We start from the raw sequence: 57671 nt of genomic DNA on the forward strand, positions 1-57671 counted from the left end.
GTCTGGATCAATCTCTTCAACTAATTGCCTGAGCAGCGGCAGACGTAATCTCAGGGAATTAATGTTCCATGTAACAAATTTCATAAAGGATCACCTGGAAAGAGATTTAAAAGGGCTGAATTTTATCTTCTAACAGAATTTAGAAATCGGGACAGAATTTCACTGATTTTACAGTGTTATGTGGCCTTCCGGAATGTTAGATTATAGCGTATTGAGCCTGTTAGAGGGTGCTTTCCGGTCTTTATGGTATCTATGCCATGAAAGGTAAGACGCGAAGGTCCACCCCAGACAAGCACGTCACCATGAAAAAGCGTAAAGCGTAAAGCGTTTTATCCTGTCTTTCCGCTGTAGTCCTCCCCATAGAAAACTAGCTTCCAGACCGACAGAAACAGAGATTATGGGTTTGGAAAAATCCTGTTCATCTTTATCCTGATGCAAGGTCAGGCGTGAGCCTGGGAGATAGCGGTTTATCAGACAGGAATCTGGCATGAAATCATGATAGCCTGCCCTTATTGCGGCCTCTTTTGCTAATGTCAGGAAAAGAGGAGGGATTGGGGGCCAGTTTCTGCCGTTTTTAGGATCAATCGAAGAATATCGATATCCCTTTTCATCGCTTATCCAGCCGGAAGAGCCGCAATGAATCATAGCGACAGACATGGTTTTTTCGTTTGGCGTCACCATATGACGGAAAGGGAAGAGTGTTTCAAGATGATGGATATGAATGACAATTTCTTTGGCCCATTTCAGGGCAAAGCCGCCGAGTAATATGGCTCCACGGTCGATTGTGAGGTGATTTCGCGTCTCAGGAAACAGATCATCAGTCATGAAATGATCCATAAATGCTCTTTCTATATGATAAAGACTCACTAGAATTATATATAAATTGTGATCGTAATTGACAAAAGAAAGATGACGCCAGTGTTTCCCTCCTCTCTGACCTTCGATACACATATTGATATTCCATGGCAGGAAAAAACGCCTGAAGGATTGCCTGTCTGGGAAAAGCCTGATGAGGAAGAGCTCAAAAGCTTATGGATGCTGGAAACGAAAAGACGTTTTACAATTCCTAAGGCCCGAAAAGGGGGGCTGACATCGGTTTGCCTGACAGCTTATTGCCCGCAAGGCCCTTTGACGCAAGAAGGACATGAAGCAGCCTGGAAACGTGTGAATGCCATGCTGGAAGTCATTCATTCAATCCCAGAGACTGTAAGTAATAAGGAGAATGTCAGGATATGCATCAAGGCGGGAGATATTATTGAAACCGTCGAGGAAAAAGGGATTTCCATCACGCCTGTGATAGAAAATGGCTATGTCATCGGTAATGACCCATCACGTATTGCTTTTTTGAGCGAGACTTATGGGGTGCGTTATATCACCCTGACACATAATGGGAATAATCTTCTGGCAGATTCGGCTGTAAAAAGAGGGGATCAGTCCATACAACATGGAGGGCTCTCGTCATTAGGCAGGGAAGTCATCAAAGAGATGAACAGGATGGGAATTCTGGTTGATATCTCACACGGCTCTTATGAGACCATGATGCAGGCTGTATCTTCTTCAAGCATACCGGTTTTTGCTAGTCATTCCTGTATTAAGGCTCTTTGTGATCATCCGCGTAACCTTGATGATCGTCAGCTTGCAACTTTGGCCGATGCTGGAGGAGTTATCCAGATTACGGCAATGAGTCCCTTTTTAAAGAGAGGCGGAGGCGGCACGCTAGATGATCTTATTGCCCATATCCAGTATGGCGTGAAACTAATGGGAATTGAACATGTTGGAATATCGTCCGATTTTGATGGTGGGGGCGGTATTAATGGATGGTCGGATGTATCTGAAACATGGAAGGTTACTCAGGCTCTCGAGAAAGCAGGGTTTGATGAAAGTGAGCGTCAGGCTCTTTGGGGAGGGAACATGATGCGTCTTCTACAGAAGGCAGAAAAGGCGAATGCTGGATGAATAAGCCTGTTCCGACAGATTTAAGATTCGAATCGAAGTGCGTATAAGTAAGTCAAGAGGATAAAACACCATAAACGATGAATATATGTCGATTTTGTCCACTATTTTTGATGAATTTGGTCTTGACAGTAATTTTGCCGTTTAGAAGGGTGTTTTTGCCGTTAATTGCGAAAGTTTTTTATTAAGGTTCCTTGTTTTTCAATAGGTTATGAATAGTGTCTAAAAAATGAGCAATCTAAGGAGAAGAGCGGTAAACCCTTGTCTGTCAGCATTTTCCCAAGAACTATCCACAGCCTTCTCCACAAGAATAGTGGATGAGTGAAAGATGGAAATGTCGTTACCCTCTAACCCTCTAATAAATCAGAGTTCTGAACATAAAATGGGCGTTGAGGCCATTCGTCATGCCTTGAAAACGATTCCCAGTAATCCGGGTGTGTACAGAATGTTGGGAGAAAATGGTCAGGTGCTTTATGTCGGCAAGGCCCTTGATCTTAAAAAACGTGTCACATCCTATACGCACCTCAACCGTCTGCCAGAACGCCTGAAATTAATGGTTTCTCTGACGGTCTCAATGGAAATTGTTGTAACGAAGACCGAGGCAGAAGCACTCCTTCTTGAGGCAAATTATATCAAGAAGATGAAGCCGAGATTTAATATTCTTCTTCGTGATGACAAAAGCTTTCCCTGGCTCATGCTTACTATGGATCATGAGTTTCCTAGACTGTTAAGACAGAGGGGAAAGCCTGTTCCTGGCGCAGTCTATTGGGGGCCCTTTGCCTCAGCCTGGGCTGTTGACCAGACATTACAATTATTGCAGCGTGCTTTTCTCCTCAGAACCTGTTCTGACAATGTCTTTTCTTCACGGACGCGTCCCTGCCTGCTTTACCAGATTAAACGCTGTTCTGCTCCTTGTGTTGACCGTATCAAAGAAGAGGATTACGCGCATTTTGTTTCACAGGCCCGGGAATTTCTGGCTGGTGGTGGGCAAGCTCTTCAGCAGAAATTAACCCAGGAAATGGAGCGGGCAGCTGAAGATATGGCTTTTGAGCGGGCAGCTCTGATCAGGGACCGCATCAGGGGATTTGCCTCCATAAGAGCATCAAGTGCTGTAAACCCAACAAGTATCAAGCAGGCTGATGTTATGGCTTTATGGCAAGAAGCCGGGCAAAGCTGCGTTCAGGTTTTCTTTATTCGGGGCGGTCGCAATAATGGAAATCGTGCATTTTATCCATTGCATGATAAGGATGCACGTGCTGAGGAAATTCTTTCAGCATTTATGATGCAGTTTTATGAAAATAAAGTGCCTCCTTCTTTGATTCTGACAAATATAGAATTGCCAGATAAAGTACTTATTGAAGATGCCTTAAGATTGCGGCGGGAGGGGAAGGTTACGCTTACTGTGCCGCAAAAAGGTGAGAAAAAGGAGGTTCTGGACCATGCGGTTTTAAATGCCCGTGAAGCATTGGAACGCAAATTGGCAGAAAGTATGGGGCAGGCTAAATTATTATCTCAGGTTGCAGAATTATTTGGCCTGGATGCTCCTCCTAAGCGGATCGAAGTTTACGATAACTCCCATATTATGGGGCAGGCACCTTATGGCGTCATGATCGTAGGGGGGGCAGAAGGCTTTGAGCGGCGCTCTTATCGTAAATATTCAATTAAGGGACCTGTTACCCCTGGTGATGATTTTGGTATGATGCGTGAAGTTATGACGCGCCGTTTTGCACGGATGGTAAAAGGAGAAGGAAAGGAAGGTGACAGCGCCCTCCAAAAACCTGATCTTTTGCTCATCGATGGTGGAAAAGGACAGGTCAGCGCCGTTAAGGAAATTCTGGAATCCTTGGGGATAACAGATATACCACTTGTAGGGATCGCAAAAGGTGTTGACCGTAATGCTGGGCGTGAGTGGTTTTTTGTAGAAGGGAAGGAACCATTTCAGCTCCCTGAACGTGACCCCGTCCTTTATTATCTCCAGCGTTTACGTGACGAAGCTCATAGATTCGCCATTACGACGCACAGGTCTGGTCGTTCAAAATTATTGACCCATTCTCGTCTGGATGATGTTCCAAATATCGGATCAGTCCGTAAAAAGGCTCTCCTGGCACGTTTTGGCTCTGTAAAAGGTGTCATGCAGGCAACAATTGAGGAATTAAGGACGGTGCCGGGCATTAATAAGGATACAGCTAACGGCATTTATGGATATTTTCACCCTGAATATGGTCGTTAGTGGGGATGCGAAAATAATTATTTATGCTAAGCTTATAAAAGCATAGATTTTCTAACAGACATTCGTCAGTTTTATAACCATTCGGCATGTTTTGAGGTTCTGTCAGGATGTTTTTTACAATTCCTAATATCCTAACGCTCTTTCGGATCGTTTGTATTCCGCTGCTTGTTATTTTATTGGGTTTCCAGACAGGTATAACCGACGTTATCGCTCTTGGGATATATATTCTGGCGTGTGTTACAGATTATCTTGATGGCGAGGTTGCCAGACGGACCAACCAGCTTTCTGAGTTGGGGCGCATGATGGACCCTATTGCTGATAAATTACTTGTAGGAGCGCTTTTACTGGCGCTTGCAGGGCTTGGGCATCTGAAATATTACTCTCTTTATGCGGCCATCATTATCCTGTTGAGAGAAATTGCTGTTAGTGGCCTGCGTGAATTTATGGCAACCTATCAAGATAAAATCCCTTCAACGAGACTTGCTAAATGGAAAACAGGGTTGCAGATGGTAGCTCTGGGTTTTCTGGTAGTTGGAAATAAAGGGGTAGTGCAACTTCATCTGGAAGGATTTCCAGCTCTTATAATAGGCGCAATACTCCTCTGGCTTTCAGTCATACCTACTGTTTTAACTGGTTGGGAATATTTAAAAGCAGGTCTGAGACGGATGCGGATGAATTAAAAATCTCGCAGAATTATTTTAGACACAATCTAAGTGTATGTGGCTATACATATGCTAATAATTCGTTATGCTGCATCGTAGAATGAGATTATTTAAAAGGCGGCTATGGCGAAAGGAACCAGAATGAAGAAAGTCGCCATATGTATGATATGGCTTACATTAAGTGCTTGTTCTGGTATCGTTAAGCATACAGAAGATACTTTTTGGCCTTTTGATAATCCTAATGCACCTAAGGGTGAAAGCGAGACTATGCGCCGGGTTCGGGGTGATAGTGTCGTCGCGCGTCCTATTGTCACTGAAGAAGGGGATATTTGGCCTGGTCAGCCCGACCCAGTTCCGACACTGCGTGATGTCAGTAATCCTGATAGTCATTTTAATGAGACATTTCATCGTTCTCTCAAAACGCTTAATAGTGACCTTGAAAAGCAACCATTTGAAGATGGTGAATCCCTTTCTATGGGAGAAGAGGTTTCAAGACGAAATGGTGTGCGCAGGAGCAGTTCTGCAATTGGTTCGTCGTTACCCTCGAATGTAGAAGATAGCGCACCAGCATATCTGCAAGGCCCTAATCATGATACGGTAGCCATTCCAAATGGGGATGGTACAACAACTATGGTTGCACCTGATGGCTCCGTTACAATCGTTAGAGGAACGCCTGATACTCCGCAAAAGGCTTTTGCGGTAGATAAGAATATTGAAGGGAAACCTCTTTCACCAGTTACGGAAAAAACCATTCAAGAGCCAGTCAGAGCATCTGAAGGTGTAAAAACTTCCTTGAAAAAGAAGGGTAGAGCTGAGGTTCATCTTCATAAAACGTCCCATAAAGGCGCCATAAACCAGAGCTCCAGACAAAAAACGCATAAACCTCATTCTGCTGCTACCGCTAACAAAATATCTTCTTTCAGAAAAAGGGGGATTCATAGTTCAAAACATATAACTGCTGTTAGTGAGAGAAAAAAGCACGATAGAAAATCAGTGCTTCATGCTCATTCAGGAAAACAGAGGACTGCCCACAGACAAAATACAAAACATAGGTAAAAACTTCTGTTATGGGCCAAGTATAATAAAAATTTTTGCCCTCAATCATGCAGTAAGACTTGACCTGAATGACTTAAAATAGCATTCTGCGCCCCAAAGAGGGCTGTGCTGTTTCATACATCAGGCGGCATACCATCATGTTACAGCAATCCGAGGGTGATTATGGCCAAGACAAATGTTATTCAGATTCGTCTCGTTTCTTCAGCTGATACCGGCTATTTCTATGTTACGAAAAAGAATGCTCGTTCCGCTACAGGCAAGCTGGAACTTCGCAAATATGATCCAGTAGCACGCAAACACGTTTTGTTCCGTGAAGCAAAAATTAAATAAAATAGCGTTGCTATAATAGAGATAGAAGCGGTCCCAAGGGGCCGCTTTTTTTATGGGAGAGAGCTCCTAATAAAGATGATTTTTCTCTCCATAGGGGATAACGATATCTCCCTTTTCGCTCATATTGAGCATAGCACGGCTGCGTTCATCCAGGAGGTCTTTATCCAAGGCATTTTCGCCAAGTCCTATGACACGTTTTTTCCAGATATCCTGTTCCTTATGCGCATCCTGCAAGGCAAGCTCAGCCTGCTGTTCAAGCTTTAGCTGCTTTTGATAAGCGCGGATACCATGTTCGCCGTGAACGGAATTCCAGATAAAATAGCCCGTCATAGCGAGGAAGATAGCAGGCGGCAGAATGACTCCTAAAGCTCTTTTAATAAATAAAGCTATCTTCATAATAATAAGGCTCCATTTTCGGAACCCATATTTTAGGACTAAGAATTAAATAAAAAAAGTCCCTTCTTTCTGAGAGGGACTTTTTTTGGTGATTATTTTTTACAGAGGACGTTATGATCTTAAAATGGAACGTCCTGCAAATTCTGCGCTTTCGCCAAGCTGTTGTTCAATGCGGATAAGCTGATTATATTTTGCCATACGGTCAGAGCGTGAGAGAGAGCCTGTTTTGATCTGGCCACAATTTACAGCCACTGCCAGATCGGCGATTGTGCTGTCTTCAGTTTCTCCTGAACGATGGCTCATGACACAGCGATATCCTGCTTTATGGGCCATTTCTACAGCGCGAAGTGTCTCTGTAAGCGTGCCAATCTGATTTACTTTAACCAGTAAGGCATTCGCAACATGGTCTTTAATACCGCGTGCCAGACGGGCAGGGTTTGTAACGAACAAATCATCCCCGACAAGCTGGATACGATTGCCCAAGCGCTTTGTCAGTTCTGCCCATCCTTCCCAGTCATCTTCAGCTAGCCCATCTTCGATGGAGACAATGGGGAAGGCTTTTGTCAGTTCTTCGAGGTAGGAAACCATGCCAGCTGAGTCAAAGCTTTTGCCTTCACCTGATAGTACATACTGGCCGTTTTTATAAAATTCGGTTGAAGCACAGTCCAATGCGAAGACAATATCTTCGCCTAATTTGTAACCAGCATCTTTTACGGCTTTTGAGATATAGCTTAGTCCTTCCTCTGCAGATCTGAGATTGGGTGCAAAGCCACCTTCATCACCAACATTCGTATTTAAGCCTGCCTTGTGAAGGTCTTTTTTTAAACATGCAAAAATCTCAGATCCCATGCGGATGGCTTCTGTGATCGAAGAAGCGCCAATAGGCTGAATCATGAATTCCTGGAAATCAATTGCATTATCAGCATGTTCCCCCCCATTGATGATATTCATCATAGGGACGGGCAGAGTATGAGCAAATGTACCACCAACATAGCGATAAAGCGGTAATTCCAACTCTTCAGCTGTAGCGCGGGCAACGGCAAGCGAAACACCAAGAAGGGCATTGGCACCAAGACGGCTTTTATTCGGGGTGCCATCGAGATCGATCATGGCCCGGTCGATGGCAATTTGTTCTTCCGATTCAATACCAAGGAGGGCTTCTGCAATTTCGGTATTAACGGCTTTGACGGCATTAAGAACGCCTTTGCCATGATAGCGTGATTTATCACCATCACGAAGTTCGACAGCCTCATGAGCTCCTGTAGAGGCTCCAGAGGGAACAGCTGCACGACCTATAACGCCGGATTCCAGTTCTACATCGACTTCGACAGTCGGATTGCCACGGCTATCAAGAATCTCGCGTCCGGTAATATCGACAATGGCACTCAAAGGATGTCTCCTTATGTGTTGGGATGGAAAGGACGGCTATTTTAAAATGAATAGCTTCCCCTCTCATTATATGTTTATTTTAACCGTTCCAGCATAGCTTAAGGTTAATGAATGTGAAGCCTTTTCCGTTCCTTGTATCGATAATTTTTCTTTTATTCGCGCTTCTTATATTCCTGATAGGGGGATGGCTCTTTCTGGTCGGACTGATAGCCTCACTTCCCAACCTGGCAGTGATTCTTCTGACGTTGGGAGGCTGTCTGATTGCTTTTCAGGGAGCATTTTATTGGGGGCAACTTGGGCAGTTACCGACCATTATTTTGCCTCAGGGAGAAGATCGTACTGACCATCAAAGGTTTTTGGTGGGTTTGGGGGCCTTGTTATGGTCATGGCTTTCACTTTGCCTGGGTCTTCTGGCCGCAATCCCCGCGGGATATGGCTGTGAGTTATGCGGTTTTATAGCCATATTTGCCATTGAGCGCTATTGGCGCATACGAGGTGTTATTCCCGTCAATTTTTATCTGGTCAAAACCGGGTTCACATTTCTGGTCTGTGCAGGGCTTGTTTTTGCAATGGTCGCCCCACATGGCCATTATTAGATTCTAGGAAAAAGAGGGGGCCTTAATAAGAGAATCAAGGGCTTTCAGTTTTACTAAAAGTCCTTTAACCTCTTTTAGAGGCAACATTGTTGGTCCATCACTTGGAGCGTGATCGGGGTCTTGATGCGTCTCTATAAAAAGTGCAGCAATGCCAATGGCAATAGCAGCACGTGCCAAAGGCTCAACGAATTCTCTCTGTCCCCCTGTCGCTGAGCCCAATCCCCCTGGTTGCTGGACAGAATGTGTCGCATCAAAAACAACAGGACACCCTGTCCTTGCCATAATGGGAATGCCACGCATATCGTTGATAAGTGTGTGGTATCCGAAGCTTGTACCACGATCGCAGAGCATAATACGGTCATTATTGACCGATTTCAGTTTGGCGACGATATTTTTCATATCCTCAGGCGCCAGAAACTGCCCTTTTTTAACATTGATTGCCCGGCCTGTTCTGCCGGCGGCAAGTAAAAGATCTGTTTGCCGACATAAAAAGGCAGGGATCTGTAAAATATCAACAATCTCAGCCACTGCCTCACATTGCTCAGGAAGATGAACATCTGTGAGGACAGGGAGCGCAAAACGCTCTTTTACCTCGCCAAGAATTTCCAATCCCTCTTTGAGACCAACACCGCGTGCGGCATTGACTGAACTGCGATTTGCCTTGTCAAAACTGCTTTTATAGACAAGCCCAATTGAAAGTTCAGAACATATTGCTTTCAGGGCATCAGCCATTTCAAGCGCATGTTGTCGTGATTCAATCTGGCAGGGACCAGCAATAAGTGTAAAAGGCTGTTCCTGCCCGATTGTAAGGGATTGAAGCTGAAAACTCATGATTTTGCAGCGTGTTTCATGGCAGAATTTTTATCATGTTGCTGAATGGCTGCTCCGACTAATCCAGCAAACAGAGGGTGGGGATCAAAAGGCTTGGACAGCAATTCAGGATGATATTGTACACCGATAAACCAGGGGTGATCAGGATATTCGACAACTTCCGGCAAAATGCCGTCTGGTGACATACCTGAGAAAATCAAGCCTGCTGCCTCAAGCCTGTCTTTATAATGCAGATTGACTTCCCAGCGATGGCGATGACGCTCTTTGATCTCCGTGCGTCTATAAATCTGAGCAACACGTGAACCTTCAAGCAGTTTTGCTTTATAAGCTCCCAGTCTCATCGTGCCACCAAGATCGTCACCTTCTTGACGTCTTAATAGTTCCGTACCACGGGCCCATTCAGTCATAAGGCCGACAAGTGGTTCATCAGTCGGACCAAATTCCGTTGAAGAAGCTTTAGGAAGACCAGCCAGAGAACGTGCACATTCGATCACAGCCATTTGCATGCCGAAGCAAATACCAAGGAAAGGAATATGATGCTCGCGGGCATAGCGGATTGCATTGACCTTGCCCTCTGAACCGCGTTCGCCAAAACCACCAGGCACTAAAATAGCATCAGCATTTTTTAGAGCGGTTGCTATTTGATCCTGCTTTTCGAGCGTCTCAGCGTCGATCCACTGCATGTTGACGCGTGCATTATGGGCAATACCACCATGTAACAACGCTTCAGCCAGTGACTTATAACTGTCAAGCAAAGCTGTATATTTGCCAACAATGGCTATTTTAACCTCTTTCTTGGGATGACGGATTGTGTGGACAATCTTTTCCCATTTGGAAAGGTCAGGTGCTGTCTCGTAAGGAAGCCCGAAATAGCGGAGAACTTCACGGTCCATACCCTGTTGGTGGTAAGCGATAGGGCAGGCATAAATTGTGTCAACGTCCAGAGCTGCAATAACAGCCTCTGGCCGTACGTTACAGAAATTTGCTATTTTCTGGCGTTCAGTTTGCGGAATAGGACGGTCTGAGCGGCATAGAAGCATTTGAGGCTGTATGCCGACATTCTGCAATTCTTTGACTGAGTGTTGGGTTGGCTTCGTCTTAAGCTCGCCGGCAGAAGGAATATAAGGCAGGAGTGTTAAATGAACGCACATTGTGTGTTCAGGGCCCAGGTCATTACGTAATTGCCTGATAGCCTCAAGGAATGGCAGACTTTCAATGTCACCGACTGTCCCGCCAATTTCCACGAGGACAAAATCATATTCCTCCGTGCCATAGACGATCACTTCTTTGATCGCATCGGTAATGTGAGGAATAACCTGTACGGTAGCCCCAAGATAATCGCCGCGTCTTTCGCGGGCAATTACATCTGAATATATGCGTCCTGTGGTCGCATTGTCAGATTTACGGGCATGGACGCCAGTGAAGCGTTCATAATGTCCAAGGTCGAGATCCGTTTCTGCACCATCATCAGTGATGAAGACTTCCCCATGCTGATAGGGGCTCATCGTGCCGGGATCGACATTGAGATAAGGATCTAGTTTACGAAGGCGGACCTTATGGCCGCGGGCCTGAAGGAGGGCAGCCAGAGCAGCCGATGCAATCCCCTTGCCGAGTGAGGAAACAACCCCACCAGTAATAAATACGAAGCGTGTCATGGGGGTCCTCCTTACACTGAAAGGGAACAGGAGCGGAAGGGTCTTCCGCTCCGAAATTATTTATTATTTTGTCTTTTCAGGAGCTGTTGGGGTTTTGTCCGTTGTGTGTGGTGCTGTCTGCTGGGCTGGCTGCGCCAGAATATCATGTTTATCTGCCCCATTTGAGGCACCTTTATTCATGACATCAAGAACCAGGCACAGCACCATAAAAAGTCCTGCAAGAACAGCAGTTGCACGTGTTAAAAGATTAGCCGTGCCACGACCGGTCATGAAAGAACCCATTCCCTGGCTTCCACCGATTCCAAGTCCGCCGCCTTCACTGCGCTGAATGAGAATGACTCCGATGAGAGCGAGAGCAACCAGAGTGTTTAGAACCAGCAATAACGTCGTCATAAGTTAGAAGTTCCTGAAAACAAAAAAGAATTATCCCTGATGAGCGGATTGAATGATTTTGATGAAATCCTGTGCTTTAAGGCTCGCTCCTCCGACCAGTACACCATTCACCCCCTTGATGGCAAAAATTTCTGCTGATTGTTCGGGTTTGACAGATCCGCCGTAAAGAACAGGCAGACGGGATGCAGTTTGGGCTTGATGTTTCTTTAATAAATTACGGATTGATGAGATATTGTCCTGAAGCTCTTCCATGGTCGGTGTAATGCCCGTGCCAATAGCCCATATTGGCTCATAAGCAAGGATTCCATCAAAATTATCGGGAAGAGAGCGGGAAATCTGTTCCTCCAGAATCTTAACGGTCAGCCCTTTCTGGCGCTCTTCAAGGGTTTCACCGATACAGATGACAGGTATCAGTTTCGAATCGCAGGCAGAAACAGCTTTTTCACGAACAAACTCATTGGTTTCATGATGTTTCTGGCGGCGTTCTGAATGACCGAGGATAACGTAGCGTACGCCAATTTCAGCTAATGAGGTAGCAGAGATATCACCTGTATAGGCTCCACCTGTTGCAGGATAACAGTCTTGTGCACCCAGAGCGAGCTGAAAGGGGGAAAGGCCTTTGTTTTTCAGAATTTGGTCTACACTGACAAGCTGGGTATAAGTTGGGCAGATAATAGTCTCGACATCAGGGCTGTCGTGCGCGGAACAATATTCTGCCAGTTCGGACGCCAATTCCAGAGCATGGGTATGTTGGGAAAGCATTTTCCAGTTCCCAATGACGTATTTAGGCAAGGTTTCCACAGTAAATTCCTTAAAAAATCTTTTGTAAAAGACCCTAAAATGGGAGGCACGCTAGTAAAATTAGTGCATGAACGGTATGTTGTAACAAATTAGCAAAGATTCATTCTTTTCACCATCCTGACTTTGATAAAGAGACGTAGTGCCTCCATGATCACTATATTAAGACATTTTTTTGTTGATACCTGGTTGGGCCGTATGACGGCTCTTATCGTCTTCCTTGCCTTTATCGGTTTTGGTGGGACTTTCGTTGGCATAGGTGGTTTTGGTGATAATGAAGACAAGATCACCCAGGTTGGCGATCTAAAGGTTACACCTGAGGAACTAGCCCGTAGCATCAATCAGCAGGTTGCTTTTTTGCAGCAGACAGGCATTCCTCTTGAGCAGATGAAGTCAAAGGAAGCTCAGGATGAAATCAGTCGTACGGCCTTGCGCAATCTTATTGTTGCTAAAGAGTCGGAGCTGGCGGCTAGAAGAAATGGCATAAAAATTCCGGATTCGACAGTTATAGAAGCTGTTCATGACATGCCCGAATTTAAAGGAAAAAATGGTCAGTTTGATTCTGCAAAAATGGATGATCTACTGAGCCGTAACGGGTTGGATCATGCTTACCTGATCAATCAGACGCGCCGTATGTTGAACTCACAGGCGACGATGCTTGGTTTAGGAACTACAGCACATGTGCCAGGAAGTGAGATTGATCAGGTAGCCACTTATTATTCAAAGATAAGAGTTGCCGATATTGTCGAAGTTCCATTTGATGAGCAACCGGCAGTAAATAAGGTTGACGATGTCGCCTTGAAGCGTTTTTTTGACAATCATCGTGAGCTCTTTACGGAGCCTGAATATCGCCACGCACGGATTGTTGCTTTGACACCAGAAAGTGTTTCTCAAACACTCGAAGTTCCTGACGATGTCCTGCGGAAACTTTATGAATCCAGAAGTCGTGAGTTTAATGCGCCTGAAACACGGACGGTAGAAGTCCTGGCCTTTAAAACGCAGAATGAAGCCCAGAAAGCTGCTTTAATATGGCGCTCTTCAAAAGATTGGGATGGTATCCAGAAACATTATCCAGAGGCCATTGCAGCAAGTCTTGAAGAAGCACGTCAAAGCGACTTTCCTGATCCTGTACTGGCAAAGGCTGCGTTTGCAGCAAAAGAGGATGACATTAATCCCGCGGTTAAAACAGATGCTGGCTGGAGCTTAATTCATGTTGTGAAAATAATTCCCCCTCGTCATGTCACGTTTGAAGAAGCACGTGAAGGGATAAGGGGCGAGGTTCGCAAAAATGAAGCAAATGTTACACTGAAAGCACGCTTTAAAAGTTTTGAAGAAGCGGTTGCAGAGTCCACAACCCTGGATAAAATCCCCGATAATATCGGAGCGATTCCTGCTGAAGGGAGCTTGGACAGCCTGGGTATGACGCAGGGTGGAAGTCATGCACCTCTGCCCGGAAATGAAAATCTGCAAAAAGAAATCGTAAAACAGGTATTTTCCCAGAAAGAGGGGGAATTCCCTCATGCGATTGCCTTGCCAGATGGAAGTGCCTTTGCTGTTATGGTGGACAAGATTATTCCGGGGCGTAAAAAGACCTTGGAAGAATCTCATACACAGCTTCTGATTGCTTGGCAGGAAGAGCAGAAAAAGCGTGAAGCAAATATTCAGGCGACAGATCTGTATCAGAAAGCTAAGGCGGCAAAAAATCTGGAGAGTATTATAGGGAAAGACGGGAATAAAATCCGCTTTACCCATGATGTTCATTTTTCTGTCAATCAGCCTCCTCCAGGAATTCCTGCCCTGATTGTTCAGGCAGTCAGCCGTATGGATCCTGATCAGATCGTAATGATGGAGAGTGGTCAGTCATTCTGGCTTGTTCACTTCAAAAGAGAAGAACTGCCTTCGCAGAATATTTATGCAACACTCCAGAAACAGGTTGCAGAACAATTAGGGCAGGGTCTGCAAGAGGATATTTCCGAGACAATCGGCATGGCTTATACAAAGAAAGTTGTTCCTCAGAAATTTGACCCCAGCAGATTCAGTCAGGTCAGTGAGGCTGCCTTGCAACGTGTCATAGCTGTTATGGGACGGGGTCAATAATGTCTGAGATTGTATATTTTTCTGCTGCTGCTGATTTGCAGACGCCTCTTTCAGCTTTTATGAAACTTCATCAGTTTGATGAAAGTCCTTATCGTCTTTTCTTTGAAAGTATTGAAGGAGGGGCAGCAAGGGGACGTTACTCAATTATTGCACTCATGCCTGATACAGTCTGGATCTGTAAAGATGGCATTGCTAGGCGTGATGGGGTGGAACAGGAGGCTGGACCTATTGCGTCTCTGGAGGCGTTGATAGATGAAAGCCAGCTATCTCTTCCTGAGGGGATGCCACCTATGATCGGGGGTGTGTTTGGCGTGTTGGGTTACGATATGGTTCGCCATATGGAGCGCTTGCCTAATCCGCCTCTGAATGATCTGAATCTGCCTGAAGCTGTCATGGTCAGACCGCGCCTTTTTGTGGTTTTTGATACAGTCAAGGATGAGATGGTTATTGCTGTGCCTGTAAGGGGTACGCAAACGCGTAAAAATGCTGAGGTGCTCATTGAGCGGGCCCGACAGCTTTTATCAGGGCCGCTTCCGGCTGAATTGCAGGAAAAACCGGAGAGGTTTGAGAGAGCGGAACCACAATCCAATATGACGCATGAAGCGTTTTTGCAGAAAATAAAACAGGCTAAAGAATATATTGCTGCAGGTGATGCTTTCCAGATAGTGCCGAGTCAGCGTTTTGAAACAGATTTTCCGCTCTCACCCTTGGCACTTTACAGAAGTCTGCGTCGTGTAAATCCGGCTCCTTTTCTGTTTTTGATGGAACTTGGGGTCTATTCACTGGTTGGCTCGTCACCAGAAATTCTTGTACGTCTGCAAGGAGGGGATGTGACGGTCCGCCCTCTCGCCGGGACAAGGCCGCGCGGCACAACCCACCAGGAAGATATTGCACTTGAAAAGGAGTTGTTGGCCGATCAGAAAGAGCTTGCAGAGCATCTTATGCTGATTGACCTTGGACGTAATGATGTTGGACGTGTGTCTCAGCTAGGAACTGTTACTGTGCCAGAGCAGTTTACAGTCGAACGTTATAGTCACGTTATGCATATTTCTTCGACAGTAACTGGTCGTATCCGGCCTGACGCAACAACTCTTGATGTATTGTCTGCGGCTTTCCCGGCAGGAACATTGACAGGTGCCCCTAAAATCCGTGCGATGGAAATTATTGATGAACTGGAACCAACGCGCCGTGGCCCTTATGCAGGTTGTGTCGGATATTTCTGTGCAGATGGTAGTATGAATACATGTATTGGCCTGCGGATGGCGCTTCTTAAAGATAAGAAAATGTATGTGCAGGCAGGGTGTGGGGTCGTTGCTGATTCCGACCCTGAGGCTGAATATCAGGAAACAAGAGCAAAGGCTCGTGCGCTTTTCAGAGCGGCCGACCTTGCAATGCATCAGGCAGTTTATGGTCAGGATATGGTTATAAAATCGTTCCACTCTACGGGAGAGATCAATGATTCTGCTCATTGATAATTACGATAGTTTCACATTTAACCTAGTACATCATTTCGGGGCTCTGGGTGTTGAATGTGATGTGCGTCGTAATGATGCTCTGACCGTTGAAGAAGCTCTGGCTTTAAAACCCGAAGCCATTGTTATTTCCCCGGGGCCCTGTGCGCCTGATCAGGCCGGTATTTGTTGTGAGCTTATCAGGAAGGCAGCTGGGATTGTGCCAATTTTGGGAGTATGTCTGGGACATCAGGCCATAGGGCAAGTCTTTGGAGCTAAAGTTGTGCGTGCTCCAGTGCCAATGCATGGTAAAATCAGCACGATAACCCATAATAATACAGGCGTTTTTCGTAACTTACCTCAATCTCTGAAAATGGTCAGGTATCATAGTCTGACGCTTGATCCTGAAACGATACCTGATTGTCTTGAAGTGAATGCGCATTCGGATGATGGCGTTATCATGGGGGTGAGGCATAAGGATTATCCAATTCATGGAGTCCAGTTCCATCCTGAGAGTATCGCGTCATCAGAAGGGCGTGATCTTCTGGCTAATTTCCTCTCCATTGCCGGAATAAGAGGGGGAACACAGAAGGGGACTTTTTCTCACGGGCTGAAACAGGTTATTTCCGGCAAGGCTCTTTCCTCGAAAGAGGCGGAGGCCGCTTTTGAAGAAATTATGAAAGGGCAGGTTCCTGAAAGCCAGCTCGCTTCTTTCCTGACGGCTCTTTATATAAAAGGTGAGACTAAAGAGGAGCTTCTAGGTGCAGTAAAAGCTGTCAGACGTCAGATGCGGAAGTTGGAGCATGTGCCGGAAAATACAGTTGATGTCTGTGGCACGGGGGGGGATGGATTAGGAACTCTGAACGTCTCAACGGCTGTTTCTTTTGTGTTGGCTGGTTTGGGCGTTCCGGTTGCAAAGCATGGTAATCGGGCACTTTCATCCCTTTCTGGAGCGACTGATGTTTTAGAAGCTCTGGGTATCCCGTCAGATGGTAATGTGGATCGGCAAGAAAAGCGCCTTCAGGAAGATGGGATAGCCTTTTTGGCAGCCCCTCATCATCATCCTTCTATGAAATTTGCTCTGCCTGTGCGTAAAGCCCTCGGATTTCGTACATTATTTAATTTGCTCGGTCCCTTGTGTAATCCAGCGCAGGTTAAGAGGCAGCTTGTAGGTGTGTTTGATGGTCGCTGGTGCGAACCTATCGCCCAGGTTCTTGGTGCCTTGGGGGGGACGCATATATGGGCTGTTCATGGTCGGACAGATGAAGGCGGTATCGACGAGATCACTTTAGCAGGTCAGACAGATGTTGTGATTTGGGAAAACGGGAAAACAAGGTTCTTGACGCTGGAGCCGGAAATGGCCGGATTATCCCCCATGCCCATACATCTTTTACGGGGAGGAGGCGCTGAAAGTAATGCGCAGCGTATGAGAGCACTTTTTGAAGGCGAAACAGGGTGCTACAGAGATACGGTTCTGTTTAATGCCGCTATTGCGCTTCATATTGCTGGTAAAGGATCTGTTCTTGATAAAGAGGGTATTTCATCTGAAGGCCTGAAAGCCAATATCAGACAGGCCGCCCAATCACTTGATCGTGGTTGGGCATTGAAGTCACTTGAACGTGCCCGAAAATCTTTTTTGCCAGTTACTTAATGGGCTGGTAATGATGTCCAGAATTTTGAAATCGGAAAAAGTATGATTTTTTTAGAACGCCACCTGTCAGTATTTTCTGCACCACTGGATGGCAATGGAACCTCTTCTGGGTCTGAAAGCCACTTGGAAGAGAGTTCCTCTGAAACGAGTCAGAAAGATATCGGATCTTCTGCGTCTGATTCTGTAGGTGAGGCAGACGACGTTTTTAAAGGGATGGATATTCTGGAACGTATCTGTGCGCGAATTCGCCTGGATGTTGAACAACGTTCAAGTATGTATCCGTTGAAAGATATTGCGGCTAAAGCACGGGAAATGACGACGCCGATCAGGCGGTTTGGTCAGGCCCTGCAGTTGGTAACGGCAGATAGAAAAGTCGGACTGATTGCCGAAGTCAAAAAAGCATCCCCTTCGGCAGGAATTCTCCGTCCAGATTATGACCCGGCGGCTATTGCCCGTTCATATCAGGAAGCCGGGGCTACCTGTATTTCTGTCCTTACAGAGGGGTCATGCTTTCACGGTTCTATTGAGGATATAGCAAAGGTCAAGGAATCCTGTGACCTGCCGGTCTTGAGAAAGGATTTTATCCTTGATCCTTGGCAGGTGCATGAAAGCCGCCTTGCTGGTGCTGATTGTATTTTATTGATTATGGCTATTTTACCTGAAAATCAGGCGGCAGATCTTATTTCTATAGCACGTGGCCTGGGAATGGATGTCCTGATTGAAGTCCATAATAAAGAAGAACTAAATCGTGCTTTAGCCTATGACTGTCCTTTGATCGGGATCAATAACCGTAATCTGAAGTCGCTTGAAACCGATCTTCAGACAACGATTGATCTGGCCCCTCTCGTTCCACCGGACAGGTTGGTTGTATCAGAAAGTGGAATTAAAACCCATGCTGATCTTGAAAGACTTGGTGAGGTTGGGGCGACGGCTGTACTGGTTGGGGAATCTTTATTGAGAGAAGAAGATCCAGGTCTGGCAGCAAAGAAACTTTTAGGCCTTTGAATGTTGGTTTGTGAGCCGGCAGATAAAATTTAGACGTGATATTTGCTTTTCAGATCGTAACAGCTCCTGACTTTCAGGGTTACTATCGGTAAAGGTAAGAGAATGTTTGGCAAACCCTTAGGAGGGGCTGTGACTCTGGAGAATAAGAAACCAATGGCACAAGAAGGTTCAGTGTTGACGTCTGAACAGAAAGAACAGGCCCTGAAAGATATGCTTCTTATCAGGCGTTTTGAGGAAAAAGCCGGTCAGCTCTATGGTATGGGGCTGATTGGTGGATTTTGCCATCTTTATATCGGACAGGAAGCCGTTGTAGTTGGTATTGGCCTCGCCATGAAAAAGGGCGATCGGTCAATTACTTCTTATCGAGATCATGGCCAGATGCTTGTTGCGGGCATGACATCGCGTGGCGTTATGGCTGAGCTGACAGGTCGCAGCGGTGGTTACTCGCATGGGAAGGGTGGTTCCATGCACATGTTCTCCCGTGAGAAAGAATTTTACGGCGGTCATGGAATTGTTGGTGCTCAGGTATCTATCGGTACAGGCCTTGCTTTTGCGAGTAAATATCGGGAAGAGGGATCTGTCTCTATCATCTATTTTGGGGATGGTGCGGTCAATCAGGGGCAGGTTTATGAGAGTTTTAACCTTGCAGCCTTGTTGAAGTTACCTTGTCTCTATGTCATTGAAAATAACCGCTATGGTATGGGGACATCTGTCCAGAGAGCGTCAGCATCCAAGGATCTGTCGCAGAATGCTGCACCATGGGGAATTCCCAGTCTGAAAGTTGACGGTATGAACGTCGAAGCTGTTTTTAAGGCAGCGCAGACGGCTATGGATTACTGTCGTTCCGGCAAAGGTCCCTTCCTGCTGGAAATGGAGACTTATCGTTATAGAGGTCACTCCATGTCTGATCCTGCAAAATATCGTCCACGTTCTGAAGTGGATGAAATGCGCAGCCATCATGACCCCATAGAAATGCTGAAAGAAGAGATGTTGAAGGAAGGTTATAACGAAGAATCCTTCAAGCTTCTTGATAAGGAAGTTAAGAAAATTGTGCAGGATGCGGCTGAATTTGCCCAGGAAAGTCCTCTGCCTGACGAAAAAGAATTATGGACTGATATTTTGGTGGAGGATTGATCTATGGCAGTGACAATTTTAATGCCGGCACTTTCTCCGACCATGACTGAAGGCACATTGGCACGCTGGCTGAAGAAAGAAGGCGAGTCTGTTGTTGCAGGCGAAGTTATTGCCGAAATTGAGACTGATAAGGCTACAATGGAGCTTGAAGCGATCGAAGATGGCATTCTGGGTCGTATTCTCATCGCTGATGGTGCCTCTGAAATTGCCGTAAATACACCAATCGCCATTATGGTCGAAGAAGGTGAGGCGGTTCCAGATTCATCACAAGGAGCAGAGGCCCTTTCGAAATCTGTTGATCTTTCTTCCTCCCATGCTCCGAAACCATCCCAGCCAGTCCAGTCTGTCCAGCAGCTTGAGCCTGAATGGGGCGAAACGCGGGAAATGACGGTCCGCGAAGCATTGCGGGATGCCATGGCTGAAGAACTACGCCGTGATCAGGATGTTTTCCTGATGGGTGAAGAGGTTGCTGAATATCAAGGGGCATATAAGGTCAGCCAGGGATTACTTGATGAGTTTGGCGCCAAACGTGTCATTGATATGCCGATTAGTGAGCATGGTTTTACAGGGATGGCTGTTGGGGCTGCCCTAACAGGATTGAAGCCGATCGTTGAGTTCATGACGATGAATTTTGCGCTTCAGGCTATAGACCACATCATCAATTCAGCGGCCAAGACGCGCTATATGTCTGGCGGACAGATGTCTTGTCCTATCGTGTTTCGGGGGCCTAATGGTGCTGCTGCACGTGTAGGGGCTCAGCATTCACAATGTTTTGCAAGCTGGTACGCTCACGTGCCAGGGCTGAAAGTTGTTGCCCCTTGGTCTGCGGCTGATGCAAAAGGTTTATTGAAAGCCGCTATCCGTGATCCTAATCCGGTGATTGTGCTTGAGAATGAAATTCTTTATGGGCAGAAGTTTGAAGCGCCGGTCAGTGAGGATTTTGTTCTACCAATTGGTAAGGCAAAGATTGAACGTGAAGGTAAGGATGTAACGCTTGTTGCCTTTTCCATTATGGTTGGTGTCGCACTGGAAGCTGCTGAAATTCTTGCAAAAGAAGGGATAGAAGCAGAAGTTATCAATCTTCGCTCGATTCGTCCGCTTGATAGAGAGACGATCATTGCCAGCGTGCGTAAAACAAATCGTATCGTTTCAGTTGAGGAAGGGTGGCCTGTTGCCGGTATTGGTGCTGAAATATGCACGATTGCTACCGAAGAAGCCTTTGACTGGCTTGATGCACCTCCAATGCGTGTTTGTGGATTGGATATTCCTCTTCCTTACGCTGCTAATTTGGAGGCTTTGGCTTTGCCGAAACCGGAATGGATTGTTGACGCTGTGCGCAAGCAGTTTGGAGGGTAAACTCAATGGCGACGTCTATTTTAATGCCGGCTTTATCCCCTACCATGAAGGTTGGAACGCTGGCGCATTGGCTTAAGAAAGAAGGCGATGCCGTTAAATCCGGTGAGGTTATTGCCGAGATTGAAACAGATAAGGCGACAATGGAAGTTGAAGCCGTTGATGAAGGGATATTGGGACGTATCCTGGTGCCTGAAGGTACAAGTGACGTTGCTGTAAATACGCCCATAGCAATTTTGGTGGATGAAGGGGAATCTGTTCCTGATGATGCTGGACAGTCTCATGCTGCACCACAACAACAGGCGGTTTCTCAGCCCAAGGAAGAAAAAGGGAAAGAATCACCTGCCAGAGATATTGGGATGGCACCCTCTCAAAATGAAAAGAGACTTTTTGTCTCGCCTCTGGCGCGGCGTATTGCCAAAGAGCAGGGTCTCCCACTGGAAAACATAAAAGGCTCTGGTCCTAATGGGCGGATTGTGAAACGTGATGTTGAAGCAGTCCTGTCACAGGGGAAGGTTTCGCCAGCTTCTTCAGAAGAAAAAACTGGCGCTGTCGAACGTGTTAAACATTCGACGATGCGTAAGGTAATCGCACGTCGTTTGACAGAATCCAAAACGCAAGTACCTCATTTCTACGTTTCAACAGATATTGAGCTGGATGCGCTGCTTGCCTTGAGAAGTAAGCTCAATGCCTCACTGGTAGATGAGGATATCAAGCTTTCAGTCAATGATCTGATGATTAAGGCTGTCGCTCTGGCTCTAAGAAAACAGCCTGGGCTTAATGTACAATATACTGAAACGGAAATGCTTCATTTTGAGGATATTGATATATCCATGGCTGTTTCCATTCCTGATGGGTTAATTACTCCCATTATCCGTCAGGCTGATAAAAAATCCTTAAAACAAATCAGTCGGGAAGCCAAAGATCTGGCAGCTAGGGCGCGGGCCAATAAATTAACGCCTGAAGAGTTCCAGGGGGGCACATTCTCTATTTCCAATATGGGAATGTTTGGTGTACGCGATTTTGGAGCAATCATTAACCCGCCACAGGCTGCAATTCTGGCAATTGCTGCTGGTGAAAAACGGGCTGTTGTGCGCCATGACCAGCTTTCCATCGCCACAGTGATGACGGTTACTCTTTCAGTCGATCACCGTGCTGTTGATGGGGCTTTGGGAGCCAAATGGCTTAATACCCTTAAAGAACTTGTTCAGAACCCCTACGCGTTGGTGCTTTAATTTATGTCCGATTTATTTGATCTTATTGTCATTGGTGGCGGTCCAGGTGGATATGTAGCTGCTCTCAGAGCCAGCCAACTTGGGATGAATGTTGCCCTGGTTGAAACTGCACATATGGGGGGCGTATGCCTGAACTGGGGATGTATCCCCACGAAAGCACTTCTCCGGTCTGCTGACATTTTTCATAGTTTGAGCCATTTGAAGGAGTTTGGTCTTTCTGCAGAAAATCCTTCTTTTGACCTTGAAAAAGTTGTAGCGCGTTCTCGTAATGTTGCAGACCGTATGCGTAAGGGAGTTGCTCATCTCCTGAAAAAAGCAAAGGTCACGACTTTTGATGGTTATGCAAGTCTTACTGGCCGTGAAGGGGAAGCCCATAAAGTTTCAGTCGTGAAGGATGGGCAGGAATTTGCGTCTATTCGTGCACCTCATGTGATCCTTGCGACGGGCGCGCGTGCGCGTCAGCTTCCAGGACTGGAAACTGATGGTAAGTTGATCTGGAGTGCCAGAGAAGCAATGACGCCAACGAAATTCCCCAAGCGGTTACTCGTCATTGGTTCTGGGGCAATCGGTATCGAATTCGCTTCGTTCTACCGGGATCTTGGAAGTGAAGTGACGATTGCTGAAGTTGCTGACCGGATCCTGATTGCGGAGGATCCTGAAATTAGCACACAGGCACAAAAGGCTTTTGAAAAGCGTGGGATGAAAATCCTGACTTCTGCCAAAGTTGGTCCGCTGTTGAAAAAAGAGGATGAGGTTTCAACAGTTATTGAAACGCCTAAAGGGACGTTTGATCTTACTGTTGATCGTGTGATCTGCGCCGTTGGTATTGTTGGCAATGTTGAGAATATGGGGCTGGAGAAAACACGCGTTAAAATTGATCGCACGCATATTATAACTGATGAATTCTGCCGCACTGATGAGCCGGGTCTTTATGCGATTGGTGATGTTGCTGGCGCACCATGGCTAGCTCATAAAGCCAGCCATGAAGCAGTTATTTGTGTTGAAAAAATTGCTGGTCGCTCACCTGAACCGCTTCATACGCTTTCAATCCCCGGATGTACTTATTCGCGTCCGCAAATTGCATCTGTAGGGCTTAGTGAAGAAAAAGCTAAAGCATTGGGAAAAACAGTCAAAGTCGGTCGTTTTCCATTCCTGGCGAATGGTAAGGCTGTCGCGATGGGAGAACCAGAAGGCATGACGAAAGTTGTGTTCGATGCAACGACTGGCGAACTGCTTGGTGCCCATATGATCGGTGCAGAAGTGACGGAAATGATTCAAGGTTTTGTGATCGCACGTACGGGCGAATTGACAGAAGCTGAACTGAGTGAGACTGTTTTCCCGCATCCAACTATTTCAGAAACCATGCATGAAGCTGTTCTTTCAGCTTTCGAAGGTGCATTGCATATTTAAATGTCCACACGGCTAGTCATCAACCACCAAGATAACCGCGTTACCGTCCGTCATCCCGAAAAGATGCACAGACCAGACAACCCGATTGCGCGCAAGCCGGCATGGATAAGGGTCAAGGCTCCTACACATCCGGTCTATCATGAAACAAGGGCTTTGATGCGTAGTCACAAGCTTGCGACAGTTTGTGAGGAAGCGGCATGTCCCAATATCGGAGAATGTTGGTCCCAGCGTCATGCAACGATGATGATTATGGGCGAAATATGCACGCGGGCCTGTGCTTTCTGTAATGTTTCAACGGGGCTTCCTGCCCCGTTAGATGCAGGTGAGCCGGGGCGTGTGGCAGAAGCTGTGGCCAAGCTTGGATTACGGCATGTGGTAATAACTTCTGTTGACCGTGATGATCTGCCTGATGGAGGTGCAAAACATTTTGCTGAAGTCATTCAGTCAGTGCGGGAACAATCTCCTGAAACGACGATAGAGATTCTGACGCCAGATTTTCTGCGCAAAGAAGGGGCGTTGGAAATCGTTGTGGCTGCAAAGCCTGATGTTTTCAATCACAATATCGAGACTGTTCCACGTCTTTATCCATCAATAAGGCCGGGAGCGCGCTATTTTCAGTCACTCAGACTGTTAAGTGATGCGAAACGGCTTGATCCATATCTGTTTACAAAATCTGGATTAATGCTAGGGCTTGGCGAAGAGAAGGCTGAAGTGGGACAGGTTATGGATGACTTTCGGATAGCAGACGTGGATTTTCTGACATTGGGTCAGTATCTTCAACCAAGTGTCAAACATGCTGCGGTTAAAAACTTTGTGACACCTGATGAGTTTGCCGATTATGCAAAAACAGCGCGTGTAAAAGGATTTCTCCAGGTCAGTGCATCGCCTATGACACGTTCTTCTTATCATGCTGACAGGGATTTTGCCCAGTTAAAGCAAGAGCGTATGCGTCGTTTAGGAGAAATAAGCTGATATGCCTACCCATGCTGAACAAAGATTAATTGCTTATACTCCCGAACAGCTTTTTGATCTGGTAGCAGACGTGGGTAAGTACCCTGAGTTCCTGCCATGGTGTATTAAATCTGTCGTCAGATCACGGACAGATGATGAGCTGGTGGCCGATTTGAGTGTTGGGTTTGGTCCTTTCAGAGAATCTTATACAAGCCGCGTTACGTTGGAACGGCCAAATAGGATACTCGTTCGTTATGAAAGAGGACCTTTTAAATATCTCAAAAATATCTGGACATTTACTCCTCATGAAGGGGGATGTGTTGTCGATTTTTATGTAGATTTCGAGTTCAGGTCCCGCCTGTTGCGTAATGCAATTGGTATCGTCTTTAATGAGGGAATTCGTCTTATGGTTAAGGCCTTCATTAGTCGCGCTCGTGAAATTTATGGCCCTCCCCAATTCCCACCTGCATCATAAGATAGTTAATTATTAATAATTACTAAATGAGACTTGAAATAAATTCTTGTATCACTAATTCCATTAAAATGATTGTTTTAAAAGACTGATCGTTTTAAGCTCAAAAATGTTTCACTCCTGAAGTGAATATTAATGGAGTTGAGTAATGAAAAAATTATCTTTTACAGCTTTTGCCGCTGCTGGCCTTATGCTTGCTTCTTCACCAGTTTTTGCTGCAACAGCACATAAGCATTCAGCTCATCATAGCAAAGCTCATAAAAAAGCTGGTGAGACAGTTTCCAAGACCGATGCACTAAACGCAATGTCTTTACAGAAAGCTCAGACACCTGTTCTGACACCTCCTGCTGTTGTTACAGTTCCACAGAAAGAGGCAGATGAAATTCAGAAAAAAACAGGTAATGCCATGATGCCTGTCGCTCCTCCTGCTGCGACGACATCTTCATCTTCAGTAATGCCAGCAACAATGCCTGCACCAGAAGCTCAGTAATTCGCCTTACGTGAGTATTGCAAGCTAGAAAACGGTCCCTTTATGGGGCCGTTTTTTATTGTGTGATGATGTCATAGAGAGCCATGTCGCTCATAATATGCTGGATATAGCCACGTGTTTCTTTAAACGGAAATAGAGTGATCCACTTTAACAAATAATTGTCATTTTCAATTGAAGTTGTGCCAATAGGTTTTACACGTGATGGACCGGCATTATAGCCAGCCAGCGCATATGGGATTGAGCCATTAAAATGGGCCAGAAGTTCCGATAAATAGAGGCTGCCAAGTAACATATTTGTCTGGGAGTCGAGCAATGTGTTTGCTGTGACTGTTCCTAAACGATGTTTCTGCGCCATCATTTGGGCTGTGGGAAGACGTAATTGCATTAAACCATATGCTGGAGAAGGACTAATAGCATCAGGGTCTCCACTACTTTCTTGCCGGATAAGGGCAGGGAGGAGAGGAGGAGGCAGAGAAATGTTTAAATCAGAAGAGGGGGGTATATCATAAGGGAGAGGGTAACCTGATGGGTAGAGGGCAATTCCAGCTTTTTCTAATTTATGGGCGCTTAAAATAGCACCTTTAGCAATGGCTGATCGGCTGGATAATGCGGCTACGGAGATGAGGGCAGACGCAGTTTCGGTATGCGCATAAAGATAAGTGATAAAAATAGTGGCATTCGCTCTGTCATTATTCGCGACAAGGGCCTGTATAGCCTGGACTAGATCTGAACGTGGTATAGGACCGCCATCAGGCTGGGGAATATGTGCAAGGGCCTCGGCCAAGCTGGTTTTAAAGAGAGGTGTTCTGTGTGAGAAATCGAAAAAAGGAGAATGTGTTAGATGTGCCAGCGCCAGCTGACCATAGAAAACCGTTGGATTGGAAGCTGCTTTACGAAACCACGTAAGGGCTTCTTCATTCTCGGACTCTGTTCCTGCACATCTGCCAAGCCAGTAAAGTCCCTCAGCGCGTTTGGAAAGGGAGGTTTTGCGGGATAATTCAAGGAAAAACCTTCTGGCTTCCTGCGGGCGGTTAAGGAGAAAAAGCCGCGTATAGCCGTTTAAGAATAAGGCATCATCCTGCAATATGTTTGAGGATAATTGCGTAAGCGAGGCGAGCAGCTCGAGTGCTTTTTGCTGTTCATCCTCTTGGTCTGAGCGAAGAAAAAGCCTGATATAAGCAAGGATTTCCGAAGCAATGGAAGATGTGGGAGCATTATGAATGAAAGGCGTCTGTTTCCAGACCATATAGCCTTCATCAAGTCTGTTTTGCTGTCGCAAGAGGTGTAAACGAAGTCTGATAAGCTCATTATCGGAAGAGACTGATTCTTGAGAGGCGAAAAGCTCATCTGCTGTAGGTAGTGCGAATCTCTGTGCAAAACGAGCCCGGGCAAGATCGGACTGAGAAGGTGATAACCGGTTTATCTGTCTGAGAGCTGCCTGTTTCAGTCCTTTTTTTTCCAGATTCTGATAACGTGCCCATTGGTCCTCAGGTTGAAGGGAGCTTCCATAGAGAGAAAGGAGTTTTTGTTCACTTTGTGTATCAGAAAGTCCCCTGCGCCAAAAAGAGCGTGCTTGTTCTCTGCTATTGGAAAGATAAGAGGTACAATGGATCAGTGTCGCAAATTGGGTGAGCGGGAAAAGGGGGCAAAGTTGTTTGAGTGTGGTGGGATTTGTTTCTTGCTGTAAACTGTTTTCAAAACGCCATGTAATACGGGCACGTAAAGGCCATTCTGGGGTTGTTTTCAGAAAATTGGCATAATCTCTGGGTGGTAGGTGGAGGCCAGCCGGGCATGTCAGGAGGAGCCACTCTGTCAGACGCGGAGAGTAAGGGACTGTTTGCGCTGATCCTGTGGGGGTAAATAAAAAAATCCCTGCTCCAATGGAGTAGATTGAGCAGAGGAATTTATTTAGGAATTGCATTTGATAGCTCAAAATGTCTGCCAGAGCTCATAACCACCCTGGGCACATAATTTAAGGCTTACGAGTAGAACAATGAATAAACCGATCCAGTTAAGCCAGTAAAAACGTTTAAAAAACCACGAAGCCAGATTAGCCGCCAAAGCGATGATGAGGACAGATATAAGCAGGCCGATGGTTAAGATAACAGGATGCATGTCTGAGGCACCAGCAACGGCAAGGACATTATCAAAGCTCAGAGCAATATCTGCTATGATAATCTGTAAAATTGCTTCTCCCATGGTTGCCGTATGAGAAATGTCAGCATCATTCTGGTGTGTCTTTATGCGATGGAACAGGTGCCAGCATACCCAGAGAAGAAGACATCCACCGACTATTTTAAGCGCTTCAAAATGGAAAAGCTGTGAGGCAACAAGTGCCAGAGCGATGCGTAATACAGCCCCGAAAATAGTACCTGCAAAAATTGCAATCCATTTCTGACGTTTTTCAAGAGCCTCAACAGACACAGCAATAATAGTCACATTCGCGCCTGCGAGCGTGAAATCGATCAATAAAACAGCCAGGAGCGCGGAAAGAGAATTGACGAAATTTGGAAATGCCATATCCGTACCCCTCACAATCAGAAGCGGATCTTCTTATATAAACAGACAGCCTCAAAACATTCTGTCACGAATTCTGGCCCATCTTTTGAGTCCAATTCAAGAGGCTGAAGATTATTTGTCGCCCGATTTTCATCCTTTTCGGGTCTGGGCAGAATGGTCATGATTGGCTAATGACTGTCCTGAGTTTGTTTTTTAGTGGAGCTGCCTTATGGTCCCTCGTTATTCTCGTCCCCAGATGGTGGCAATATGGTCTGGTATTAATCGTTATCGTATCTGGTTCGAGATTGAAGCCCTCGCTTGCGAAGCGATGGCAGAACAGGGTGTTATTCCCGTTGAAGCGGCTAAAATCATCAGGGAAAAGGGTGATAAGGCCATGGCGGCCTTTTCTGAGCAGGATATCGCCCGGATTGACGAAATCGAAGCAGAGACTCGTCATGACGTTATCGCGTTTTTGACCTGGCTGGCTGAAAAAGTCGGTCCGGAAAGCCGGTTTGTTCATATGGGGATGACATCATCTGACGTGTTGGACACCTGTCTTGCAGTACAGATGACACAGGCAGCCGATCTTTTGTTGCAGGATCTCGATGCGCTTCTCGCAGCACTTAAAAAACGGGCGTTTGAACATAAATATACTGTTACGATCGGACGTAGCCACGGGATTCATGCAGAGCCAACCAGTTTTGGTCTCAAGCTTGCCGGCCATTATGCGGAATTCAAGCGGAATCGGAAAAGATTACTGGCAGCCCGGGAGGAAATTGCTATTTGCGCCATTTCCGGTGCGGTAGGTACTTATGCACATATTGATCCTGCTATTGAATCTTATGTAGCAAAACATCTGGGTTTGAAGGTCGAAGATGTTTCTACTCAGGTGATTCCCCGTGATCGTCACGCAGCATTCTTTTGCACATTGGGCGTGATCGCCAGTGGAATTGAAAGATTATCTGTTGAAGTCCGTCATTTGCAACGTTCTGAAGTCAGGGAAGCAGAAGAGTTTTTCCATGCTGGGCAAAAAGGTAGCTCGGCTATGCCTCATAAGCGTAATCCGGTACTATCAGAAAATCTGACGGGTTTATCGCGTCTTGTACGTTCTTACGTTGTTCCGGCGCTGGAAAATGTGGCTTTGTGGCATGAGCGTGATATCAGCCATTCTTCCGTTGAACGTAATATCTGTCCAGATGGGACAGTAACGCTTGATTTTGCATTGATGCGTTTGGCGACCATGATGGAAAAGCTGGTGATTTATCCCGATCAAATGCTCGCAAATGTCGAAAGCCTGGGCGGGGTCGTTCATTCTGGTGAAGTCCTGCTGGCTTTGGCCCGTGCAGGCTATTCACGAGAAGAAGCTTATAGCATCGTTCAGAAAGCCGCTATGGCGACCTGGACGAAACTGAACACACCTGAAGGGAAGACATTCAGGGAAAACCTGGAAGCAGATCCGCTTGTTTCAGGCAGATTGGATAAGACTGTTATTGACGATGCGCTTGATCCTGCCCGTCATCTCAAGGCGGTTGATATGATTTTTGAACGCGCCTTTGCCGGTTAGTTTTCAACGGGAATCTTAAAAAGGGGATCAGAATTCTTCTTTGGTCTCCCTTTTTTGAGAGTCTCTATGCTAAATAGAAATAATTGACTGTTTTGGGGATAAGGACTGGATTTCATGGCTCGTGGTCGGCAAATATATGAAGGCAAGGCCAAGATACTGTATGAAGGGCCAGAGGCTGGTACGATCATTCAGTATTTCAAGGATGATGCAACGGCCGGGAATGGCGCTAAAAGTGGCGTCATTACGGGAAAAGGCGTTCTTAATAACCGCATCAGTGAATATCTGATGATGAGGCTTAAAGAGATCAATATCCCAACTCATTTCATCCGTCGGCTGAATATGAGAGAGCAGCTTGTGCGGGAAGTCGAGATCATTCCGCTGGAAGTTGTAGTTCGTAATGTTGTAGCAGGTTCTCTGGCAAAGCGCTTTGGGCTTGAAGAAGGTGAGCGTTTGCCACGGGCGCTTATTGAATTTTACTATAAGAACGACGCTCTCAATGACCCTCTGGTATCTGATGAGCACATCATTACCTTTAATTGGGCCTACCCGCATGATCTGGATGAAATCAGCGCTCTGAGTTTGAGAGTGAATGATTTTCTGACGGGATTATTTGCAGGTGTTGGAATCACGCTTGTTGATTTCAAGCTGGAATTTGGCCGTCTATGGGAAGGCGATGAAATGCGGATTGTCCTGGCAGATGAGATTTCGCCTGATAATTGCCGTCTTTGGGATGCCCGTACGAACGAAAAGCTCGATAAGGACCGTTTTCGTCGTGATATGGGGAAGGTTGAAGAGGCTTACCAGGAAGTGGCTCGTCGGCTCGGGATTCTGCCTGAATCTGACAATGGAAAAAATGTGACCTCGGAGGGGGTATTGTGAAAGTTCGCGTATTTGTTTCCTTAAAGGAAGGCGTGTTGGACCCACAGGGTAAAGCAGTTGGCCATGCTCTGGAATCTCTGCATTTCAAAGGCGTGAAAGATGTCCGTATCAGCCGTGTCGTTGATCTTGATCTTGACGTGACTTCGGCAGAAGAGGCGAAAAAACAGGGTGAAGCGATGGCTCATGCGCTTTTGGCAAATGAAGTGATTGAAGATTTTGTTGTTGAGGTTCTGTCATGAAATTCACATCAGCTTTAACAATGGGCCTGCTTGTCGCCGGTGCTCTTGCTATTTCCCCATCTCAGGCACATGCTCAGCGTGTTTCCAAAGTTACTGCCAGAGCCCTTGGCAATATGTGCACGAGTCAGAATGGCCTGAAGCTTTGTGATGCCTATCTTTCAGGCATAATGGATAGCGAAGTCTGGTCCCGTGACTACGCAGTTTATCAGCATGATAAGGCACCAGTCGCTTTCTGCGTATCTCCGTCCAAGACAACGTCTCAGGTAAGAGAGACTGTTGTATCATGGTTAAAAAAACATCCGGAATCCCTTTCCCAGCCTGCTGGTAAAGCTGTTTATCTTGCATTGCATGAAGCTAACCCTTGTGAGAATAAAGCTGCTGCGTCTGCCCCAGTAAAAGAGGGATCATCTCAATGAAAACAGGGATTGTCGTTTTTCCTGGCACTAACCGGGAGCGCGACATGGTGCATGCAATAGAGCGTGTATCGGGAAAAGCGCCGGTGATCTTATGGCACCAGCAGGAGCAGATTGAGGGGCTTGATCTTGTAGTCCTGCCTGGTGGCTTCAGCTATGGGGATTATCTCCGTAGCGGGGCGATGGCAGCGCACTCTCCCATCATGAAAGCTGTGCGTCAGTTTGCTGAAAAAGGTGGTTATATTCTCGGTGTTTGTAATGGCTTCCAGATATTGACTGAAGCACGGCTTCTGCCTGGTGCCTTGTTACGCAATGCCGGAATGCGCTTTCTGTCACAGGATTGTTTTCTGAAAGTTGAGACATCTGACTGTGCCTTTACAGGGAACTGGGCAAAAGGGGATGTTTTCAGAGCGCCCATGGCTCATGGAGATGGTAATTACACAGCCTCTCCTGAAACATTGAAGCGTCTTGAAGGAGAGGGGCGTATCGCTTTTCGTTATTGTGACGAAGCTGGACGTGTCGAGCCTGATAATATGATGAATAACCTGAATGGCAGTGCCCAGGCGATTGCTGGTGTTCTTAGTGAGAACAAGCGCGTTTGTGGTCTTATGCCGCACCCTGAAAATTTAACCGATGCCCTGACAGGTGGGACTGATGGCCTGCCTCTCTTTAAGGGTTTAGTGGAGACACTGGGCTAATGAGTTTAACCGTAGATATCGCTTTGGCACAATCTTTCGGTTTGACCAATGACGAATATGAAACTGTCCTTTCCATTATGGGACGGACGCCAACATTAACCGAGCTGGGTATTTTTTCGGTTATGTGGTCTGAGCATTGTTCTTATAAGTCATCACGTCTTCACCTTAAGACACTTCCGACAAAAGCTCCTTGGGTTATTCACGGTCCGGGTGAAAACGCAGGTGTTGTAGATATTGGTGATGGGTTGGCTGCCATTTTTAAGATGGAAAGTCATAATCACCCATCATTTATTGAACCATATCAAGGGGCAGCGACAGGTGTCGGCGGTATCCTACGTGATGTATTTACAATGGGTGCCCGCCCGGTTGCCAATTTGAATGCGTTGCGTTTTGGAGATGCCAAAGAGGCTGATACGCGTCGTGTCGTTGATGGTGTTGTAAGAGGTATTGGCGGTTACGGAAACTGCGTCGGCGTGCCGACAGTGGGGGGGGAAGTGAATTTCCACCGTTCCTATAATGGGAACCCTCTCGTAAACGCCATGACAGTTGGCATTGCCTCACAGGATCGTATTTTCCTTTCTGCTGCGGCAGGTGTCGGGAATCCTGTCGTTTATGTTGGTTCCAAGACAGGGCGAGACGGCATTCACGGTGCAACCATGTCTTCAGCTGAATTTGATGAAGAATCAAGTTCAAAACGTCCGACAGTTCAGGTCGGTGACCCCTTCACTGAAAAGCTTCTTATTGAGGCATGTCTTGAATTGATGGCAACTGATGCTGTGATTGCAATTCAGGATATGGGGGCCGCCGGACTTACTTCTTCTGCTGTTGAAATGGCTAGTAAGGGAAGTGTCGGGATTGAGCTTGATCTTGATCATGTTCCTCAGCGTGAGGCGCATATGAGTGCCTATGAAATGATGCTTTCTGAAAGTCAGGAACGCATGCTCATGGTGCTCCGTCCAGACCGGACAGAAGAAGCTCGCCGTATTTTTGAGAAATGGGAGCTTGATTTTGCTGTTATCGGTGTCCTGACTGAAACAGGCCATATAACGGTTAAACATAAAGGTAAGGTTGAAGCGGATATTCCTCTTGGCCCTCTCGCTGATCAGGCACCACTTTATGATCGTCCGGTTCAGCCTACCGAGAAACCGGTCGCTATTGAGGCACCTGTATCACCTGTCAGTCTTACAGAAGCTCTTGAAACGCTGGTCGCCTCTCCTGATTTAGCGTCACGCGCTTGGATCTGGAACCAGTATGACAGCACAGTTGGCGGTCAGACAGTCAAACGTCCCGGCGGTGCAGATGCTGCGATCGTCAGGGTAGAAGGTACTGATAAAGCTCTTGCCTTAACGACTGACTGTACTCCCCGCTACGGGCAGGCAGATGCTTATTGCGGTGGGGCACAGGCCGTTGTGGAAGCCTGGAGGAATATCACGGCTACAGGGGCTACCCCTCTGGCTGTGACTGATAACCTGAATTTCGGCAGTCCTGAAAATCCTAAGATTATGGGGCAGTTTGTCGAGGCAATTAAGGGTATGGGTGAGGCCTGTCGTGCGCTTGACTTCCCTGTCGTGAGCGGGAATGTCTCTCTTTATAATGAGACACGCTCTGAAAATGCTCAGGCAACAGCCATACAGCCGACGCCTGCCATTGGTGGCCTGGGTATTATTGAAGATGTCCGCAAAGCAGTCGGGCTGGCCCTTCCTGAAGAGGGAGAGATCCTGCTGGTTGGTGAGACAAAAGGTGCACTGGGTCAGTCTCTCTGGTTACGGGAAATCTGTGGTCGTGAAGAAGGGGCTCCCCCTGTCATTGATCTTCAGAAAGAACGTCTGCATGGTGATTTTGTGCGTCGTCATATCCTTGATGGCGATATTATTGCCTGTCATGACGTATCGGATGGGGGTCTACTTGTTACCATCGCTGAAATGGCTATGGCAGGTGGGCATGGGTGTGAGCTTGTTTCCGCGCCTGAGGGTATAAAGCCGCATGCTTTCTGGTTTGGTGAGGATCAGGGGCGCTACGTTGTTGTGGTTCAGGATGGTGATGATCTGCTGAAAGAGGCACAGGAGGCAGGTATTGCTGTAAGCCGTCTTGGCCGTATTCAGGGCGATGTCCTGCTTGTGGGGACAGAGCTTAAATGTGATCTTGTCAGATTGCGCAAGCTTCATGGAGAATTCCTGCCGCGCCTGATGGGAGAGATTGAATAATGCCTATGTCTGCTGAGGAAATTGAGCAAATTATTCTAGCAGCTCTTCCTGATGCACAGATTGAAATTCAGGACCTTGCCGGCGATGGAGATCATTATGCCTGCGAAGTGCGGAGTGAAGCTTTTCGTGGGCTTCCTTTGGTCAAGCAGCATAAGCTTGTTTATGATGCTTTTGGGGGACGTATGGGGACAGAGCTTCATGCTTTGTCAGTGAAGACAGGACTTCCCATATAAGAGGTTATATATTTTATGGTTTCAGGGGATTGACGTTTTATTCTGGCGCCCTATCTCCTGAAACCGAGTAAAGCGTTTTGAGAGAAAGGCGCATAAGGGATTAATAGAAATGCCAGAAACTGTTTTGCAAGATATTCAGAACATGATTGATGCAAATGATATCATGTTATTCATGAAGGGCGACAAGCTGTTTCCACAATGTGGGTTTTCAGCACGCGTTGTTCAGATTCTGAATCATGTTGGGGTTAATTTTGAAACATGTAATGTGTTGGAAGATCCTGCAATCCGACAGGGAATTAAAGATTTTTCCCAATGGCCGACAGTTCCTCAGCTTTTCATTAAAGGTGAATTTATTGGTGGATGTGATATTGTAACTGACATGTATCAGAGTGGAGAGCTTGAGGCATTGTTGGTCGATAAAGAGCTTTTGAAAGCCCATCAGTAACTTTGTCAGAACTAGAAATTTGAGAAAGCGGTGCAAAGCACCGCTTTTTTTTCAATTTTTATGTTTTTTTCATATTTTTTGATATAGATCTTGTTGAAGTCGCTAAAAGTTAGGTAGATTCCACCAAGGTAGTCTTAAGGGAGTCTTTTGATGTCTTATTCACGTTTATGGAAAGGATTGGTTCTTGTAGCTGTTACAAGTGCGACTTTACTTATCGGAACTATGGCAAAAGCGGCTCCTCGTGAAATTACGGAATTTGAAGCCAGGAAACTTACGTTTAGCGCTTTGACAGCGACGCCGGTTGTGCATCCTTACCGCTATCATAAGGTCAGGAAGTCATATGCTCTTGCGAGTCGTAGAACACATGCTATGCCAATCAGGAATGTGGCATATCGTGGTCATGTTCTGACACGTCATAAACGCAACAGACATCAGCGGCGTGGCTGAGATTTAACGGGCATAGTGTGATTTAGAAGGCTCGAAGGGCATCTTCTATAATTTCTATTTTTCCTGCATGATCGACAAGTGCGAAGTCGAAGCGTGTTTGCGCCTTATGCCATTCTGGATGTGATTTTATCAGATAATCGAAGGCTTCTAACAAGCGACGGGATTGTTTGGCCGTGAGTGCAAAAGCACTTTCATAATGAGTTCTACGTTGCTTAACCTCTATGCCAATAAGCCAGTCATTGTTTGAAATGATGAGGTCGATTTCACCAAAAGGTGTTCGGGTGCGATGGGCTAGAATGACATAGCCCATCTTCTGAAAAAAGGCGCGAACGGCACTTTCTGCTTCAAGGCCTGTCTTAAAAGCTTTTGCCCCTCTAAGACTGCGTGAGGGGTGAGGACGAGCCTCTTTATGATGAAGCGTTTTCACGGAGAAGTTTAGCTGCCTCAAGCGCGAAATAAGTAAGGATGCCGCTACATCCAGCCCTTTTAAAAGCCAAAAGACTTTCTAGAATTGTTTTGTCAGGGTCAAGCCAGCCATTCTGGATGGCAGCCATCATCATCGCATATTCCCCAGAGACCTGATAAGCGAAAACTGGGACCAGAAAATTTTCTTTAACGCGCTGAATAATGTCCAGATAAGGCATGCCAGGTTTGACCATGATCATATCAGCGCCTTCCTGAAGATCCATTTCAACTTCACGAAGAGCTTCGTCTGAATTGGCTGGATCCATCTGGTAGGTCTTTTTATTCCCGGAAAGGAGGTTCCCGGAACCAAGAGCGTCTCTGAAAGGACCGTAAAAAGCAGATGCATATTTTGCGGCATAAGACATGATACGTGTGTTGACGTAACCATTTTTATCAAGGATTTCACGGATGGCACCAACACGCCCATCCATCATGTCCGAAGGAGCAATAATATCAATCCCGGCTTGTGCCTGGTTCAAAGCTTGGCGGCTAAGAATTTCAACAGAGGCATCATTGGCGACATAATCATCAATAATAATCCCGTCATGGCCATGAATCGTATAGGGGTCTAGTGCTACATCACCGATTAACCCTAGCTCAGGATAGGCTTTTTTAAGGAGGCGGGCGGCCCGGCACATTAAATTGTCAGGATTTAGAGCCTCACTGCCTTTTTCATCTCTGATCTCCATCGGTGTCACGGGGAAAAGAGCAATGGCGGGAATCCCAAGCTTTACAGCCTGCCCAACATGCTCTTCAAGAAGATCAAGACTTACACGAATAACGCCAGGCATGGCCTGTACGGGTTGGCGTTGCTGGGTGCCTTCACACACAAAAACAGGCCAGATTAGATTATCTGTATGAAGTTTATGTTCAGAAACCATGCGTCTGGTAAATGAATCATAACGATTGCGCCTGAGGCGTGTGTGAAGACTATAAGACATATTGGCCTTTCTAAAGTCTGATTTTCACTTTTCCAAACCCGTCTTTTTCACAAGTTTGCTGTTGTGACGGCTATAGCAGAAATAAATGACAACACCGATAGCAAGCCAGATGAAAAGGCGTAACCATGTTGCCAGATTCATGGAGAGCATCACAGAACCGCAGGATATAATTCCCAGAACAGGCACAAGGAAAGCGCCCCCTGGCACCTTAAAGAGACGGTGCATCTCAGGTGCGCGCAGCCGAAGTACTAGAACACCTAGGCAGACGATCACGAAAGCAAGGAGTGTCCCGATTGAAGTCATTTCGCCAAGAATATTGATAGGTAGGCAGGCTGCGAGAATACTGCTGGCAACCCACGTAAGGGCATGGGAGACAATAGGGGTATGTGTGTGAGGATTAAGATGGTTAAAAATCTTCGGCATGAGTCCGTCTCGTGACATTGAGAGGGCCACGCGGCTTTGTCCAAGAAGAAGGCCATAAATGACGGATATATAGCCCAGCATGATCCCGATTTTAACCAGCACGCCAAACCAGGTAATATGAATCTTATCAAGCACGGTTGCGACAGGGTTCGCGTTATTGGCGAGTTCGTGATAATCGACGACGCCCACTAAAACTGACGAGAAAATCGCATAGACGATTGCCGTTATGATAAGGCTGCCGAGGATTCCAAAAGGAATGTCCCTTTGAGGGTTGCGGGCATCTTGGGCAGCGGTAGAGACAATATCAAAGCCTATATAGGCAAAGAAGATCAAACCGGCAGCGCGCATGACACCACTAAAGCCAAATTCTCCATAATGACCTGTATTAGGAGGAATAAAAGGATGAAAATTAGCAGTATTGAGGTGAGGAAGGCAGATAGCGGTAACGCTGATAATGATCAGAAGCTTTAATGCGACAATGGCGGCATTGACGCGGCTGGACTCTGAAACGCCGCCCATTAAAAGGAATGTTACAAGTAAAAGAATGAAGATTGATGGTGCATTAAGCCAGGCATGGGCCGTAGAACCATCAGCAAGTTTGACAAGAGAAAAACTTGATGAAGTCAGGCGTGGGTCCAGTGTAATGCCCCAGTCCCTCAGCAGGGAGACGCAATAACCAGACCAGCTTGAGGCAACAGCAGACGCGTTAACGGTATATTCTAAAAAGAGATCCCAACCTATGATCCAAGCGACACCTTCTCCCATCGCAACATAGGCATAGGAATAGGCAGACCCTGCAATAGGAATCATGCCTGCAAGTTCTGCATAACAAAGTCCTGCAAAACCGCAGGCAATGGCTGCAATGATGAAGGAGAGGACGACACCTGGGCCTGCATATTGCCCTGCAGCGACGCCACTAAGAGAAAATAATCCGGCGCCAATGGTTACGCCAACTCCAAGAAAAACGAGTTGCCAGGCACCAAAAACGCGTTTCAGCTCTGTTCCAGAACTATCTTGTGAAGCTAATGAATCCAGCGATTTGGTCCGCCAGAAGGGCCGATTCATCAGAGATTACTCCTCTTTATTCTGCTCAAGTAATAAATTAACAACAAGGTCTTAGGATCTGTCTGTGCCCAACAGACTCTTTTTAGAACCATATAAAATATATACGACCATTCCAATAGCCCACCAGCCCAGTAATCTCATCCATGTGCCTCCATCAAGTGAAACCATGACAGCAGCACAGGAAAAAATTCCCAGAACAGGGATCAGAAAAGTCCCACCAGGAACACGGAAAATACGCTTAAGATCTGGTTCCCTGTAACGGAATATTATGACTCCGCAACAAACAATGATGAAGGCAAATAATGTGCCGATAGAGGTCATGTTACCTAATGTACTGATCGAGAATGTCCCGGCAAGCAGGCCGGCCATAACGAAACAGAGAATATGTGCATTCCACGGTGTCTGCGTTTTTTTATTCAGTTTCCCGAAGAAGGAGGGGAGCAGACCATCCTGAGACATGGTTAGGGCAATGCGGCTTTGGCCCAATAACATGCCGTAAAGCACGGAAATGTAACCAAGTGTGACACCCAATTTAACCAGGCTGGCAAGCCAGGGCATATGCACCATATCAATGGCGGTTGCGACGGGGTTTGCGTCATTGACCATGGAACGGTAATCTACGACACCAACAATCACAGCCGCAAACGCGACGTAAATTAACGCGCAGATGATTAGGGTTCCAATAACCCCAATAGGAATATTGCGTTGCGGGTTTTTAGTATCGGTTGTAGCAGATGAGACAATATCAAACCCCAGATAGGCAAAAAATGCCATGCCAGCAGCACGCATGACGCCACTAAAGCCAAAATGACCAAATTCCCCGGTATTGGGAGGAATGAAAGGTTCATAATGGTCATGCTGGATATGGGGGAAACACACGATCATGACACTGATGATCACGAACATTTTAATGATAACAACGACGGTATTGATCCTGCTTGATTCAGTTGTTCCACGCATGAGCAGAAGTGTGATGCAAAAAAGGATGAAAGTACCAGGTATGTTGAACCATGCCTCAGTGATATGGCCATCTGGCATCGTGACATGCGTGAAAGTTGGGGCGGTTAAACGGGGGTCAAGCGTGACGCCCCATCCACGTAAAAGGGAAGTGAGATAACCAGACCAGCTTGACGCTACAGCAGCTGCCCCGACAGTATATTCCAGGACCAGATTCCAGCCTACGGACCAGGCGGCAACCTCGCCAATGGAAGCATAGGTATAGGAATAGGCGGAGCCACCAGAGGTGATGAGCCCTGCCAGTTCAGCGTAGCAGAGGCCGGCAAAACCACAGGCGATCGGAGCAATAAGAAAGGAGAGAATCACGGCCGGTCCCGCATGTTGTCCGGCTGCAACACCTGTTAAAGAAAAAAGACCAGACCCTACAGTAATCCCTACGCCGAGAAGAATAAGATGCCAGGGGCCGAATATTCGCTTTAAACCTGACTGATTCGCGTTGTCGTTATTAATTGGTTTCCTGCGCAGGAAAGCGTGCTTCATAAGGTGGTACCTAGTGTTTGTAATAAAAATGTAATCCTGTGAGGGGGAGAATAGACGTGCTTTGCGTCTGCGCCTATATAGGGAAGAGCACTTTTTCACGGAGATTACGACGAGAATGACTCAGCACACCGGTCAGTTCGACCTCAAATCGTTTTTTCATCATTCGCTTTCTGAGAGAGATCCAGAAATTAACGCCCTATTAGGCGCAGAATTAAAACGTCAGCAGGATGGCATAGAACTGATTGCCTCTGAAAATATGGCTTCTTTCGCGGTAATGGAAGCCCAGGGATCCGTTCTGACAAATAAATATGCTGAAGGACTTCCCGGCCGTCGTTATTATGGCGGGTGCAGTGAAGTCGATAAGGTTGAAGAGATTGCCATTGAGCGTCTGAAAAAACTTTTTGGCGCTGCTTTTGCCAATGTTCAGCCTCATAGTGGGGCAAATGCCAATCAGGCGGCTTTTATGGCTATGGCAAAACCTGGTGATACAATTCTTGGAATGAGTCTCGCTGCCGGTGGACATTTGACACATGGTGCTGCCCCCAATTACTCTGGGAAATGGTTCCACGCCGTTCAGTACGGCGTACGTGGGGAAGACGGCCTTCTTGATTACGAAGAGATGGAACGTCTGGCTCGTGAACATAAGCCCAAAATTATTGTTGCAGGAAGTTCAGCCTATCCTCGCGTTATTGACTTTCCGCGTTTTCGTAAAATTGCCGATGAAGTTGGTGCCTATCTTATGGTGGATATGGCTCACTTTGCAGGTCTTGTTGCAGCAGGTCTTTACCCAAGCCCTGTGCCTTACGCTGATATTACGACCACCACCACTCATAAGACTCTTCGCGGGCCTCGTGGTGGTGTCATTATGACGAATAATGAAGAGCTGGCTAAGAAAATAAATTCAGCTGTTTTCCCTGGTTTGCAAGGCGGGCCATTGATGCATGTCATTGCTGGTAAAGCTGTTGCATTTGGAGAAGCTTTGCACCCCAGCTTTAAAATCTATCAGGAAAATGTACTGAATAATGCCCGTGCTCTAGGTGATGAGCTGAAAAAACTTGGTTTTGATATTGTAACAAACGGTACAGACAGTCACCTTGTGCTGGTCGATCTGCGTCCTAAAAAGGTTACGGGGAAACAAGCAGAAGCCCTGCTTGAAAAAGCTGGTATTACGGCTAATAAAAATGCCATCCCCTTTGACCCGGAGAAACCTTTTGTCACGTCAGGTATTCGTCTTGGCGCCCCTGCTGCGACAGCTCGTGGTTTTGGTGAAGCAGAGTTTCGCCAGATTGCCAACATGATTAATGATGTGCTGAGCGCTGGTGAAGGTGACGAAGCGACAATTCAACGCGTCCATCAGGATGTGCAGGAACTGTGCCGCCGTTTCCCAATCTATGACCGTGCGTCAGCCTGATCAGACTTGACGGCTTTTTCTGATGCCGGGGGATGACCCCGGCATCATTTTACATCTTACTGAGTGAGTGTTTCAGGCGTGATAATGCGGATTTTATGATGCACGGCTTGTTCAATTTCACGCAGAAATTGTCTTTCGGCCAAAGTTACTAATGAAAGCGCTTTCCCCTTCCGACCAGCGCGACCAGAACGTCCGATACGGTGGATGTAAAGTTCGGGGCTTTTGGGTAGATCGACATTAATGACGAGTGAGAGATCTTCCAGATCCAATCCTCGGGCGGCAATGTCTGTCGTGACAAGGCATGACAAAATTCTGTTATGAATCAGGTCAAGTACTTTTTTACGATCCGTCTGTTTGAGATCACTGTGAAAACTGTTTGCTTTAAAGCCCCATGAGCGTATTTTTCGAGCTAAATCGTCAGCACTTCTTTTTGTATTTACAAAAAGCATGATCTGACCATCCGGGGCATATTGGCTTATAATTTTCCTGACTAGCTCCTCTTTTTCTTCTTCATGGATAAAGAGAGCACGTTGCTGAAGGCGTACGGGAGTTTTTGTTTCTTCTTCCAGATCAATCGTAACAGGGTTTCTGGTTACTTTTTTTGCAAATTGACGCACTGCATCTGGTAAGGTAGCCGAGCAGAAAATTGTCTGAGGATGGTCTGCAAGATAAGGGACGAGAGCTGTCATGCTCTGGGTAAATTCTTCATCTAGAAGTCTGTCTGCCTCATCAAGTACCAGGTAGTTTATATGGCTCAGGTCAAGTTCGCCTCTCTGCACAAAATCCAGCAAACGGCCGTGTGTTGCGATGATGATATCGACACCATCTTCCATGGATTTTAACTGCTGTTCTCTGGCGCTTCCCCCGCACAGGACTCTTGTTTTAAAGCCGAGGTCACGTGCAAGCTGACGGCAAATCCCCGCAGTCTGATGAGCAAGGTCACGTGTAGGCTCTAAAATAAGACAGGTTGGTACATGATGATATTCAGAATCTACTTGTTTTTTGTCAGCAAGATGCTGGAGTGCTGCTAATAAAAATGTTGCTGTCTTACCACTTCCAGTCTGGCTGGGGAGGAGGACATCTTTCCCTTGCAATAAAGGAGGAATACCTCTCTGTTGAATGAGTGTAGGCCGTTCAAAACCGAGCTTCTTTGTAGCACGACATAGGAGAGGATGAAGCCCCAGAGATTCGAAACTGTTCTGGGCGACGCCTTGCTCGTCGTGATTTTTCTTTATAGCGTGATGGGAGGAAGAATTTTCTGTCATAAAATTGAAATTACACTTATCTCTAGCCTGTCTGGAATAGGGACATGATATAAAAATGTCGATTCATGCAACGCTTATCGCTGAAAATTATGCAGGGCATCTTTCCCAGGGAAAAGGTTTAGCTGATAGAGCAGGGTTTAGCTGGAGTTTTCAGCCTGTTATTTTTAAGAAAAGAAAAATTATTTCGCAGCTGCTTTTTCGTTCAAGGTTTCATATTCTTGAACAGATAGAGCCAGTTATTATCGCACCTCAGACGAATGTCATCATAAGTATGGCGGGGAAAGGAAGCCGGGTTGCAGCTTTGTTAGGGAGGTTACATAAACTTCCTGTAGTGCAGATTCAGGATCCTCGTATGTCTCTCAGGGATTTTTCATTGGTGATTGTTAATGAACATGATCATCTGAGAGGCAATAAAATTGTGACAATTCGCACTGCCCTGCATGGTGTTACTGAAGATAGACTTATGGAGGCATCCCGAAAATGGCAGGATATTATTCGTCCCAATCAGTGTAAAGTCCTCGGAGTGCTCTTGGGGGGCTCTAATGGGCGCTACGTTTTTGGCCAAAAAGAAGCAGCTATAATTGCTGAGCAGATTAAAAATTTTATCACTACTCATCAAATGTCCTGTGTCATAACGCCTTCAAGGAGGACTTCGCAAGAAGTCCTTGCATTTATGAAAGTGCTCCTGAAACCTTTTAATGTTCGTTTTCTGGAGGGCGAAGGGGAGGATAACCCATATCTTGGTATTTTAGCTTGCTCAGATTGTCTGGCTGTAACGGAAGATAGCGTTTCTATGATCTCTGAAGCTGTAGCGACAACATGCCCAGTAGGAATTTTATCTCTTTCAGGGCAGTCAAAACGTCTGAAGTTATTTGTTAAGGAGCTGGAAAAAACAAGACGTATTTCGCCTTTTGGAACGAATATGTCTCTTGAATTGAGAGAAAGGCTTGACGATACGCCCCTAGCAGTAGAGAAAATGAAACAGAAATTAATATATCAAGAGAGACTGGTATGATTAATGTTTCGACATTCGGCCCTGAAGGTGGGAACGTACTTTACAAGGCGCTTTCCCATCCTCTAGTCGTTGGATCAATCAAAACATTGCAGGAAAGCCTGAAAAACCTGCCGGTTGCACTTTATGATCCGGATCATTATTTCGAGACGTTTATAGGACTCTACCCCGATTTTAATATTAAGACCTTCCTGACGCATAAAACAGAAGAGGTTGGACAGTCTTCCCCAATGAAGGGGAAATGGCGGGCACTTCTTGATTTGCCAGAATGTGAAGAAACGGCCCTCCTCGTGCTTTCCTTTGAGAAGGCCAAAATGGAGCATAGACTAGGTAACCTTCTGGGGGAACGCCGGCTTTACACCTTGGAGCCTGCTCTTTTACCGGTAAATTTTCGCCAGAAGGGATTACATTATCTCGATAAATGTAATTTTGCGACCAATTTTGCTTTCTTTCGTGATACAGATCAGTTTTCAACAAGACTGACGACTGCCAATTATTGGACCAGTTACGGGGCTTATGACGTCCGATACTGGTTTCAGCTTTTCGATGAGACAGGTAAGGTTTTAGCTCAATGGGAAGAACAGGCCGATAAGGCCGAAGCTGGCATTGTTGTTGATAGCAGAGCTGTTCGCAAGCGCTTTGGCCTTCCTTCCTTTACAGGTCAGCTTTTCGTTCATGTTATTGGGGCGAGAGGGCATGACGTTGTCAAATATGCTCTTGATATTATTGGTCATGCTGGTAACGAGAGTTTATCGGTCACACATGATGCCAATGCCTGGCCTTCAGAGCGTTTTGGCTCACTTCCCGCTCCAGCCGAAAATGAAACTCTGCTGGTATGGTTGCAAAATAGCCATGGGATAGCGGTTCCCCCAGGTGCTCTTTCTTTTAAAGTTATGGGAACTGATAATGAGCGTTTCTGTGACTTTGAATTAAAACCTTATGAAACAAAGCCCCTTGATCTGGGTAGCCTGTTTCCCGATGTGAAATGGCCGTCCCAATTTGAAATGGTAGCTGGGAAACATCTTGTGCGGCCCCGTTATGAGGTTATTGAGGGTGGTAAAACACGGATTGCCCACCTTAATGTCATGCGGAATGATTTGAAGCCTGATGAGGCAATTAGCCATCTTCATTCCTCTCTTGGACGCGGAATTTTATTGCCATTTCCTATTTTTGATCCGCAAAGCTTTGACATTTTCCTTCAGCCTAACCCTATGTCTGAAAAGGTTGAAACACTTCCATTACGCATTGATTTTTTTAATCAGCGAGGTGAAGAAACCGGCTCTCATTTCTTGGGGAACCTTAAAAGAGATCATAAAGGGGCTGTTGCAATCCATGAACTCGTAAAACAGGCTGGTCATGGTGAACTGGTCTATGATTTCCGTGATGGCGGTGTTGCGGATGGATGGCTTCATGCCATGATGCGCTATCATGACCGTATATCAGACCATAAAGCAGAGACGAGTTTCGGGGGCCATATCTTTAATACACTTATGACATGGCGTAATGAACCACAATCTTATTCCGGTCCTGCCCCTGGCCTGACGACCAGGCTGTTCCTGAAGTTGGGGTTCAGTACGAATGAGGGCCAGAAGTTAAGAACTTTCTGTCAACTTATTTATCCATGCTCAGGAGAAAAGCGAGCACCATCAGTGACGGTCCTCTATCTTCATGGAAAAGATGGTTCCTCTGTTGCCGAGAAGACCATTTCCATCGCTTCCTCTGGTTCCCACATCATTTATCCCGATCTGCTTTTCTCTGCTGAAGAGCTGAAAGAAGCAACAGAAGATGGCTATATCATTATCCGAGATTTGACCTGCCGTCTCTTTGGCTATCATGGTGTTGAAAATGAAAAAGGCGGCTTCTCCCTAGACCATATGTTTGGGTTTTGAAAGACTGGTTTTAAGTGCCTGAATGCTCTTGCCGCCTGAATAGGAAGCTGTTAAAAGGCGCTTAACCTTATGAAAGGATGCGTAGCTCAGCGGTAGAGCACTGCCTTCACACGGCAGGGGTCACAGGTTCAATCCCTGTCGCATCCACCATTTTATGTTATGTCCAATTCTTGCTCAGTAGGTGGTGAGGAAGGGGGCTATCGCATTTCCTGATAATATAACTTGAAAAATGGGAAGCTACGAATTTGCTATAATAAAAATGGATTTTATAGGAAATCACTAAAAGAAAATTTCATTCTGTATTCTTGTGTAGATCTTATTGAAAAAATAATAAATTTAAAATATTGCTTATTCCATAATTGGAAATTTAGTTATATCTAATATTTTTGTAAAGGTAATACACGAAAATGATAGATCCTATAATTTATGAATCATCCAAAATATTGGTTACAAAAAATACTGTAAAAATGAAAGTACCATTGCCGCGTGATATTAATATTAGTCTTGGTTTTCGTCGTTATTATCAGTATGAATATGATGATAGAGTTGTCAGAGAGGTTTATTCTGTAAGAAACATCATTGGATTATATGTTGTAAGGGAGTCTCTTGATAAATTATTATCTGTATTTTTTAATTCTATACTTATTTTGTTTTTTATTATTATTTTTTGTTTTTTTACTTTTGATGAATTAATTAATGCTGACGTAGCTCAAAAACCATCATTGATTACGGTATGTATAGCATTTTTGATATTGTTTTTCTCTTTATATTGGGTTGCGTTATTATTGTACAGGATTATAAGACCAAGGTATTTCCTTCAATTTTCAACAGGAGATGGAATAAAGACAGTATTGGTCGATTATTCAAAAAATGTGATGTTTACTGTAAAAAAAGCAGTAGAAAAAGCAATTTCTGAGCAATAACAGATAGATTGCTTATAGTTTTCTGATCCGTTTCCACTGCATTTGATTTTCATTGAACAAGAACAATGCTTTAACAAAGAGATATTGTCCTGAAGTGCAAACTCAGTAATTCGCTGCGAGATTAAACAGGAACGATCTCCCAATCGCAGGGGTGACTCGGTTGCTGAAGAGGTTGCGGTAATTGAAGCGATTGGGTCCGATTATAATCGTTAAGGGCGATGTGTCAGTGGTTCCTACATTATTAAAATGGAAAAGTTGAAATCAGCAGGGATTATGGATTTTAACCAGCGTTTTTAACTTTTCCATATCCTGTGATGAGACTGTTTTTAATGGTTGGGGTAAGGGTTTGCTTCTGTAAGTCCCATAATGACGGCAGTGGATGCGATAACGCGTAACGAGCCACCATAGCTTTCGCTCATTTGTCAGAAGGGTGCAAAAATGCTGTTAAGCCGATTCACTTCGTCAATATTTTTGGCTATAGCGGCATCTGTTAATTGGCGTGCCAGTTTCGGGAATAAACCACCCCATTCAGAGTACTAGATTTGAGCACCATTTATTAAGGCCATGGCAGCTGTAGGGTCTCTGCTAATACCCAATGAAATATTCTCAGGAATAATGGAACCTAGACGCTCTCTTCTTTTTGTAGCGTCTTGTGCATTAGATGAACCACTGAAAAGCTTGACAGAAAATATCTGCGGAAGTTCGAAGATCTGTTTCATCAAACTGTCAGAAAAATGAAATTGCGTTGTACCTGGAGTATCATAGACCACTACTGGAACAGAAACATTGTTGTTAATTGTTTCATAGAGTGTAAAGACCTCATCTTCCCTTAATGGAAAATAGGACATGGGGGGAAGAAGAAGTGCTTGTACTCCTGCTTTCTGAGCATCTTCAGCTAGAAGGAGTATATCACGTAAATTTATTGCCCCAATACTGACAAGAACGGGTGTATTTCCTGCATCTTTAACAGCCTGAATTGCTATATGCTCTCTTTCATGACGGTTGAGATAAGCATAACTTCCTGTAGAGCCAAGAGCCCCGATGGAATCTACACCGGCTGTGACTAACCGATTGATTAGATTGGCAAAATGTAGTTCATCAAAACGGTCATGCTGCATGGGGGTAATGGGGAACGCGCTTAGCCCCCTAAAAGGTAACGCCATAGGATGCTCCTGTGAATGACGAGGCATGAATTCTGGCCTCATGTTCCTCATAATGGGCCTGAAAATAATGTTGCGTATAGAATGAATGTGATCATTATTAATTTTTAAATTACTATTTCAGGTAAAATATCAGAGCTTGTCAGAGTGCTTTCTCCTCTCTGATAGCGGCCGGGTGTTGTCCCAAAAGTTCGACGGAACAGGCGTCCCATGTGGCTTTGATCTGTAAAGCCGGAATCTATGGCTGTATTCAGGCAGCTGGCACCATTCCGTAATTGTGTTTTTACGTGATTAAGTTGCAAAAGTAGCCGGAAGTCTCGCGGTGCCATACCATATAAACGCTGGAAACGACGAGAAAATGCTTCACGACTTATGTTCTCTCGCGTGGCTAGGGACTGAATTGAACCGGTTACTGTGTCATTTGGTTGAGGAAGTGGGAGATAAAGATTTGAGATAGATTTTGATCTGAAGAGGCATTTGGCCTGAATAATGCTGTATCAGAGCTGCATAATAGGCAGGATTGGCTGAGTGATCAGGTGCCAGATACAGATTTAGGCAAAGTGTTTCCTGTGCACTATCGTCCTGAGAGAAATGTGGCGTTCGTGCAGGAATAAGCAAGGCTTCGCCAGAAGTAAGGGTTATGTGTCTGTTAGCGATGAAGAAATGCCGGCAGCCAGTTACAATAAAAGTCAGCTGGCTTTCCTGATGGAAATGAAGAGGTAGAGCCAAATGATGAGCATGACCGATGCTTATTTCCCAAATATAAGGATGATTTATCCGTTTATACTTCCAGGGGGGAGAAAAAGGAGGGGTAGAAGGCAAAGCTGGCATAACGAACCTATTATGCAGTCTATTGAGTGATTTTTCTTTATAAAATAAATAATTTTATTACGTTAGAATAAATTATTTCTTTTAATTAAAGTTCCCATTAAGGAAACGTTAAAAATAAAAGATAAAATAAATCGTAAGGTCATTTAATATGGTTGTTTAACTAATCTGGTGGCGGATAAAAACAGATTATTTTTGAGTTTATACAAGAAATAAGGTGATCTATAATTATTAATCATGTTGTGGCTAATTGCTACCAATTGAGATAGTCGTAGAAAAAGTAATTTACGAGTCATTATAGACTATTTCATTTTATGTTATTTTTATTTATGTTTACTTTACGAGAGGGCAATGCCTCAATAAAGAGACATTGCCTTGAAGTGAAAACTCAGTAATCCGCTGCGAGATTAAATAGGAATGATCTTCCAATCGCAGGGGTGACGCGGTTGCTGAAGAGGTTGCTGTAATTGAGGCGATTGGCCAGATTGTAACCGTTAAGGGCGATATGCCAGTGGTTTCCAAAATCGTGTGAAATCATGGCATCGAAATCAACTGTTGCTGGCACACGGGCTGTATTGGCATTATCCAGCCAGACACCTTCGCGCCATGTAATACCGCCGCCTATAGTTACGTTATAGAGTGTATGAGGAGCAATGACATAGCTGCTCCATAGGGTTGCGGAGTTTTTAGGCACATATTGAATTCTTTTACCCATATTGGCTGCTTTGTCAGACCCAGTGACACGACTGTCATAAAAGGCATAAGTGCCGATAATGCTCCAGTTTTTCGTAATATTTCCTGAAACACTCAGCTCGATACCCTGGTTTCTTTCTTTATCGGAAGAGGAGCTTACGTCCCCGGTTGCAGGGTCTGTAATGGTTGAATTGTTCTTTTCCAATCTGAAGAAAGCAGCGGTGAAGCCCATACGTCCTTTAAAAGCATTATATTTTGTACCGAATTCATAAAGGCGGCTTCTTTCCGGCTTATAACCTGAGTCAGTTGTATAAGGCGCGTTACTGTTTGTAACATAGAGGCTCGTTGGTGTTGTCGCTTCTGCCCAGTTGAAGTAAACCATGATGTCATCAGTAGGGGTGTACATCAGGCTGACAGTTGGGTTAACGGTAAACTCATTTTGACTAATATGTGTATCAGGCGTGGTTTTAACGCCACCTTTGGCAGCATAATCACTATACCATTGGTCGATCCGGAAGCCCCCTTTGATGGAGAACCAGTTTGTCAGCCAGATCTGATCAGAGAAGAAGAAACCGATATCTGTTGCTGAGCCGTCTTTTGTACATTTTCTGCCAACGCCATTAGGAATGTTAGCTAGATTACCAGGGTTGGTGGCACAGTTTGAGCGTTGAAGACCAGGAACATTAGGAGAGGGGTCAAGGAGGCCAGTGCCGCCTCTCTTCGTATTATAAGGATAGTTTTTCCGGTGGTCTTCTACATGTTCAATATCAAAACCAGTAATCAGTTCATGTTTGAACGTTCCTGTTTTGAAATGAGCCACACCTGAGAAAACATCCTGGATAGACCAGTCATTCTGTCTGTATGGGTTTGGTCCACCTAAGCCACCATTACGGGATATTTGGGCTGTTTCAGGATGAGAGGAAAAAAAAGCCTTCTGGCATCCGGCATTGCAATTAGGCTGAGAGGCTGAGAAATAACGATGATAAATACCACCACGTGTATCATTATAGACAGTCAGCCAAGGGGCAACTTTTGCAGTCAGGCGTCCGGTGATCATATCTGTGCTGACATCATCATGATCGAAGGTTGTGCCATACCAGTTCTTGCGGTTGACGCCATATTCCGTAATCGGTTTTCCTACTGCTGAACCGGGTTTCGTGACGACCCATACACCATAATCAGGAATACGGTTGTCATTCTGGTGGAAGTAATCAATCGTATAGGAAATATCTTCGCCCATGCCGAAGGTAACAGAAGGGGCTATTCCCCAGCGGTGGGAGTAGATATGGCTTCGTCCTACGACATCATTTTCATTGCCCATAGCAGAAAGTCTGATCGCCGTTGTTTCGTTCAATTGCTGATTGATATCAAGTGTTCCACGGAAATATGACCCTGACCCCCCTGAAAAACTACCCTGATAGCTCTGTCCTGCGTGAGGGGTCTTAGAGACGATATTGATTGCCCCACCCGTTGTGCCATTACCGAATATTTCAGATGAAGGGCCTTTAATGACCGAAATATGATCGTAATAAAAACTATCACGCGTATAAACCCCGAAATCACGAAGTCCATTTTCATAAATATCGTTTTGTGCCTGGAAACCACGAATAAGGAATTGGTCGCCTGACATGCCGCCTTCACCTTCGCCAACTGAGGCTGTAATGCCAGGCACGTTTCGTAGGGCTTCGTCCAGAGATTTGACATTCTGCTGTTTCATCAGCTCCTGTGGAACCACATTGACGGTCTGTGGTGTGTGCATGGCATCTTGTGGCATGCGGCTCAGACCAATGGGTTCGTTAAGGATATTCATGGTACTAGGACGACGTGCCTGTACGGTGATACGCTCTTCATCGGAAGAATGCTTTTGATTATGATTCTCAACTAAAGCATTTTGAGAAGGATGTTTATTATCATGAACAGTGTCATTTGAGTTCTCAGCCAGCGCAGAAGAAAAGCCTGTGCAGGCAAGGCTGATCATCCCGGTAGCAAGAGGAACAGGGCGTAGGCAACGGCGAATGAACAAAGACGACATAGCGGATTGATTCTTTCGATATAAAAACTTTCTCACCAAAAACATAGTTGAGAACAATTTGCAATTGCAGATAGGAATAAAATTTATCTAACTAAAAAGCGTTGCATCTTCGCCACAGAAGGACGTGACATGAAAGGCACGTTAATTGTGACGAACAGAGAATTCGACGGGAACTGTCAGGGTAATGATTTCACCTTTTATCGTATCAGGGGGGGGCGGAAGTGGCTGAGCACGCTCTGGCAAGCTGAGGGCTTCTTCATCAAGAAGCGGGTAGTCAGAGCTTTTTACAAGTTTTGTATGTAGTACGTTTCCTTGCCGATCAATTGAGAAACGTACGATAGGCACTCCCTCCTGATTTTCTTCCATGGCAGGAGCAGGATATCGTTTGAACTTTTCAAGATGGGCCAATAAAGCTGTTTGCCATGAGGTGGCATCATGAAAAGAGTGGGGTGACGAGCCTTTATCAGGAGGCTGATGTTCATGTGTGGGTGAAGTTGCAATTGATGATGCGGAGGGAGATTCCGATGGTTTTTCCTGAACTTTCTTATTTTCCTGTTGTTTAAGGAGCTTCTTAGGTAGCTGGGATTTTATTGTTTTTTGAGGGGGTAGTGACCTGGGTTTAACCCTTTTTTTGGGTAAACTGTCAGGAGGATGCTGGTGAGATAAAGGTGTTGAAATTTGAGGATATGTATCCTGAGGTTGAACAGGCTCTGTTATAGTTTTGTCCTGCTTAGTTGGGGTGTCTATTGGATTGGAAACGAAATTCTCGGGCATTGTGACGAGATCAACTGCCATTGCAACTGGCGGGGCTTCAAAATCAAAATTACTTGCTTTAGAGGGGATATATATAACAAAACAGATAATAATAATTGTGATAATAATGGTTGTGCTGACAATATAGAGCCAGTGTCTCTTCGCTCTTTTCTGTATATTCTGATTATAAAGATCCAATATATGTGTAAAATCGGTTGTCTTTAAAGCGGGTCCTGAAGAGATGTTCATGGTGTTTCAGGGGGCTGACGTGTTACGAGAGCAATTTTCAGATACCCTGCCTGCCTTAATTGATTCATGATTTTCATGAGGGTTTCGTAATCAATATTTTTATCAGCACACAGAAAAATACGTTCGTTCAAATTCCCTTTTGATAGATTTCTTAAAGCGTCAATAAGCGTGCTGTCTGTAATTTCATTTTCATTAAGCTCAAGCTTATGATCGGCTTTTATGATTAAAGAAATGGGATGATCAGGAGCGGGGGAAGGCTTCTCTGAAGAAACAGGAAGGTCGACGGGCATGTTAACTGTCGTCAAGGGAACCGTGACCATAAAGATGACTAATAACACCAACATAACATCAATAAAGGGCGTTACATTGATTGTGCCAAATGCCTGAGGCGGGTTTTCATCTCCATGACGAAGGCGGATCATGCCTTATTCTCCAGCTAGCCGAGGCATGATACGGAATGTTCTGTTTTCGGCAGGAGGGGCTATCTTGTTGCGGTCCATATCGCGCGAAACAAGGCGCATGACCTGCGTTGTAAGATCAGCTAAAAGTGCGCGACAAAGGGCTGTCTTACGTAAGAGGTCATTATAGATAATGACAGCAGGGATGGCGGCAAGAAGACCGAAGGCGGTTGCAAGAAGGGCTTCTGCAATACCCGGGGCAACAACAGCTAGGCTTGTGGCCTTGCTAGCAGCAATTCCCGTGAATGATGTCATAATCCCCCATACTGTACCAAATAGCCCGATAAAGGGTGCTGTGGCACCAATGGTAGCTAATATTGCAGTGCCTCGTGCCAATCTGCGTCCTTCTGCCGCTTCCAGTCTTTCAAGGTGCATGGCAATACGCTCTTTTATACCTTCGCAATAATGTATCATATCGCGAGATTTTTCCTGTTCATTATAAGCGGCCATAATCAGGATATTTGCAGTACTTTCAGGCGATGTTTTTTCTTTCCCCTGATTTAGGGAAAGGGCAGTGTCTAATGTATGAGAATCCTGAATGAGAGTTTTATGCATATATCTGAGCTCAAGGGACTTGGCGATAAAAATAACCCAGCTCACCATGCAGGCTATAAGCAATAGAATCATAATCAAACGCACGACAATTCCCGCATGAAGAAACATCTCCCAGGGTGAAAATGAAGGGGCATCGCTTAGGACATTGGACATAAAATCATCTGCCTCCAAAGAAATCGTAATGCTTGAGACTCTTGAACAAAGACGGAGTGGAAATTTTATGCCTTAAAACAAACTTATATGCAACTAAGAATCGTTATCATCTGAGGTAAAAGGTAACCTCTCTGGAAATGGAATTTTTGGGAGAAGTGATGAGGTGAGAGTTTTTTTGATTATGTGTTTATGGGTCTATATTTTTTAGGTATATATTTTAAGTAATAATGTTATTTTTCTGTTGGTTATTTTGTTTTTATGTATATTTATTGTATAATTTATAAATATTTCTAAAATTTTAATAAAAAGTAACTCTTATGATGTAAGGGGGTGATGCTTAATTTTTTGTTAACCAGATTTAGAATTTAAAGAGGGCATTATGTTTGCCAGGAAGTCTTTATGTTTGGTTGCTGTTGCGATGATGTTAGGCTGTGGAGAGAGTTATGCGGCCGATGGGTTGGATAGTGGGTCTGTGCAGGGTAAGGCGTCGCCCTTAACCTTGTCTGGCTCTGAGGGTGGGTGGTCTTATCGCTGTGTATTTTCTGGGGATGGTTCTGTTTCTGGTCCCTAGAGCTGTGTCGTGCAGCAGACATTGATGGCTGGGAGTTCTGAGCGGGGAGCGAGTCCGGTAGGGATGGTGATACTGGCCCGGACGGAAGACGAGGCCCATAAGGGTGGGATATTGAAACGGCCCTGGCGTTTAACGGTTATGTCGCCTTTAGGATTATCTCTGAAGAAGCAGCCCTCTGTTTTGATTGATGGTCATGATGTTCTTGGTTTGGAATGGCAGAGTTGTGTTGTGACGGGCTGTCTTGCTTCTATCAATTTGACACCGAAACAGGCAGTAGCTTTTCAGAAAGGGCGTAAGGGTTCTTTTGTTGCGGAGAAAGTTCTTAACGGGAATCTGACGATTGATTTCAGTCTAGATGGGGCTGATAAGGCGATGGATCGCGTTAATAACTGGGCATCTCATTCTCCTTTACAGTAATGATTTTATAAAAATCCTGCTTTATTGAGTTTTTTATGATCAGATACTGTCTGCTGGCTTTTTTGGCAGTAGCATTGATGCTGTCTGTGCCTGGAGTTTTGCGTGCGGCGCCTGTTCCTGGGGGAGGGGCGATGTTGGGTTTACCAGCAGGTCCTGGCTCTGCGCAGGATCAGTATATGCGTTTTCGGGAGCGGCAGAGGCAGCTTGATACACTAGCGCCGCCATCGGTTGTTCCGCAGGAGGGGAGTGCTTCTGAAGAGAAACCTTCTTCGACGCATTGTGTAGAAATTAATCATATAGATGTGTCGGGTGCACGGCATTTGTCACGTAGTGATGTCCGTCATATTGTTCGTGATTATGAGGGGAAGTGCCTGTCGATTGGAGATATTAACGCGCTGGTTAATGTCATTAATGAGACATATATGACGCGTGGATATATTACTTCGCGTGCTTATCTTCCGGAACAGAAACTATCAATTGGTTTATTGAAGATTGTTGTCATAGAAGGGAAGTTATCTTCTATAGAGCTTCAGGGGCGTCCTACGCGTGGGACGATAGCCATGGCGTTTCCATGGCTGCATGATCATATTTTGAATTTGCGGGACCTGGAGCAGGGTGTTGAGCAGATGAATCGTCTGCCGCATTGGGGAGCGCAGATGCGCATAGCGCCGGGGCAAGAGGCTGGTGCTTCAAAGGTTATTGTGCAGGCTCCTGGGAATGGCATTTTTCATGGACAGCTATGGGCTGACAATAATGGACAGAGCATAACAGGTCAGGAGGTTGGCCATGCGATGCTGACGTCGGAAAATCTTCTAGGTCTTCTGGACATGTGGTCGGTGGAGTATGATCATTCTTTGAGGGGTCCGGACCATGGTCCACGGGGAACGGAGTTTTTCTCATTTAATGGTTCTGTTCCATTGGGATATTGGCTTCTTTTTGCGTCAGCGTCACGTTCGCAGGATAACTATCCCTTACAGTCTGGCACTGATCTATATCATTTGGGGGGATCAAGGACGGACTGGCAAGTAGGTCTTTCTCGAGTGTTGCTGCGCAATGGTTTCGGAGTGACAACATTTCAAGCGAGTTTTGAACATAAGACCTTTTCTTCTGAGATAGAGCATACGGTTATAGACACCCAAAGTGGCGCCCAATCATATGTAAATGTGTCATTAAGTGAGTCCTTCAAAGCATTAGGGGGAACCTGGTATGCGACATTGGGGGCTGATATAGCGGTTGATGCGGCAGGAACGCATAATTATTTTCCGCACCCAACGAGGAGCATGCCTCATAGTTCCTATGTAAAGCCTTCATTGGATATTGATGGATTTGAGCCGATTACCTCTACGCTGATGTGGCATACGACATTGCATGGAGAGATTAGTTCTCATGATCAGTTTTCGACCAATCAATTACAGGTTGGTGGTCCTTATAGTGTCCGTGGTTTTCTGAATCAGTCTCTGATTGGTAATAATGGTGGATTTATGAGAAATGATCTGTCATGGGATTTGCCGACGAGTGGTATGAATTGTGGTCCTTATACGGGTTTTTGTCGTGTTTTACTTGATGGAACCCAATTATATGGAATTTTTGACTTTGGGATAGTTCGTGCTGGATTTTTATCTGGCAATATACCTAAAGCGTTAAAGGGTGGGGAAGTTGCTGGAGCGGGAGCTGGGTTACGCAAGGTCTCTGGCCCATTTTTCTGGAATGTATCTGTAACGCACTCGATTGATAAGGGTCCGCTTCCTTCTGAAGGTGTTATTGCCCTGTTTAATGTTGGGGCGAAACTGTGATGATCTGTTGTGGTGGGATGAGAATAATGACTGTGAACAGTAAATCTCTTAGCAGAATCGTTAATCTTTTTGCGGCTGGCGCGTTGTTTTTTGGAACGACGATTGGTCCTGTATGGGCACAGCAGGCTCCTCCACGGATTGTGATTGATCAAGGTGCGGCAGGTTATCATCCTACGTTAGACCATACGCAGAATGGGCTTGAGCAGCTCAATATTGCTCATACGAATGGAGCTGGCGTTTCGCATAATGCCTTTATAGAATATGGTGTTAAGCCGAACGGATTAATCCTTAATAATGCCACGCATAATACGACGACCAAGCTTGGTGGTGCGATTATGGGGAATAGCAATCTTGGTGGCCATTCAGCCCATCTTATTTTGAATGAGGTTACAGGGAATATACCTTCGCAGATACTTGGCTATACGGAAGTTGCTGGGGACAAAGCGGCAGTTGTTATTGCGAATCCGAATGGCATTACATGTAGTGGTTGTGGTTTTATTAATACGACGCGTGCCAGTCTTGTTGCCGGGCATCCTGAAATGGATGCGAAGGGGAATCTGCATAGTTTTGAAATACGGAATGGAGGCATCTCGTTTGAGGGGAAGGGAGGTGATTTCACAACTGTTCCTGTGCTGGATATTTTATCACGTAGAGTAATGTTAAAGGCGCAGGTGAATGCTGATAAGGTGAATGTCATCACGGGGCATAATCGTGTTGATTATGAAACGAACAAGATTCACCCCCTTGATGATGATGGGAGTAAGAAGCCTGAATGGGCGATTGATACGGCAGCTATGGGTGGTCTGTATGCGAATAATATCTACATGGTTGTTAACGAAGCTGGTGCGGGTGTCCGGGTAGATGGGAAGATGGCAGCCAATGCTGGAGATATGCATCTCTCAGCCAATGGAGACCTTGTTCTTAACGGAACTATGGTGGCGAAAGGTGGGCTTGAAGCAGAAGTTAAGGGGTCAGTCAGCAATAATGGTCTGATGCAGGCTGGTGATAGATTAAGCTTAAAGAATCAGGGAAGTTTAACTAATTCCGGTATTGTTAACAATAATTCTGGGACTGTATCACTGCAAAGCGCTAAGAAGATAATCAATAGCGGGACAGTTGCGTCACAGTCAGGTGATGTAAGAATTGCGACGAACGATAATTTTATTAATAGCGGTTCGGTAGGTGCGGTTCAGGGGCAGGTTGATGTCCATTCAGCATCATTGAGTAATGCGGGCCAGATTGCAGCGCGTAAAGGTCTTACTGTTAAAACTGATCATGACCTGTCTAATAAGAACGGCCAACTTTCGACTGTTACGGGGCGAGCTGAGATTCAGTCAGGTGGTGCTTTGGATAACAGCGGTGGTATGCTTCTGAATGCAGAAGGTGCCTTGAATTTGCAAGCTGTGGCTCTGAATAATAATGGAGGAGCGATCCAAGGTGGTGGCGAGGTCATTGCAAATTTGGAGAGCTATAGCTCAGACAGGAATGCACGCCTTACGTCAGATCAGGACGTGACGGTTTCTGCTAGTGGTAATCTGTACAATGAAGGCACTATCCTTGCATCTGGCACGAATCTTACGCTTAAAGCAGGTAAGTTTGAGAATGAAGGTATCATTACTTCAAAGAATGGGCTGGATATTGAGACGGCAGGTGCTTCCACGAATCATGGTGAGCTTTCTACGGAAAGTGGCGCTGCGAAGGTTATTGTCGAGGGAGACTTTGACAATAACCAAGGTAAGATTCTTAATAGCGGAGGTGATTTACTTTTACAGGCAGGTAATCTATCCAGTGAAGGAGCAGCGATCCAAAGTTCTGGTAACCTGACAGCGACATTGGGTAGTTATAGTTCTGATGCACAATCCTTACTGATCTCTGGTCGGGTGCTGAAACTTGTCGCTGTAAATGGTTTTCGTAATGAGGGAGTATCAGGGGGTATTGCTGGGACAGAACTCCATGCAG

57 protein-coding genes, 1 tRNA gene and 1 pseudogene (2 of these 59 running past the window's edge) are annotated in these 57671 nt (G+C 45.6%); 36 read left to right on the plus strand and 23 right to left on the minus strand.

Features of this window, described 5'->3' with window-relative positions:
* The 3 genes from xth to AC3B6P_RS09455 form a co-directional block, all read right to left on the minus strand.
* Positions 1-84: the 5' end (the start) of an exodeoxyribonuclease III gene (gene xth / locus AC3B6P_RS09445; RefSeq protein ID WP_489805880.1), read on the minus strand. 711 nt of this gene lie to the left of the window's left edge; the window shows 84 of its 795 coding nt (coding positions 1-84); the start codon lies at positions 82-84; its stop codon lies off the left edge, out of view.
* A gap of 92 nt (positions 85-176) precedes the next feature.
* A complete protein-coding gene (locus tag AC3B6P_RS09450; RefSeq protein WP_489805881.1) occupies positions 177-296 on the minus strand; it encodes an alpha-ketoglutarate-dependent dioxygenase AlkB in 120 nt (39 codons plus the stop codon).
* Position 297: 1 nt separating this feature from the next.
* Entirely contained in the window at positions 298-837 is a 540-nt protein-coding gene (locus AC3B6P_RS09455; RefSeq protein ID WP_489805882.1) for an alpha-ketoglutarate-dependent dioxygenase AlkB, read from the minus strand.
* A 72-nt stretch (positions 838-909) separates the two neighbouring features.
* Between AC3B6P_RS09455 and AC3B6P_RS09460 the strand changes: the two genes are divergently transcribed.
* The 5 genes from AC3B6P_RS09460 (at position 910) to rpmG (ending at position 6231) form a co-directional block, all read left to right on the plus strand.
* Positions 910-1956: a dipeptidase gene (locus AC3B6P_RS09460; protein WP_489805883.1), complete on the plus strand. Its 1047-nt coding sequence runs from the start codon at positions 910-912 to the stop codon at positions 1954-1956.
* Between the two features lie 331 nt (positions 1957-2287).
* Positions 2288-4183 (plus strand): excinuclease ABC subunit UvrC, encoded by a 1896-nt coding sequence (uvrC, locus tag AC3B6P_RS09465; RefSeq protein WP_489805884.1) that lies wholly within the window; start codon positions 2288-2290, stop codon positions 4181-4183.
* 107 nt (positions 4184-4290) lie between these two features.
* A complete protein-coding gene (gene pgsA / locus AC3B6P_RS09470; RefSeq protein WP_489805885.1) occupies positions 4291-4863 on the plus strand; it encodes a CDP-diacylglycerol--glycerol-3-phosphate 3-phosphatidyltransferase in 573 nt (190 codons plus the stop codon).
* A gap of 123 nt (positions 4864-4986) precedes the next feature.
* Complete coding sequence (locus AC3B6P_RS09475; RefSeq protein ID WP_489805886.1) at positions 4987-5901, plus strand: hypothetical protein; 915 nt, start codon at positions 4987-4989, stop codon at positions 5899-5901.
* A 162-nt stretch (positions 5902-6063) separates the two neighbouring features.
* Positions 6064-6231, plus strand: coding sequence for a 50S ribosomal protein L33 (gene rpmG / locus AC3B6P_RS09480; RefSeq protein WP_489805887.1), 168 nt, complete (start codon positions 6064-6066; stop codon positions 6229-6231).
* Between the two features lie 66 nt (positions 6232-6297).
* Here the strand turns inward: rpmG and AC3B6P_RS09485 are convergent, their stop codons facing one another.
* Together AC3B6P_RS09485 and eno are read right to left on the minus strand one after the other, a co-directional pair.
* A complete protein-coding gene (locus AC3B6P_RS09485) occupies positions 6298-6627 on the minus strand; it encodes an FtsB family cell division protein (RefSeq protein ID WP_489805888.1) in 330 nt (109 codons plus the stop codon).
* A 111-nt stretch (positions 6628-6738) separates the two neighbouring features.
* Complete coding sequence (eno, locus tag AC3B6P_RS09490) at positions 6739-8016, minus strand: phosphopyruvate hydratase (protein ID WP_489805889.1); 1278 nt, start codon at positions 8014-8016, stop codon at positions 6739-6741.
* 113 nt (positions 8017-8129) lie between these two features.
* On the opposite strand from eno, the gene AC3B6P_RS09495 reads away from it, so the two are divergent.
* Entirely contained in the window at positions 8130-8612 is a 483-nt protein-coding gene (locus tag AC3B6P_RS09495; RefSeq protein WP_489805890.1) for a DUF3429 domain-containing protein, read from the plus strand.
* Positions 8613-8615: 3 nt separating this feature from the next.
* On the opposite strand, the gene kdsA is transcribed toward AC3B6P_RS09495, so the two are convergent.
* The 4 genes from kdsA to tpiA all read right to left on the minus strand — a co-directional run bounded on the left by kdsA (position 8616) and on the right by tpiA (position 12292).
* Positions 8616-9443, minus strand: a complete 828-nt coding sequence (kdsA, locus tag AC3B6P_RS09500; RefSeq protein ID WP_489805891.1) for a 3-deoxy-8-phosphooctulonate synthase — start codon at positions 9441-9443, stop codon at positions 8616-8618.
* Positions 9440-11098, minus strand: a complete 1659-nt coding sequence (pyrG, locus tag AC3B6P_RS09505; RefSeq protein ID WP_489805892.1) for a CTP synthase — start codon at positions 11096-11098, stop codon at positions 9440-9442. Before pyrG ends, kdsA begins: the two co-directional genes overlap by 4 nt.
* A 63-nt stretch (positions 11099-11161) precedes the next feature.
* Positions 11162-11491, minus strand: coding sequence for a preprotein translocase subunit SecG (secG, locus tag AC3B6P_RS09510; protein ID WP_489805893.1), 330 nt, complete (start codon positions 11489-11491; stop codon positions 11162-11164).
* 30 nt (positions 11492-11521) lie between these two features.
* Positions 11522-12292, minus strand: a complete 771-nt coding sequence (gene tpiA, locus AC3B6P_RS09515; RefSeq protein WP_489805894.1) for a triose-phosphate isomerase — start codon at positions 12290-12292, stop codon at positions 11522-11524.
* Positions 12293-12439: 147 nt separating this feature from the next.
* Between tpiA and AC3B6P_RS09520 the strand changes: the two genes are divergently transcribed.
* From AC3B6P_RS09520 to AC3B6P_RS09575, 12 genes and pseudogenes are all read left to right on the plus strand, one after another.
* Entirely contained in the window at positions 12440-14386 is a 1947-nt protein-coding gene (locus tag AC3B6P_RS09520; RefSeq protein WP_489805895.1) for a peptidylprolyl isomerase, read from the plus strand.
* Entirely contained in the window at positions 14386-15858 is a 1473-nt protein-coding gene (gene trpE, locus AC3B6P_RS09525; RefSeq protein WP_489805896.1) for an anthranilate synthase component I, read from the plus strand. The genes AC3B6P_RS09520 and trpE overlap by 1 nt, the downstream gene beginning before the upstream one ends.
* Positions 15842-16405: pseudogene (locus AC3B6P_RS09530) on the plus strand (anthranilate synthase component II); the annotation flags it as partial. The gene trpE and the pseudogene AC3B6P_RS09530, both read left to right, overlap by 17 nt.
* The gene (gene trpD / locus AC3B6P_RS09535) at positions 16400-17488 is read left to right on the plus strand and encodes an anthranilate phosphoribosyltransferase (RefSeq protein WP_489805943.1); all 1089 of its coding nucleotides are present in this window, start codon (positions 16400-16402) and stop codon (positions 17486-17488) included. The pseudogene AC3B6P_RS09530 and the gene trpD, both read left to right, overlap by 6 nt.
* 213 nt (positions 17489-17701) lie before the next feature.
* Positions 17702-18493: an indole-3-glycerol phosphate synthase TrpC gene (trpC, locus tag AC3B6P_RS09540; RefSeq protein WP_489805944.1), complete on the plus strand. Its 792-nt coding sequence runs from the start codon at positions 17702-17704 to the stop codon at positions 18491-18493.
* 153 nt (positions 18494-18646) lie between these two features.
* Complete coding sequence (pdhA, locus tag AC3B6P_RS09545) at positions 18647-19627, plus strand: pyruvate dehydrogenase (acetyl-transferring) E1 component subunit alpha (protein WP_489805945.1); 981 nt, start codon at positions 18647-18649, stop codon at positions 19625-19627.
* A gap of 3 nt (positions 19628-19630) precedes the next feature.
* A complete protein-coding gene (locus AC3B6P_RS09550) occupies positions 19631-20983 on the plus strand; it encodes a pyruvate dehydrogenase complex E1 component subunit beta (RefSeq protein ID WP_489805897.1) in 1353 nt (450 codons plus the stop codon).
* A gap of 5 nt (positions 20984-20988) precedes the next feature.
* Positions 20989-22215, plus strand: coding sequence for a pyruvate dehydrogenase complex dihydrolipoamide acetyltransferase (locus tag AC3B6P_RS09555; RefSeq protein WP_489805898.1), 1227 nt, complete (start codon positions 20989-20991; stop codon positions 22213-22215).
* A gap of 3 nt (positions 22216-22218) precedes the next feature.
* Positions 22219-23625, plus strand: coding sequence for a dihydrolipoyl dehydrogenase (gene lpdA, locus AC3B6P_RS09560; protein ID WP_489805899.1), 1407 nt, complete (start codon positions 22219-22221; stop codon positions 23623-23625).
* Positions 23626-24597 (plus strand): lipoyl synthase, encoded by a 972-nt coding sequence (lipA, locus tag AC3B6P_RS09565; RefSeq protein ID WP_489805900.1) that lies wholly within the window; start codon positions 23626-23628, stop codon positions 24595-24597.
* A gap of 1 nt (position 24598) precedes the next feature.
* Positions 24599-25051: a type II toxin-antitoxin system RatA family toxin gene (locus AC3B6P_RS09570; RefSeq protein ID WP_489805901.1), complete on the plus strand. Its 453-nt coding sequence runs from the start codon at positions 24599-24601 to the stop codon at positions 25049-25051.
* Positions 25052-25196: 145 nt separating this feature from the next.
* Positions 25197-25538 carry a hypothetical protein gene (locus tag AC3B6P_RS09575; protein ID WP_489805902.1) on the plus strand — a complete coding sequence of 114 codons (342 nt, stop codon included), beginning with the start codon at positions 25197-25199 and terminating at the stop codon, positions 25536-25538.
* A gap of 55 nt (positions 25539-25593) precedes the next feature.
* Here AC3B6P_RS09575 and AC3B6P_RS09580 read toward each other — a convergent pair whose 3' ends face one another.
* Together AC3B6P_RS09580 and AC3B6P_RS09585 are read right to left on the minus strand one after the other, a co-directional pair.
* Positions 25594-27459 carry a lytic transglycosylase domain-containing protein gene (locus AC3B6P_RS09580; RefSeq protein WP_489805903.1) on the minus strand — a complete coding sequence of 622 codons (1866 nt, stop codon included), beginning with the start codon at positions 27457-27459 and terminating at the stop codon, positions 25594-25596.
* A gap of 8 nt (positions 27460-27467) precedes the next feature.
* On the minus strand, positions 27468-28058 hold the full coding sequence (locus AC3B6P_RS09585) for a YjbE family putative metal transport protein (RefSeq protein ID WP_489805904.1): 591 nt from the start codon (positions 28056-28058) through the stop codon (positions 27468-27470).
* A gap of 208 nt (positions 28059-28266) precedes the next feature.
* Between AC3B6P_RS09585 and purB the strand changes: the two genes are divergently transcribed.
* From purB to AC3B6P_RS09630, 9 genes are all read left to right on the plus strand, one after another.
* Positions 28267-29601 carry an adenylosuccinate lyase gene (gene purB, locus AC3B6P_RS09590; RefSeq protein ID WP_489805905.1) on the plus strand — a complete coding sequence of 445 codons (1335 nt, stop codon included), beginning with the start codon at positions 28267-28269 and terminating at the stop codon, positions 29599-29601.
* Between the two features lie 114 nt (positions 29602-29715).
* On the plus strand, positions 29716-30480 hold the full coding sequence (purC, locus tag AC3B6P_RS09595; protein WP_489805906.1) for a phosphoribosylaminoimidazolesuccinocarboxamide synthase: 765 nt from the start codon (positions 29716-29718) through the stop codon (positions 30478-30480).
* Positions 30477-30719 (plus strand): phosphoribosylformylglycinamidine synthase subunit PurS, encoded by a 243-nt coding sequence (gene purS / locus AC3B6P_RS09600; protein ID WP_489805907.1) that lies wholly within the window; start codon positions 30477-30479, stop codon positions 30717-30719. Before purC ends, purS begins: the two co-directional genes overlap by 4 nt.
* Complete coding sequence (locus AC3B6P_RS09605; RefSeq protein WP_489805908.1) at positions 30716-31135, plus strand: Rap1a/Tai family immunity protein; 420 nt, start codon at positions 30716-30718, stop codon at positions 31133-31135. Before purS ends, AC3B6P_RS09605 begins: the two co-directional genes overlap by 4 nt.
* Entirely contained in the window at positions 31132-31830 is a 699-nt protein-coding gene (gene purQ / locus AC3B6P_RS09610; protein ID WP_489805909.1) for a phosphoribosylformylglycinamidine synthase subunit PurQ, read from the plus strand. The genes AC3B6P_RS09605 and purQ overlap by 4 nt, the downstream gene beginning before the upstream one ends.
* On the plus strand, positions 31830-34034 hold the full coding sequence (purL, locus tag AC3B6P_RS09615; protein WP_489805910.1) for a phosphoribosylformylglycinamidine synthase subunit PurL: 2205 nt from the start codon (positions 31830-31832) through the stop codon (positions 34032-34034). Before purQ ends, purL begins: the two co-directional genes overlap by 1 nt.
* Positions 34034-34267, plus strand: a complete 234-nt coding sequence (locus tag AC3B6P_RS09620) for a BolA/IbaG family iron-sulfur metabolism protein (protein WP_489805911.1) — start codon at positions 34034-34036, stop codon at positions 34265-34267. Before purL ends, AC3B6P_RS09620 begins: the two co-directional genes overlap by 1 nt.
* A 109-nt stretch (positions 34268-34376) precedes the next feature.
* Positions 34377-34712, plus strand: coding sequence for a Grx4 family monothiol glutaredoxin (gene grxD / locus AC3B6P_RS09625; protein WP_489805912.1), 336 nt, complete (start codon positions 34377-34379; stop codon positions 34710-34712).
* Positions 34713-34862: 150 nt separating this feature from the next.
* A complete protein-coding gene (locus AC3B6P_RS09630; RefSeq protein ID WP_489805913.1) occupies positions 34863-35159 on the plus strand; it encodes a hypothetical protein in 297 nt (98 codons plus the stop codon).
* Between the two features lie 22 nt (positions 35160-35181).
* Here AC3B6P_RS09630 and AC3B6P_RS09635 read toward each other — a convergent pair whose 3' ends face one another.
* From AC3B6P_RS09635 to AC3B6P_RS09650, 4 genes are read right to left on the minus strand one after another with little or no spacing between them, the layout of a single operon-like run.
* Positions 35182-35586, minus strand: a complete 405-nt coding sequence (locus AC3B6P_RS09635; RefSeq protein WP_489805914.1) for a YraN family protein — start codon at positions 35584-35586, stop codon at positions 35182-35184.
* Positions 35567-36565 (minus strand): porphobilinogen synthase, encoded by a 999-nt coding sequence (gene hemB, locus AC3B6P_RS09640; protein WP_489805915.1) that lies wholly within the window; start codon positions 36563-36565, stop codon positions 35567-35569. The genes AC3B6P_RS09635 and hemB overlap by 20 nt, the downstream gene beginning before the upstream one ends.
* A 24-nt stretch (positions 36566-36589) precedes the next feature.
* Positions 36590-38053, minus strand: coding sequence for an APC family permease (locus tag AC3B6P_RS09645; protein WP_489805916.1), 1464 nt, complete (start codon positions 38051-38053; stop codon positions 36590-36592).
* 51 nt (positions 38054-38104) lie between these two features.
* On the minus strand, positions 38105-39550 hold the full coding sequence (locus tag AC3B6P_RS09650; protein ID WP_489805917.1) for an APC family permease: 1446 nt from the start codon (positions 39548-39550) through the stop codon (positions 38105-38107).
* A gap of 115 nt (positions 39551-39665) precedes the next feature.
* Between AC3B6P_RS09650 and glyA the strand changes: the two genes are divergently transcribed.
* Complete coding sequence (gene glyA, locus AC3B6P_RS09655; protein ID WP_489805918.1) at positions 39666-40961, plus strand: serine hydroxymethyltransferase; 1296 nt, start codon at positions 39666-39668, stop codon at positions 40959-40961.
* 56 nt (positions 40962-41017) lie between these two features.
* Here the strand turns inward: glyA and AC3B6P_RS09660 are convergent, their stop codons facing one another.
* A complete protein-coding gene (locus AC3B6P_RS09660) occupies positions 41018-42226 on the minus strand; it encodes a DEAD/DEAH box helicase (protein ID WP_489805919.1) in 1209 nt (402 codons plus the stop codon).
* 55 nt (positions 42227-42281) lie between these two features.
* Here AC3B6P_RS09660 and AC3B6P_RS09665 point away from each other — a divergent pair, with 55 nt between their 5' ends.
* The 4 genes from AC3B6P_RS09665 (at position 42282) to AC3B6P_RS09680 (ending at position 46050) form a co-directional block, all read left to right on the plus strand.
* On the plus strand, positions 42282-43241 hold the full coding sequence (locus AC3B6P_RS09665) for a mitochondrial fission ELM1 family protein (protein ID WP_489805920.1): 960 nt from the start codon (positions 42282-42284) through the stop codon (positions 43239-43241).
* Entirely contained in the window at positions 43238-45127 is a 1890-nt protein-coding gene (locus tag AC3B6P_RS09670; RefSeq protein WP_489805921.1) for a hypothetical protein, read from the plus strand. The genes AC3B6P_RS09665 and AC3B6P_RS09670 overlap by 4 nt, the downstream gene beginning before the upstream one ends.
* 75 nt (positions 45128-45202) lie before the next feature.
* A tRNA-Val gene (locus AC3B6P_RS09675) sits at positions 45203-45277 on the plus strand.
* Between the two features lie 257 nt (positions 45278-45534).
* A complete protein-coding gene (locus AC3B6P_RS09680; protein WP_489805922.1) occupies positions 45535-46050 on the plus strand; it encodes a DUF6232 family protein in 516 nt (171 codons plus the stop codon).
* A 536-nt stretch (positions 46051-46586) separates the two neighbouring features.
* On the opposite strand, the gene AC3B6P_RS09685 is transcribed toward AC3B6P_RS09680, so the two are convergent.
* The 7 genes from AC3B6P_RS09685 to exbB form a co-directional block, all read right to left on the minus strand.
* Positions 46587-47213, minus strand: a complete 627-nt coding sequence (locus tag AC3B6P_RS09685) for a dihydrodipicolinate synthase family protein (RefSeq protein ID WP_489805923.1) — start codon at positions 47211-47213, stop codon at positions 46587-46589.
* Between the two features lie 104 nt (positions 47214-47317).
* Complete coding sequence (locus tag AC3B6P_RS09690) at positions 47318-47701, minus strand: helix-turn-helix domain-containing protein (RefSeq protein ID WP_489805946.1); 384 nt, start codon at positions 47699-47701, stop codon at positions 47318-47320.
* Entirely contained in the window at positions 47628-48041 is a 414-nt protein-coding gene (locus tag AC3B6P_RS09695; protein ID WP_489805924.1) for a cupin domain-containing protein, read from the minus strand. The genes AC3B6P_RS09690 and AC3B6P_RS09695 overlap by 74 nt, the downstream gene beginning before the upstream one ends.
* 385 nt (positions 48042-48426) lie before the next feature.
* Complete coding sequence (locus AC3B6P_RS09700) at positions 48427-50763, minus strand: TonB-dependent receptor (protein ID WP_489805925.1); 2337 nt, start codon at positions 50761-50763, stop codon at positions 48427-48429.
* 141 nt (positions 50764-50904) lie between these two features.
* A complete protein-coding gene (locus AC3B6P_RS09705; RefSeq protein WP_489805926.1) occupies positions 50905-51765 on the minus strand; it encodes an energy transducer TonB in 861 nt (286 codons plus the stop codon).
* Positions 51762-52187, minus strand: coding sequence for a TonB system transport protein ExbD (gene exbD / locus AC3B6P_RS09710; RefSeq protein ID WP_489805927.1), 426 nt, complete (start codon positions 52185-52187; stop codon positions 51762-51764). The genes AC3B6P_RS09705 and exbD overlap by 4 nt, the downstream gene beginning before the upstream one ends.
* Positions 52188-52190: 3 nt before the next feature.
* Positions 52191-52931: a tonB-system energizer ExbB gene (gene exbB / locus AC3B6P_RS09715; protein WP_489805928.1), complete on the minus strand. Its 741-nt coding sequence runs from the start codon at positions 52929-52931 to the stop codon at positions 52191-52193.
* 379 nt (positions 52932-53310) lie between these two features.
* On the opposite strand from exbB, the gene AC3B6P_RS09720 reads away from it, so the two are divergent.
* The 4 genes from AC3B6P_RS09720 to AC3B6P_RS09735 form a co-directional block, all read left to right on the plus strand.
* Positions 53311-53502, plus strand: a complete 192-nt coding sequence (locus tag AC3B6P_RS09720) for a hypothetical protein (RefSeq protein WP_489805929.1) — start codon at positions 53311-53313, stop codon at positions 53500-53502.
* A gap of 9 nt (positions 53503-53511) precedes the next feature.
* Positions 53512-53919, plus strand: a complete 408-nt coding sequence (locus tag AC3B6P_RS09725; RefSeq protein WP_489805930.1) for an invasion associated locus B family protein — start codon at positions 53512-53514, stop codon at positions 53917-53919.
* 35 nt (positions 53920-53954) lie between these two features.
* A complete protein-coding gene (locus AC3B6P_RS09730) occupies positions 53955-55712 on the plus strand; it encodes a ShlB/FhaC/HecB family hemolysin secretion/activation protein (protein ID WP_489805931.1) in 1758 nt (585 codons plus the stop codon).
* Between the two features lie 26 nt (positions 55713-55738).
* Positions 55739-57671 carry part of the coding region annotated (locus AC3B6P_RS09735; RefSeq protein WP_489805932.1) for a two-partner secretion domain-containing protein on the plus strand (this coding region is incomplete at its 3' end). The annotated region continues 1730 nt past the right edge of the window, so 1933 of the 3663 annotated nt are shown.

Source organism: Aristophania sp. ESL1142, assembly GCF_058107345.1.

What these genes read in the sequence shown, in the direction of transcription:
- AC3B6P_RS09455 (WP_489805882.1), bottom strand. Translation starts at nt 837, where the DNA reads ATGGATCATTTCATGACTGATGATCTGTTTCCTGAGACGCGAAATCAC.
- AC3B6P_RS09460 (WP_489805883.1), top strand. Translation starts at nt 910, where the DNA reads ATGACGCCAGTGTTTCCCTCCTCTCTGACCTTCGATACACATATTGAT.
- uvrC (WP_489805884.1), top strand. Translation starts at nt 2,288, where the DNA reads ATGTCGTTACCCTCTAACCCTCTAATAAATCAGAGTTCTGAACATAAA.
- pgsA (WP_489805885.1), top strand. Translation starts at nt 4,291, where the DNA reads ATGTTTTTTACAATTCCTAATATCCTAACGCTCTTTCGGATCGTTTGT.
- AC3B6P_RS09475 (WP_489805886.1), top strand. Translation starts at nt 4,987, where the DNA reads ATGAAGAAAGTCGCCATATGTATGATATGGCTTACATTAAGTGCTTGT.
- rpmG (WP_489805887.1), top strand. Translation starts at nt 6,064, where the DNA reads ATGGCCAAGACAAATGTTATTCAGATTCGTCTCGTTTCTTCAGCTGAT.
- AC3B6P_RS09485 (WP_489805888.1), bottom strand. Translation starts at nt 6,627, where the DNA reads ATGAAGATAGCTTTATTTATTAAAAGAGCTTTAGGAGTCATTCTGCCG.
- kdsA (WP_489805891.1), bottom strand. Translation starts at nt 9,443, where the DNA reads ATGAGTTTTCAGCTTCAATCCCTTACAATCGGGCAGGAACAGCCTTTT.
- pyrG (WP_489805892.1), bottom strand. Translation starts at nt 11,098, where the DNA reads ATGACACGCTTCGTATTTATTACTGGTGGGGTTGTTTCCTCACTCGGC.
- secG (WP_489805893.1), bottom strand. Translation starts at nt 11,491, where the DNA reads ATGACGACGTTATTGCTGGTTCTAAACACTCTGGTTGCTCTCGCTCTC.
- AC3B6P_RS09520 (WP_489805895.1), top strand. Translation starts at nt 12,440, where the DNA reads ATGATCACTATATTAAGACATTTTTTTGTTGATACCTGGTTGGGCCGT.
- trpE (WP_489805896.1), top strand. Translation starts at nt 14,386, where the DNA reads ATGTCTGAGATTGTATATTTTTCTGCTGCTGCTGATTTGCAGACGCCT.
- trpC (WP_489805944.1), top strand. Translation starts at nt 17,702, where the DNA reads ATGGATATTCTGGAACGTATCTGTGCGCGAATTCGCCTGGATGTTGAA.
- pdhA (WP_489805945.1), top strand. Translation starts at nt 18,647, where the DNA reads ATGGCACAAGAAGGTTCAGTGTTGACGTCTGAACAGAAAGAACAGGCC.
- AC3B6P_RS09550 (WP_489805897.1), top strand. Translation starts at nt 19,631, where the DNA reads ATGGCAGTGACAATTTTAATGCCGGCACTTTCTCCGACCATGACTGAA.
- AC3B6P_RS09555 (WP_489805898.1), top strand. Translation starts at nt 20,989, where the DNA reads ATGGCGACGTCTATTTTAATGCCGGCTTTATCCCCTACCATGAAGGTT.
- lpdA (WP_489805899.1), top strand. Translation starts at nt 22,219, where the DNA reads ATGTCCGATTTATTTGATCTTATTGTCATTGGTGGCGGTCCAGGTGGA.
- lipA (WP_489805900.1), top strand. Translation starts at nt 23,626, where the DNA reads ATGTCCACACGGCTAGTCATCAACCACCAAGATAACCGCGTTACCGTC.
- AC3B6P_RS09570 (WP_489805901.1), top strand. Translation starts at nt 24,599, where the DNA reads ATGCCTACCCATGCTGAACAAAGATTAATTGCTTATACTCCCGAACAG.
- AC3B6P_RS09575 (WP_489805902.1), top strand. Translation starts at nt 25,197, where the DNA reads ATGAAAAAATTATCTTTTACAGCTTTTGCCGCTGCTGGCCTTATGCTT.
- AC3B6P_RS09580 (WP_489805903.1), bottom strand. Translation starts at nt 27,459, where the DNA reads ATGCAATTCCTAAATAAATTCCTCTGCTCAATCTACTCCATTGGAGCA.
- AC3B6P_RS09585 (WP_489805904.1), bottom strand. Translation starts at nt 28,058, where the DNA reads ATGGCATTTCCAAATTTCGTCAATTCTCTTTCCGCGCTCCTGGCTGTT.
- purB (WP_489805905.1), top strand. Translation starts at nt 28,267, where the DNA reads ATGGTCCCTCGTTATTCTCGTCCCCAGATGGTGGCAATATGGTCTGGT.
- purC (WP_489805906.1), top strand. Translation starts at nt 29,716, where the DNA reads ATGGCTCGTGGTCGGCAAATATATGAAGGCAAGGCCAAGATACTGTAT.
- AC3B6P_RS09605 (WP_489805908.1), top strand. Translation starts at nt 30,716, where the DNA reads ATGAAATTCACATCAGCTTTAACAATGGGCCTGCTTGTCGCCGGTGCT.
- purQ (WP_489805909.1), top strand. Translation starts at nt 31,132, where the DNA reads ATGAAAACAGGGATTGTCGTTTTTCCTGGCACTAACCGGGAGCGCGAC.
- purL (WP_489805910.1), top strand. Translation starts at nt 31,830, where the DNA reads ATGAGTTTAACCGTAGATATCGCTTTGGCACAATCTTTCGGTTTGACC.
- AC3B6P_RS09620 (WP_489805911.1), top strand. Translation starts at nt 34,034, where the DNA reads ATGCCTATGTCTGCTGAGGAAATTGAGCAAATTATTCTAGCAGCTCTT.
- grxD (WP_489805912.1), top strand. Translation starts at nt 34,377, where the DNA reads ATGCCAGAAACTGTTTTGCAAGATATTCAGAACATGATTGATGCAAAT.
- AC3B6P_RS09630 (WP_489805913.1), top strand. Translation starts at nt 34,863, where the DNA reads ATGTCTTATTCACGTTTATGGAAAGGATTGGTTCTTGTAGCTGTTACA.
- hemB (WP_489805915.1), bottom strand. Translation starts at nt 36,565, where the DNA reads ATGTCTTATAGTCTTCACACACGCCTCAGGCGCAATCGTTATGATTCA.
- AC3B6P_RS09645 (WP_489805916.1), bottom strand. Translation starts at nt 38,053, where the DNA reads ATGAATCGGCCCTTCTGGCGGACCAAATCGCTGGATTCATTAGCTTCA.
- AC3B6P_RS09650 (WP_489805917.1), bottom strand. Translation starts at nt 39,550, where the DNA reads ATGAAGCACGCTTTCCTGCGCAGGAAACCAATTAATAACGACAACGCG.
- glyA (WP_489805918.1), top strand. Translation starts at nt 39,666, where the DNA reads ATGACTCAGCACACCGGTCAGTTCGACCTCAAATCGTTTTTTCATCAT.
- AC3B6P_RS09660 (WP_489805919.1), bottom strand. Translation starts at nt 42,226, where the DNA reads ATGACAGAAAATTCTTCCTCCCATCACGCTATAAAGAAAAATCACGAC.
- AC3B6P_RS09665 (WP_489805920.1), top strand. Translation starts at nt 42,282, where the DNA reads ATGTCGATTCATGCAACGCTTATCGCTGAAAATTATGCAGGGCATCTT.
- AC3B6P_RS09670 (WP_489805921.1), top strand. Translation starts at nt 43,238, where the DNA reads ATGATTAATGTTTCGACATTCGGCCCTGAAGGTGGGAACGTACTTTAC.
- AC3B6P_RS09680 (WP_489805922.1), top strand. Translation starts at nt 45,535, where the DNA reads ATGATAGATCCTATAATTTATGAATCATCCAAAATATTGGTTACAAAA.
- AC3B6P_RS09685 (WP_489805923.1), bottom strand. Translation starts at nt 47,213, where the DNA reads ATGGCGTTACCTTTTAGGGGGCTAAGCGCGTTCCCCATTACCCCCATG.
- AC3B6P_RS09695 (WP_489805924.1), bottom strand. Translation starts at nt 48,041, where the DNA reads ATGCCAGCTTTGCCTTCTACCCCTCCTTTTTCTCCCCCCTGGAAGTAT.
- AC3B6P_RS09700 (WP_489805925.1), bottom strand. Translation starts at nt 50,763, where the DNA reads ATGTCGTCTTTGTTCATTCGCCGTTGCCTACGCCCTGTTCCTCTTGCT.
- AC3B6P_RS09705 (WP_489805926.1), bottom strand. Translation starts at nt 51,765, where the DNA reads ATGAACATCTCTTCAGGACCCGCTTTAAAGACAACCGATTTTACACAT.
- exbD (WP_489805927.1), bottom strand. Translation starts at nt 52,187, where the DNA reads ATGATCCGCCTTCGTCATGGAGATGAAAACCCGCCTCAGGCATTTGGC.
- exbB (WP_489805928.1), bottom strand. Translation starts at nt 52,931, where the DNA reads ATGTCCAATGTCCTAAGCGATGCCCCTTCATTTTCACCCTGGGAGATG.
- AC3B6P_RS09720 (WP_489805929.1), top strand. Translation starts at nt 53,311, where the DNA reads ATGTTTGCCAGGAAGTCTTTATGTTTGGTTGCTGTTGCGATGATGTTA.
- AC3B6P_RS09730 (WP_489805931.1), top strand. Translation starts at nt 53,955, where the DNA reads ATGATCAGATACTGTCTGCTGGCTTTTTTGGCAGTAGCATTGATGCTG.